The 52225-nt window shown below is 66.8% G+C and carries 68 protein-coding genes, 1 tRNA gene and 1 pseudogene (2 of these 70 cut by a window edge); 27 read left to right on the forward strand and 43 right to left on the reverse strand.

The window, feature by feature from the left end:
* Both DEJ19_RS20685 and DEJ19_RS22045 read left to right on the forward strand, forming a co-directional pair.
* A protein-coding gene (locus DEJ19_RS20685; RefSeq protein ID WP_146250434.1) for a hypothetical protein crosses the window boundary here: on the forward strand, positions 1-305 show its 3' portion. The gene continues 232 nt to the left of window position 1, outside the view; the window shows 305 of its 537 coding nt (coding positions 233-537); the start codon falls outside the window, past its left edge; it ends in the stop codon at positions 303-305.
* Positions 306-361: 56 nt separating this feature from the next.
* Complete coding sequence (locus DEJ19_RS22045; protein ID WP_502869796.1) at positions 362-514, forward strand: DUF8730 family Cys-rich protein; 153 nt, start codon at positions 362-364, stop codon at positions 512-514.
* Here DEJ19_RS22045 and DEJ19_RS20690 read toward each other — a convergent pair.
* The 8 genes from DEJ19_RS20690 to DEJ19_RS20725 form a co-directional block, all read right to left on the reverse strand.
* Positions 511-807: a hypothetical protein gene (locus DEJ19_RS20690; RefSeq protein WP_111231894.1), complete on the reverse strand. Its 297-nt coding sequence runs from the start codon at positions 805-807 to the stop codon at positions 511-513. The two genes, DEJ19_RS22045 and DEJ19_RS20690, sit on opposite strands and share 4 nt — an antisense overlap.
* Positions 807-1244, reverse strand: a complete 438-nt coding sequence (locus DEJ19_RS20695) for a hypothetical protein (protein WP_181441412.1) — start codon at positions 1242-1244, stop codon at positions 807-809. The genes DEJ19_RS20690 and DEJ19_RS20695 overlap by 1 nt, the downstream gene beginning before the upstream one ends.
* A gap of 80 nt (positions 1245-1324) precedes the next feature.
* Positions 1325-1615 carry a hypothetical protein gene (locus DEJ19_RS20700; protein WP_111231893.1) on the reverse strand — a complete coding sequence of 97 codons (291 nt, stop codon included), beginning with the start codon at positions 1613-1615 and terminating at the stop codon, positions 1325-1327.
* A complete protein-coding gene (locus DEJ19_RS20705) occupies positions 1612-1995 on the reverse strand; it encodes a hypothetical protein (RefSeq protein WP_111231892.1) in 384 nt (127 codons plus the stop codon). Before DEJ19_RS20705 ends, DEJ19_RS20700 begins: the two co-directional genes overlap by 4 nt.
* Positions 1992-2222 (reverse strand): hypothetical protein, encoded by a 231-nt coding sequence (locus tag DEJ19_RS20710; RefSeq protein WP_111231891.1) that lies wholly within the window; start codon positions 2220-2222, stop codon positions 1992-1994. The genes DEJ19_RS20705 and DEJ19_RS20710 overlap by 4 nt, the downstream gene beginning before the upstream one ends.
* Positions 2222-2458 carry a hypothetical protein gene (locus DEJ19_RS20715; protein ID WP_111231890.1) on the reverse strand — a complete coding sequence of 79 codons (237 nt, stop codon included), beginning with the start codon at positions 2456-2458 and terminating at the stop codon, positions 2222-2224. The genes DEJ19_RS20710 and DEJ19_RS20715 overlap by 1 nt, the downstream gene beginning before the upstream one ends.
* On the reverse strand, positions 2455-2901 hold the full coding sequence (locus DEJ19_RS20720; RefSeq protein WP_181441411.1) for a hypothetical protein: 447 nt from the start codon (positions 2899-2901) through the stop codon (positions 2455-2457). Before DEJ19_RS20720 ends, DEJ19_RS20715 begins: the two co-directional genes overlap by 4 nt.
* A gap of 69 nt (positions 2902-2970) precedes the next feature.
* Positions 2971-3567 (reverse strand): hypothetical protein, encoded by a 597-nt coding sequence (locus DEJ19_RS20725; RefSeq protein WP_146250433.1) that lies wholly within the window; start codon positions 3565-3567, stop codon positions 2971-2973.
* A gap of 661 nt (positions 3568-4228) precedes the next feature.
* Between DEJ19_RS20725 and DEJ19_RS20730 the strand changes: the two genes are divergently transcribed.
* Positions 4229-4792: a matrixin family metalloprotease gene (locus DEJ19_RS20730; RefSeq protein WP_111231888.1), complete on the forward strand. Its 564-nt coding sequence runs from the start codon at positions 4229-4231 to the stop codon at positions 4790-4792.
* 11 nt (positions 4793-4803) lie between these two features.
* Complete coding sequence (locus DEJ19_RS20735) at positions 4804-5361, forward strand: hypothetical protein (RefSeq protein ID WP_111231887.1); 558 nt, start codon at positions 4804-4806, stop codon at positions 5359-5361.
* Positions 5362-5418: 57 nt separating this feature from the next.
* Here DEJ19_RS20735 and DEJ19_RS20740 read toward each other — a convergent pair whose 3' ends face one another.
* The 6 genes from DEJ19_RS20740 to DEJ19_RS20765 all read right to left on the reverse strand — a co-directional run bounded on the left by DEJ19_RS20740 (position 5419) and on the right by DEJ19_RS20765 (position 11710).
* Complete coding sequence (locus tag DEJ19_RS20740; protein WP_111231886.1) at positions 5419-7887, reverse strand: ATP-binding protein; 2469 nt, start codon at positions 7885-7887, stop codon at positions 5419-5421.
* Between the two features lie 159 nt (positions 7888-8046).
* Positions 8047-9144, reverse strand: a complete 1098-nt coding sequence (locus DEJ19_RS20745; protein WP_111231885.1) for a hypothetical protein — start codon at positions 9142-9144, stop codon at positions 8047-8049.
* Between the two features lie 82 nt (positions 9145-9226).
* Positions 9227-10186, reverse strand: a complete 960-nt coding sequence (locus DEJ19_RS20750) for a hypothetical protein (RefSeq protein ID WP_146250431.1) — start codon at positions 10184-10186, stop codon at positions 9227-9229.
* 453 nt (positions 10187-10639) lie between these two features.
* Positions 10640-10798, reverse strand: coding sequence for a hypothetical protein (locus DEJ19_RS20755; RefSeq protein ID WP_181441410.1), 159 nt, complete (start codon positions 10796-10798; stop codon positions 10640-10642).
* Between the two features lie 37 nt (positions 10799-10835).
* The gene (locus DEJ19_RS20760) at positions 10836-11042 is read right to left on the reverse strand and encodes a hypothetical protein (protein ID WP_111231883.1); all 207 of its coding nucleotides are present in this window, start codon (positions 11040-11042) and stop codon (positions 10836-10838) included.
* Between the two features lie 134 nt (positions 11043-11176).
* On the reverse strand, positions 11177-11710 hold the full coding sequence (locus tag DEJ19_RS20765) for a hypothetical protein (protein ID WP_111231882.1): 534 nt from the start codon (positions 11708-11710) through the stop codon (positions 11177-11179).
* A 98-nt stretch (positions 11711-11808) separates the two neighbouring features.
* On the opposite strand from DEJ19_RS20765, the gene DEJ19_RS20770 reads away from it, so the two are divergent.
* The 5 genes from DEJ19_RS20770 to DEJ19_RS20790 are packed head-to-tail and all read left to right on the forward strand — an operon-like array spanning position 11809 to position 15642.
* The gene (locus DEJ19_RS20770) at positions 11809-14040 is read left to right on the forward strand and encodes an ATP-dependent DNA helicase (RefSeq protein ID WP_111231881.1); all 2232 of its coding nucleotides are present in this window, start codon (positions 11809-11811) and stop codon (positions 14038-14040) included.
* Complete coding sequence (locus DEJ19_RS20775) at positions 14037-14273, forward strand: hypothetical protein (protein WP_111231880.1); 237 nt, start codon at positions 14037-14039, stop codon at positions 14271-14273. The genes DEJ19_RS20770 and DEJ19_RS20775 overlap by 4 nt, the downstream gene beginning before the upstream one ends.
* A 43-nt stretch (positions 14274-14316) precedes the next feature.
* Complete coding sequence (locus tag DEJ19_RS20780) at positions 14317-14625, forward strand: hypothetical protein (RefSeq protein ID WP_111231879.1); 309 nt, start codon at positions 14317-14319, stop codon at positions 14623-14625.
* Between the two features lie 37 nt (positions 14626-14662).
* A complete protein-coding gene (locus DEJ19_RS20785; protein WP_111231878.1) occupies positions 14663-15094 on the forward strand; it encodes a hypothetical protein in 432 nt (143 codons plus the stop codon).
* Positions 15091-15642, forward strand: coding sequence for a hypothetical protein (locus DEJ19_RS20790; protein WP_111231877.1), 552 nt, complete (start codon positions 15091-15093; stop codon positions 15640-15642). Before DEJ19_RS20785 ends, DEJ19_RS20790 begins: the two co-directional genes overlap by 4 nt.
* 17 nt (positions 15643-15659) lie before the next feature.
* Here DEJ19_RS20790 and DEJ19_RS20795 read toward each other — a convergent pair whose 3' ends face one another.
* From DEJ19_RS20795 to DEJ19_RS20815, 5 genes are all read right to left on the reverse strand, one after another.
* A complete protein-coding gene (locus DEJ19_RS20795) occupies positions 15660-15941 on the reverse strand; it encodes a helix-turn-helix domain-containing protein (RefSeq protein ID WP_111231876.1) in 282 nt (93 codons plus the stop codon).
* Between the two features lie 5 nt (positions 15942-15946).
* On the reverse strand, positions 15947-16564 hold the full coding sequence (locus tag DEJ19_RS20800) for a nucleotidyltransferase domain-containing protein (protein ID WP_111231875.1): 618 nt from the start codon (positions 16562-16564) through the stop codon (positions 15947-15949).
* 71 nt (positions 16565-16635) lie between these two features.
* Positions 16636-16848 (reverse strand): hypothetical protein, encoded by a 213-nt coding sequence (locus DEJ19_RS20805; RefSeq protein WP_111231874.1) that lies wholly within the window; start codon positions 16846-16848, stop codon positions 16636-16638.
* Positions 16845-17306, reverse strand: coding sequence for a hypothetical protein (locus DEJ19_RS20810; protein WP_111231873.1), 462 nt, complete (start codon positions 17304-17306; stop codon positions 16845-16847). The genes DEJ19_RS20805 and DEJ19_RS20810 overlap by 4 nt, the downstream gene beginning before the upstream one ends.
* A gap of 85 nt (positions 17307-17391) precedes the next feature.
* On the reverse strand, positions 17392-17598 hold the full coding sequence (locus tag DEJ19_RS20815; protein ID WP_111231872.1) for a hypothetical protein: 207 nt from the start codon (positions 17596-17598) through the stop codon (positions 17392-17394).
* A gap of 343 nt (positions 17599-17941) precedes the next feature.
* On the opposite strand from DEJ19_RS20815, the gene DEJ19_RS20820 reads away from it, so the two are divergent.
* The 3 genes from DEJ19_RS20820 to DEJ19_RS20830 are packed head-to-tail and all read left to right on the forward strand — an operon-like array spanning position 17942 to position 19423.
* A complete protein-coding gene (locus tag DEJ19_RS20820; RefSeq protein WP_111231871.1) occupies positions 17942-18469 on the forward strand; it encodes a MauE/DoxX family redox-associated membrane protein in 528 nt (175 codons plus the stop codon).
* Positions 18456-19196: a hypothetical protein gene (locus DEJ19_RS20825; RefSeq protein ID WP_146250426.1), complete on the forward strand. Its 741-nt coding sequence runs from the start codon at positions 18456-18458 to the stop codon at positions 19194-19196. The genes DEJ19_RS20820 and DEJ19_RS20825 overlap by 14 nt, the downstream gene beginning before the upstream one ends.
* Positions 19178-19423: a hypothetical protein gene (locus DEJ19_RS20830; protein ID WP_111231869.1), complete on the forward strand. Its 246-nt coding sequence runs from the start codon at positions 19178-19180 to the stop codon at positions 19421-19423. The genes DEJ19_RS20825 and DEJ19_RS20830 overlap by 19 nt, the downstream gene beginning before the upstream one ends.
* Positions 19424-19494: 71 nt before the next feature.
* Here the strand turns inward: DEJ19_RS20830 and DEJ19_RS20835 are convergent, their stop codons facing one another.
* The gene (locus DEJ19_RS20835; protein WP_111231868.1) at positions 19495-19878 is read right to left on the reverse strand and encodes a hypothetical protein; all 384 of its coding nucleotides are present in this window, start codon (positions 19876-19878) and stop codon (positions 19495-19497) included.
* A 54-nt stretch (positions 19879-19932) separates the two neighbouring features.
* Positions 19933-20604: a hypothetical protein gene (locus DEJ19_RS20840; protein WP_111231867.1), complete on the reverse strand. Its 672-nt coding sequence runs from the start codon at positions 20602-20604 to the stop codon at positions 19933-19935.
* 144 nt (positions 20605-20748) lie between these two features.
* On the opposite strand from DEJ19_RS20840, the gene DEJ19_RS20845 reads away from it, so the two are divergent.
* From DEJ19_RS20845 to DEJ19_RS20855, 3 genes are all read left to right on the forward strand, one after another.
* Positions 20749-21099, forward strand: a complete 351-nt coding sequence (locus DEJ19_RS20845; RefSeq protein ID WP_111231866.1) for a histone-like nucleoid-structuring protein Lsr2 — start codon at positions 20749-20751, stop codon at positions 21097-21099.
* 435 nt (positions 21100-21534) lie between these two features.
* Positions 21535-21996, forward strand: coding sequence for a hypothetical protein (locus DEJ19_RS20850; protein WP_111231865.1), 462 nt, complete (start codon positions 21535-21537; stop codon positions 21994-21996).
* Positions 21997-22085: 89 nt separating this feature from the next.
* A complete protein-coding gene (locus DEJ19_RS20855; RefSeq protein WP_111231864.1) occupies positions 22086-22544 on the forward strand; it encodes a hypothetical protein in 459 nt (152 codons plus the stop codon).
* A 52-nt stretch (positions 22545-22596) separates the two neighbouring features.
* Here the strand turns inward: DEJ19_RS20855 and DEJ19_RS20860 are convergent, their stop codons facing one another.
* The 3 genes from DEJ19_RS20860 to DEJ19_RS20870 are packed head-to-tail and all read right to left on the reverse strand — an operon-like array spanning position 22597 to position 26696.
* On the reverse strand, positions 22597-25842 hold the full coding sequence (locus DEJ19_RS20860; RefSeq protein ID WP_111231863.1) for a hypothetical protein: 3246 nt from the start codon (positions 25840-25842) through the stop codon (positions 22597-22599).
* Positions 25842-26291 carry a hypothetical protein gene (locus DEJ19_RS20865; protein ID WP_146250423.1) on the reverse strand — a complete coding sequence of 150 codons (450 nt, stop codon included), beginning with the start codon at positions 26289-26291 and terminating at the stop codon, positions 25842-25844. Before DEJ19_RS20865 ends, DEJ19_RS20860 begins: the two co-directional genes overlap by 1 nt.
* Before the next feature lie 54 nt (positions 26292-26345).
* Positions 26346-26696, reverse strand: a complete 351-nt coding sequence (locus DEJ19_RS20870) for a hypothetical protein (RefSeq protein WP_111231861.1) — start codon at positions 26694-26696, stop codon at positions 26346-26348.
* Between the two features lie 257 nt (positions 26697-26953).
* Between DEJ19_RS20870 and DEJ19_RS20875 the strand changes: the two genes are divergently transcribed.
* The gene (locus tag DEJ19_RS20875) at positions 26954-27559 is read left to right on the forward strand and encodes a hypothetical protein (protein ID WP_111231860.1); all 606 of its coding nucleotides are present in this window, start codon (positions 26954-26956) and stop codon (positions 27557-27559) included.
* Between the two features lie 21 nt (positions 27560-27580).
* On the opposite strand, the gene DEJ19_RS20880 is transcribed toward DEJ19_RS20875, so the two are convergent.
* The 3 genes and pseudogenes from DEJ19_RS20880 to DEJ19_RS22050 all read right to left on the reverse strand — a co-directional run.
* Entirely contained in the window at positions 27581-30085 is a 2505-nt protein-coding gene (locus DEJ19_RS20880; RefSeq protein ID WP_111231859.1) for a zinc-ribbon domain-containing protein, read from the reverse strand.
* Positions 30086-30227: 142 nt separating this feature from the next.
* Entirely contained in the window at positions 30228-31040 is an 813-nt protein-coding gene (locus DEJ19_RS20885) for a zinc-ribbon domain-containing protein (RefSeq protein ID WP_258377315.1), read from the reverse strand.
* A gap of 27 nt (positions 31041-31067) precedes the next feature.
* A pseudogene (locus tag DEJ19_RS22050) lies at positions 31068-31493 on the reverse strand (zinc-ribbon domain-containing protein); the annotation flags it as partial.
* Positions 31494-31638: 145 nt separating this feature from the next.
* Here DEJ19_RS22050 and DEJ19_RS20890 point away from each other — a divergent pair.
* Positions 31639-31884, forward strand: a complete 246-nt coding sequence (locus tag DEJ19_RS20890; protein WP_181441409.1) for a hypothetical protein — start codon at positions 31639-31641, stop codon at positions 31882-31884.
* Positions 31885-31943: 59 nt separating this feature from the next.
* Complete coding sequence (locus DEJ19_RS20895; protein WP_146250417.1) at positions 31944-32363, forward strand: PIN domain-containing protein; 420 nt, start codon at positions 31944-31946, stop codon at positions 32361-32363.
* Positions 32364-32421: 58 nt separating this feature from the next.
* Here DEJ19_RS20895 and DEJ19_RS20900 read toward each other — a convergent pair whose 3' ends face one another.
* Positions 32422-32571, reverse strand: a complete 150-nt coding sequence (locus DEJ19_RS20900; protein ID WP_181441408.1) for a hypothetical protein — start codon at positions 32569-32571, stop codon at positions 32422-32424.
* Between the two features lie 117 nt (positions 32572-32688).
* Positions 32689-33612 (reverse strand): hypothetical protein, encoded by a 924-nt coding sequence (locus DEJ19_RS20905; protein ID WP_111231855.1) that lies wholly within the window; start codon positions 33610-33612, stop codon positions 32689-32691.
* 432 nt (positions 33613-34044) lie between these two features.
* Here DEJ19_RS20905 and DEJ19_RS20910 point away from each other — a divergent pair, with 432 nt between their 5' ends.
* Positions 34045-34593 (forward strand): helix-turn-helix domain-containing protein, encoded by a 549-nt coding sequence (locus DEJ19_RS20910; RefSeq protein WP_111231854.1) that lies wholly within the window; start codon positions 34045-34047, stop codon positions 34591-34593.
* Between the two features lie 67 nt (positions 34594-34660).
* Entirely contained in the window at positions 34661-35032 is a 372-nt protein-coding gene (locus DEJ19_RS20915) for a HEPN domain-containing protein (RefSeq protein ID WP_284176607.1), read from the forward strand.
* Positions 35033-35206: 174 nt separating this feature from the next.
* Here DEJ19_RS20915 and DEJ19_RS20920 read toward each other — a convergent pair whose 3' ends face one another.
* A complete protein-coding gene (locus DEJ19_RS20920) occupies positions 35207-35629 on the reverse strand; it encodes a hypothetical protein (protein WP_111231852.1) in 423 nt (140 codons plus the stop codon).
* A gap of 257 nt (positions 35630-35886) precedes the next feature.
* On the opposite strand from DEJ19_RS20920, the gene DEJ19_RS20925 reads away from it, so the two are divergent.
* The 3 genes from DEJ19_RS20925 (at position 35887) to DEJ19_RS20935 (ending at position 37790) form a co-directional block, all read left to right on the forward strand.
* Positions 35887-36180 (forward strand): hypothetical protein, encoded by a 294-nt coding sequence (locus DEJ19_RS20925; RefSeq protein ID WP_111231851.1) that lies wholly within the window; start codon positions 35887-35889, stop codon positions 36178-36180.
* 99 nt (positions 36181-36279) lie between these two features.
* Positions 36280-37374, forward strand: a complete 1095-nt coding sequence (locus DEJ19_RS20930) for a chymotrypsin family serine protease (protein WP_146250413.1) — start codon at positions 36280-36282, stop codon at positions 37372-37374.
* A 254-nt stretch (positions 37375-37628) separates the two neighbouring features.
* Entirely contained in the window at positions 37629-37790 is a 162-nt protein-coding gene (locus DEJ19_RS20935; RefSeq protein ID WP_284176608.1) for a hypothetical protein, read from the forward strand.
* A 59-nt stretch (positions 37791-37849) separates the two neighbouring features.
* On the opposite strand, the gene DEJ19_RS20940 is transcribed toward DEJ19_RS20935, so the two are convergent.
* From DEJ19_RS20940 to DEJ19_RS20955, 4 genes are all read right to left on the reverse strand, one after another.
* Complete coding sequence (locus tag DEJ19_RS20940; RefSeq protein ID WP_111231848.1) at positions 37850-38113, reverse strand: hypothetical protein; 264 nt, start codon at positions 38111-38113, stop codon at positions 37850-37852.
* A 64-nt stretch (positions 38114-38177) separates the two neighbouring features.
* On the reverse strand, positions 38178-38363 hold the full coding sequence (locus tag DEJ19_RS20945) for a hypothetical protein (RefSeq protein WP_111231847.1): 186 nt from the start codon (positions 38361-38363) through the stop codon (positions 38178-38180).
* 118 nt (positions 38364-38481) lie between these two features.
* Complete coding sequence (locus tag DEJ19_RS20950) at positions 38482-39534, reverse strand: hypothetical protein (protein WP_111231846.1); 1053 nt, start codon at positions 39532-39534, stop codon at positions 38482-38484.
* Complete coding sequence (locus tag DEJ19_RS20955) at positions 39531-40229, reverse strand: SDR family NAD(P)-dependent oxidoreductase (RefSeq protein ID WP_181441407.1); 699 nt, start codon at positions 40227-40229, stop codon at positions 39531-39533. Before DEJ19_RS20955 ends, DEJ19_RS20950 begins: the two co-directional genes overlap by 4 nt.
* A 249-nt stretch (positions 40230-40478) precedes the next feature.
* Between DEJ19_RS20955 and DEJ19_RS20960 the strand changes: the two genes are divergently transcribed.
* The 3 genes from DEJ19_RS20960 to DEJ19_RS20970 all read left to right on the forward strand — a co-directional run bounded on the left by DEJ19_RS20960 (position 40479) and on the right by DEJ19_RS20970 (position 43535).
* A complete protein-coding gene (locus DEJ19_RS20960; protein ID WP_181441406.1) occupies positions 40479-41210 on the forward strand; it encodes an MBL fold metallo-hydrolase in 732 nt (243 codons plus the stop codon).
* A gap of 86 nt (positions 41211-41296) precedes the next feature.
* Complete coding sequence (locus DEJ19_RS20965) at positions 41297-41656, forward strand: hypothetical protein (RefSeq protein ID WP_111231843.1); 360 nt, start codon at positions 41297-41299, stop codon at positions 41654-41656.
* Between the two features lie 124 nt (positions 41657-41780).
* Complete coding sequence (locus tag DEJ19_RS20970) at positions 41781-43535, forward strand: hypothetical protein (protein ID WP_146250411.1); 1755 nt, start codon at positions 41781-41783, stop codon at positions 43533-43535.
* Between the two features lie 6 nt (positions 43536-43541).
* Here the strand turns inward: DEJ19_RS20970 and DEJ19_RS20975 are convergent, their stop codons facing one another.
* The 6 genes from DEJ19_RS20975 to DEJ19_RS21000 form a co-directional block, all read right to left on the reverse strand.
* The gene (locus tag DEJ19_RS20975; protein WP_146250409.1) at positions 43542-45638 is read right to left on the reverse strand and encodes a hypothetical protein; all 2097 of its coding nucleotides are present in this window, start codon (positions 45636-45638) and stop codon (positions 43542-43544) included.
* Between the two features lie 13 nt (positions 45639-45651).
* Positions 45652-45723, reverse strand: a tRNA-Arg gene (locus tag DEJ19_RS20980).
* Positions 45724-45839: 116 nt separating this feature from the next.
* A complete protein-coding gene (locus DEJ19_RS20985) occupies positions 45840-46271 on the reverse strand; it encodes a hypothetical protein (RefSeq protein ID WP_111231840.1) in 432 nt (143 codons plus the stop codon).
* Positions 46272-46331: 60 nt separating this feature from the next.
* A complete protein-coding gene (locus tag DEJ19_RS20990) occupies positions 46332-46856 on the reverse strand; it encodes a hypothetical protein (protein ID WP_111231839.1) in 525 nt (174 codons plus the stop codon).
* A gap of 52 nt (positions 46857-46908) precedes the next feature.
* Positions 46909-47604: a hypothetical protein gene (locus DEJ19_RS20995; RefSeq protein ID WP_146250407.1), complete on the reverse strand. Its 696-nt coding sequence runs from the start codon at positions 47602-47604 to the stop codon at positions 46909-46911.
* A 24-nt stretch (positions 47605-47628) separates the two neighbouring features.
* Entirely contained in the window at positions 47629-47856 is a 228-nt protein-coding gene (locus DEJ19_RS21000) for a hypothetical protein (protein WP_146250405.1), read from the reverse strand.
* Positions 47857-47998: 142 nt separating this feature from the next.
* On the opposite strand from DEJ19_RS21000, the gene DEJ19_RS21005 reads away from it, so the two are divergent.
* On the forward strand, positions 47999-50410 hold the full coding sequence (locus tag DEJ19_RS21005) for a glycoside hydrolase domain-containing protein (protein WP_181441405.1): 2412 nt from the start codon (positions 47999-48001) through the stop codon (positions 50408-50410).
* Between the two features lie 51 nt (positions 50411-50461).
* On the opposite strand, the gene DEJ19_RS21010 is transcribed toward DEJ19_RS21005, so the two are convergent.
* The 3 genes from DEJ19_RS21010 to DEJ19_RS21020 all read right to left on the reverse strand — a co-directional run.
* Complete coding sequence (locus DEJ19_RS21010) at positions 50462-50890, reverse strand: hypothetical protein (RefSeq protein ID WP_146250403.1); 429 nt, start codon at positions 50888-50890, stop codon at positions 50462-50464.
* 73 nt (positions 50891-50963) lie between these two features.
* The gene (locus tag DEJ19_RS21015) at positions 50964-51518 is read right to left on the reverse strand and encodes a helix-turn-helix transcriptional regulator (protein ID WP_284176609.1); all 555 of its coding nucleotides are present in this window, start codon (positions 51516-51518) and stop codon (positions 50964-50966) included.
* 300 nt (positions 51519-51818) lie between these two features.
* Positions 51819-52225, reverse strand: the end of a protein-coding gene (locus DEJ19_RS21020) for a hypothetical protein (protein WP_146250400.1). 469 nt of this gene lie beyond the right edge of the window; the window shows 407 of its 876 coding nt (coding positions 470-876); its start codon lies off the right edge, out of view; its stop codon occupies positions 51819-51821.

A 52225-nucleotide genomic window follows, 5' to 3' on the forward strand; every position in this document is an offset into this window, starting at 1 on the left:
CAGTGGGCGGTGCTGCCGTCGCGCTGCCGTTCACCTACGCCCTCGGACGGATGCTGCAAGGGCAACACCGTCGCATCACACACGTCATCGCGCATGCTGCTCTTGCCGGATCGCTCGCGGCCATCTGCATGCAGGCGCTCCTCCTCATGTTCGAGGAGGACACCCTGTCGTGGCAGTACCCGTTGCTGCTCTCGGTGCCCGCCGGAGCCGCCGCAGCACTCGCCACATGGCGGTTCAGACACGCCAAGCCATCCACAGCGACGGCGACGGCGGAGCCGCAACTGGTCGACGAGCCGGCGGCGTAGCGGGCGCTGCCAGCCCTCGTCGGTACCGTCAGCAGCACAGGGAGAGGTGGTCGCTGATGTGTGTCGCGGTGCAGTGCAAGGCGTGCGGGAAGACGACGTGGACTGGCTGCGGCGAGCATGTCGCGGACGTGCTCCGGAAGGTCCCGAAGCGGGACCGGTGCGCCGGTCACGCCGGCACGGACCTGCTCGGGTCGAAACTGCCGCTCTAACGCGTGCGCGCCGCACGTGCGATGCGGAGCACGTCCTCGTACGCCTTCTCCGCAACTGCGACGGCAGCCTTCGCCCGCTCGTGCGCCACGGCCGCCCCAGCAGCGTGATGCGCGGCAACGGCGGCATGCTCCTGGGCGGTGCGGAAGCCGAACCCATGCCGGATCCCAGCCTGCAACGTGTCCCACCGTCGCGCTGAGCGGCGGCCCTCGACGGCAACCCAGATGATGGCGGCGCCCCAGGCGGCTCCGATGGCGGCGTTGATGAACCAGTCGGTCGGAGTGAAGGCCAGCATCAGCGGGTGAGAGCAGCCTGCTGGATGGCGGCGAACCATCCGGACCCGCGGACGATGTTCGCTGTCTTCGCCGACCCGTCACCGCGGAGGTCGCCGCCGGACAGGCGCGCCTCCTCGAGCACGGCGACGAGCTCCTCGACGGCGCCGGTGGAGCCGGCAGCGCGGGTGTTCATCACCGGGACGGTCGGCGTGCCGGCTGCGGCGAGCGCTCGGGCGGCGGCGAGGAAGCGGGAGCCGACGATCATGTCGGCGATGGTCGCCGCGTCGTCCTTGAGCGTCAGACCCTTGTGGCGCGCGTCCCAGAGGACGTGGACCAGTGCGGTGGAGTCACCCTCCCACGCCTCGAACGGACCCTCGGTGGCGAACTGCACGGTGTCAATGTCGAGGCCGGCTTCGATGGCGGCGGCCTGCTTCTCGGACGACTGCTGAACCTGCATGGTGTGGCTCCCGGTGGTGACGGTGGGGCGTGCTGACACTGACCCTATGCGCGGTCGGCGTCCCGTCTTGTGCGAGGGCGTCAGCGGGTGGACAAGACGAGGCTGCGGCGCCGTGCGGACACGACCGCGAGAACCCCGAACGTGCCGCTCACGACGGCAGCCGGGAACAGGTACAGGACGGAGAAGTCCACCCCCTCACCATCCTTCGCGAGCACGACCCGCAGCAGACACGTCACCGCAACAGCGGCAGCCGCCACGATGAGCAGCGCACCCAGCAGCATCAGCGTCACGCTCGATGGTGTCCACCGTCGGGTGAACGTCGCCGTGGGCGTCGGACTGCCGTCGCCGTACGGGGCCTGCTGCCCACTCACGCGTTCTCCATTGCCAGATGGTGTTCGTACTCCTGGTCCATCGACTCCATCGTCGTCAGTTCCGTCCCGTCGCGGAGCGCGTGCAGGGCGGCGACGCATCGCTGCTTCGGGGTCGGCTGCGGGTACCGGGGGTTCCGGCCGTCGTTGATCGGGTACATGCCGTACGTCGTCATCCACCGGCACTCGAACCAGTCCCAGATGGCGGCGCCCTCCTGGTCGTCGGCACCCATGTTGAACAGGTGCCCGAAGAAGCAGTTCCGCCCGTCCTCCGCGGTGCGGACCACGTCCGTGCACCAGGACGCTTCGTCGGTGGCTTCGATGTGGGTGATCACCTGCTCGAGCGTGGCCGGCGGGTTCGGGTACTCCTCCCACTCGGTCACGACGCGACCTCCGGACGTGCCGGGCCGCGGCGGTCGCGGACACGGCTGTACTCCGCCTCGAAGAACCGGTAGCGGGCCTCGAAGCGTTCCGCGGAAGCGGTGAACGCCTCGGCGAGGTTGTACTGCCCCTCGACTTCCTCCCACGCCGCCTTCAAGTACTGCTTCTCAGCACGGTCCAGCATCCGATGCATGCGGGCGAGGAGCCACAGCTCCTTCAGCACCCCCATCAGTCGTCCACCGCCGCGAAGACCTGCTCCTCTGCCAGCGCGGCGGAGTGCGCCTGCGACGCGTCATCACGGCTCAACGCCATGTACGACGGTCCGTCGCTCTCCACCGTGCGGAACAGGTGAACAGCGTCACCGTCGACCTGGACGATGGCGACCAGCTCCTTCTCCCCGTACGAGTCCCCGAACCAGCCACCGCAGTAGCCGTTGAGGGTGACGCCGACACGCAGGTCGCTCATGCGGCCACCGTCACAGCGTCCCGCTGGATGGCGGCGAACCAGCCGGACATGCGGATGAAGTTGGCGGTGTCGTCCGTCTTCGAGGACAGGTCGCCGCCAGCAGCGGCTGCGTCGCCGAGCACCTGCGCGAGCTCGTCGGCGGACCCGGTGAACCCGTCTGCCTGCGTCGTGAAGCCGCGGACCGACGGGTTGCCCTCCGCCGTCTGGTGACGGACCGCCGCGATGCAGCGGGAGGCGAGGATGTTCGACGCGATGCGCTCCGCATCCGCGTCGAGGGTCAGACCGTTGTGACGAGCAGACCACAGCACACCGACGAGAGCCCTGGCGTCGCCCTCCCAGTACGCGAACGGCGGCGTCGTACCGTGCTGCACGGTGTCGACGTCGAGGCCCGCTTCGAGTGCGGCGTGCTGATCCTCGGACGGCTGCATCTCGGGGTACGGCATGGTTGGCTCCTCAGGAAGGGTCGGTGCTGACACAGACCCTATGCGCGGAGGTCACCGCTGCCGCGGCGTTCAGACGCCGGCAGGGTCGAGCTCGTCGAGTGGGCCCCGCTGCTCCAGCTCAGCGCGCACCTTGTCGTAGTGGCGGTGTGCCGCTTCGAGCTCGCGGGCGAACGCTCGGTCAGCCGGCTTCTCACCGGCGTTGCGGTTCGCGAACTCGATGCGCTTCCGGGCCGACACCGCAGCGTCTTGCAGCTCCTCCGTCGTCTTCTCCGACAGCGGCGGCCGCACGACCCGCTCTGCCGGCGCGGACAGCGTCCCGCCCTTCAGACGGTTGCCGACGTAGCGGGAGAACCGCTCGTGGCCTCGGAGCCCCTGGATCTCCTCACGCTCCACGATGGGCGCGTCCATGTCGCCCACCTCCCCCTTCAGCGTGTACTTCGTGACCAGGCCGAGCACCTTCACGGTGACGTTGAAGTGCCCCTCCGGGGTGTAGTCATCGACGTAGAGCGCGTGTTCCGCCTCCGACGCCTTCAGCACGTCGGTGAGCGTCGCCGCTTCCCGACCGCCGAGGGTCACGTCAGCTGCCGGACGCTTGTGGGCGCCGAAACGCGTGTCGTTCAACGCTCCGCCGACGTCACGATTCCGGATGATGCGCTCTGCTGCCATGCCGGTCATGTGCGCGGCTGGGTTACACCTGCGCGCGGCGGAGCGTCACCCCGGTAGCGACGACGTCCGCCAGACGCTCCTGCTTCCCATCACGAGAAACCACAACTGCACCGTCAGCACCGGTGGTGAACACCGAAGCACCAGGAACGTTCGGGTCATCAACGACGAGGAACCCCTGCACTCGTCTCCCCGGAGCGATACCACGCGCAGCCGTAATGAGCAGCCCGACGTCGTTGTTCCCCGGCATCGGAAGGAACCACGCCAGATCACCTGTCGGTTTCGGCTTCCGTCGCAGCCACCCACGCGGTCCAGTACCGACCGGTTCCCGCGGAACCCGCGACTGTTCAAGCAGGCGAACCGCTCCATCCCCGGAGGTCAGCCAGAACTGGTCCCGAACGGAGCCCTCCCCCAACCCGCGGTGTCGGGAATCATCCGCGGAGAGCGCAGTGCTGCTGCGGCTCATACCAACGAGTATGAGCGACACATGCAGCAGCATCGATCCAAAACAGGTAGGTCACAGATCGGCCACGGCACCAATCCCGGGGTAGACCAACCTGTCGCCCCCGTGTGAGCATTCATCACCGGCTAGGGGGCTGAGCCGGCAACGATTCCGACGCTGCCGTCGGCCCCCGGTTCTGCCGGTTCACGGATAGGGGAATCCATGAAGAAGCCACGTACGGCAACCGCAACGAAGCGGCGCCGACTCGGTCTCACAGCAGCATCCGCACTCGCTCTCACCGCGGCGCTCATCGCCATCCCGAACGCCGCGCAGGCCTACGCCTACGAGAACTCGTCGTGGGGGAATGCGAACCTCCGCATCTACATGGCGTCCACGTCGGGGAAGTACCGCACCGCCATCAACCAGGCGTCAGCGAACTACACCTCCGCCACCGACCTGAACCTCACCAACACCACTACCGGCGGCCCGTCCTTCTCCGCCGCCGACGTGAACAACGGCGCCGACAGCTACGAAGGGTGGACTGACTGGACGCCAGTCGCAGGTCGCACCGTGTCCGCGCACTCCACCGTCAACCGGTACTACGTGTCAGGGAAGACCACTGCGAACCTCAAGGTCATCTGGCTCCACGAGCTCGGCCACGGACTCGGTCTCGCACACGTCGGCCCGGTCGCCCGCGTCATGCACAACCCCGCATCCGGCGCATACAACGCCGGTGTGAGGAACCTCACGTCCGACGAAGTCGCCGGCATCAACAAGAAGTACTGAGAGGGCAGACCATGAAGCGCACCATCACCACCACGGCAGCCGTCGGCTCCATCATCCTCAGCGCGATCGCCCTCACCGGCTGCTCCACCTCGCACGCGGAAGGCTCCCGCGTCGAACTGTACGACTCGGTGCCGGCCCTGGCCGAAGACAGCAGCGTCGTCCTCAGCGGCACCGTCCAAGAGCAGAAGACCGCCACGGACATCCCCGGCGGCGGGGAGTTCACCCTCTCCACCGTCGTCGTCGGCGCAACCGCGAAGACCGACACCAGCCACCCGGCTGGATCCACTGTCGTCGTCCGTCAGCACGGTAGTGCCAGCATCGAAGGCCCCGGCCCCCTCCTCGAGAAGGGAAAGACGTACCTGCTGTACCTGACACCGTCGGGTCTCGACGGTGACCTCGCCAGCCAGTTCTACGTCACCGGCGGAACCGCCGGCGTCTACGAGACGCAGCAGAACGCTGCGGCGCGCAGCACCGGCGTCACCGAAGACACCGAGTTCACGAAGGCACCCAGCGACGAAGGGGACAAGCTCCCCGCTGAACTCACCCTCTCCGACGCGCTGAAGGGCTGACCCGGCACCAGGACCCAGAAGGCCGGCGGAGAACACTCCGCCGGCCTTCTGCCTGCTCTACGCCGCCTGCCCCATCGACGCGGCCTTCTCACGTGCGTCGATGTCCAGCGCGTTCGTCGACGCCACCCGCAGGAACTCCGGCGGGATGACGCACTCCACTGGGATGACACGACCGGACAGGTCCGAGTACATCCACACGGAGCCGCGGAGCACCTTCCGGGTGCGGGGGTCTCGCAGCGCCTTCATCGAGTTGTAGTTCGGTGCGGCGTACTCGTCGTTGCCGTACGCGTCCATCGTCGCCGACGCCGTCACTCGTGCCATCCGCTCCGGCGTCGGTTCGATGCCGAACAGCTCCATCGCAGCGAGTGCTTCCTTCTCGTCTGTGATGGGACCGACGAACCCGCGGCTGATGTAGCCGGCGAGACCAGCGTTCGCTGCGCCGGAGATGTCCTGCGAGAACAGGATCGGCAGCACACGCTGGGAACGGGCGAGACGACCGAGACGTTCGACTTCCTTCGGGTCGGAGTTCAGGATGGTCCACGCCTCGTCCTGGAAGATGACGCCGTCACGACCCGTCAACGCGGTTGCCGCGCCGAAGATCATCATGCGGACCAACGCCAGCGACACACGCTGGGAGATGTTCTGCTGTTCCGCCGTGGTGCCAGGTGTCGGCAGGTTCAGCGACGTCTTCCCGACCTTGATGAGGGTGATGCCGTCCGCGATACGCAGTGCCTCGGTTCCCGGCTCGAAGCCGACCATCGCCCGGAACTGCGACGACGCGTTCGCCAGCTCGAGGACCTTGCCGTACACGAACCGCCACATCTGGTTCTGCGGGTCCGATTCAACGGCCGTGAGCAGCGCCTGACCGATGCACGTCGCCCCGTGGCCAACGCCGTAGTTCAACGCGGAGATGAGCGGCACCTCCGCGTCGTTCCGGTTGTTGCCGAAAGGGTTCACTGACAGGATCATCGACGCGGCCATGTCCACACCGTCCTGACGGGTGATCGCGAACCGCAGCGGGTCCAACACGCCGTCGGAGGAGATGAAGTCGTCGAGCGACGCCACCTGACCGCCAGACAGGTTCGTCGCACCACTGTGGTCGCTCCCGGTTTTCGGGTCGATGATCACGCAGGGGCGGCCCATGCGGGCGAACTGGTCGGCGAGCCAGAGCATCATCATCGACTTGCCGGCGCCGGATGCGGCGGCGACGACGCAGATGGGGGTGCGGTCTTCCTGCGCGACGGCGGTGGGGCTGAGCAGCGCCGGCTGCCGGTCCGATTCGGTGAAGCCGACCATCGCGCCGGAGGTGTCGCCGACGGTGGACAGTGACGGCAGGCCGGAGTAGGCGATGGTGGTGTCTGGCAGGTCGTGGCGGTTCGGGTTCGTGCGGACGTTGGAGCACAGCATCGTCTCCGCCCAGGCGGACTTCTGCCGGTACAGCATCGCGTTCAGGGTGACGTTGACTGACGACATCTCGGACATGTCCTCGATGCGGCCGTCGAACGCCATCAGGATGGACGCGTCGACGAGGGTGGCGGGGCCGCCGCCGGAGGCGTATCCGTTCTCCACCGCTTCGAGGGTCTCGATCTTCTCGTCGAGCTCCGCACGGTCCATCTTCTGCTCACGCATGCGCTCGTTGAGGTCGTCCATGTTCTGCTTCCGGTTCCGGCGCAGCTCGTCACGGGTGACCTTCGACGGTTCGACGAGGGCGCGGATGGAGACGATGGACGCGTCGGCGCGGATGTACGGCGAGATCCACTGAGCGGTGCTGGTGCCGGCGTCGACGAACGGCAGGTCGAGGTCTTGGACGGACGCGAACGTGACGGTGGACGTGTCCGACAGCGGCGGCCACGCCTCGCACTGGTCCGGCCCGATCTGCTGCACGATGCTCGTCGCTTCTGCGGACCCGAAGACGTGCATGTGGTCGGAGTGGAACAGCGTGGGGGTGTCCGGGAACTGTCCCTGGTTCCACCAGGAGTTCGCCATCCGGAAGTCCGCCGCGGTCATCGACTGCAGGCCGGCGTTGGTGAGCGCCTGGTCCACCTGCCGGAAGTCCTTGTCGTAGTCGGAGATGGGGGTGCCACCTTCGAGGAGGGTCTGCGTGACGGAGTTGATGGCCGCCTGGAAGCCGCCGTCGCCGACGGTGGACTGCAGCTTCACGCCGAAGAGCAGGAACCGGTTGTAGACCCGCTCCCCTGCGTACTGCTCCGCGAGGTACGCGTCGATGTCCGACGGTGTCGGCCGGTACGCGGTCGGGATGTTCACGAGCAGCGCGTGCGTGTCCCGGTACTGCGCCCGGGTGAGGGCACGTCGGTTCGAGCGGACAGGTGTCATCTGCGCGAGCGACTCGTACGCGTTGACGAGTGGGAGCGCCGCGACGAGGGCCCGCTCGGTGGTCTTCGCTTCCGTCACCGGAGCGAGCGGCACCTTCTTGTACAGCCAGACGGACTGGTCCACACCGATGAGGCGGCCGTCCTGCATGCGGCCAGCGACCATCGTCGGGTAGTCGGGTCGGGTGTTCGCCATGGTGCTCCTGCCGGTCGGGCTGAGCGGCCGCCTCGTCGGGAGCGCGGTGTTGCTCAGCACCCGTCTCTATGCGGCGAACGACACCCAGCCGCCGCTCCCCCGGCGGACACGAAACGGCTCGTCACCGGGGTGGTGTCGAGCCGTTTCGTCTGTTGGTGGTCAGTTGCCGACGGTGGCGCCGTCGCCGCCGGCGGGTGCGGTCGGAGCGTCAGTGGGTGAAGCCTGCAGCGACTTGCCGATGAGGGCGTTCTCGTACGGCTGCAGCTTGGTGCCGGTGCCGGGGCTTCCCCAAGCGACGACAGCTGGGGCTGCGGAGTTGGCGTTCATGACGAGGACGTCGTAGGTCACTGCGGGGAGACCCTTCGTGTCGTCGTTGCCGGTTGGGGCGGGGTTGCCCTTCCACTGGATGTACAGGGTGACGCGGACGAGCTGCTTGCTGGTCTTCTTCCCCTGGGAGGTGGCGTTCTTCTCGGTGGAGCCGAAGTCGAATGCGGCGGCTCCGACCTGCGGGATGACGGCCTGCACGTTGGACAGCGTCTGGTAGGTGTGGGACGCCTTCTTGTCCTGCATCGCGAGACGCATCGACGCGGAGTCACCCTTCGTGAACGCGGCCGCCCATGTGTCGACGGCCTGCTTCACACTGTCGGATGCGGTGTCGTCGTACAGGCCTGGCCAGGTGCCGGACGCTGCGGACGTCTGCTGGTCGATGCTGTTCTTGTCCGCACCGGGCACCGGCAGCAGGGACGGGCCGGCGAGGACGGTTGCGCCGTACGTCTTGTCGGAGGCGACGGTGACGTCGACGGAGAACGTCTGCCCGAGACCGTCGCTGATGGTGAAGTGCTGCAGCTCCGTCGTGTACGCCGCGGCGACGACGGTCTCCTTGTCGTTCTTGTCCACCAGCGGTGCCGGCTTCTTCACCACGGTCTGCCCGTCGTAGGAGACGATCTGCCCCTTCCCCGCAACCGGCGATGGGGTGGACGCCAGCCACTGCTGGACGGTGAGCGTCGCGGTCGTGCGGCCCTTCACGTCGACGGTGGCGGGCTTCGCGACCACCGGGTCGCTGTTCCCGCCGGCGTTGCCGAGCAGGAGGATGCAGAGGATCGCCAGCGCCGGGGTGAGGAAGACGCTGGACTTCACCACCCACCGGTACAGGAGCTGCCGGCGATACCGGTCCCGGTTCGACAGGGACTTCTTCCGCGGCACTTCCTCCGCGTCGTCGAGCCAGTTCTGGACTGGGTTGCTCTTCTTCTTCGCCATCAGCTCTTCACACGGGTCGCAGCGGTGCCCTCACGGTGCACGGCTCGGGGTCGGGGGTTGTTCGGGTGCGCTGCGGCGCGAGTCACTTCCGCAGCAGGTCCACCGCGTCATCGACGCGGCTGCGGATGGCGGTCGAGTCGCCAGCGTGCAGGGCCTTCACCAGAGCGATGGCGGCCTTCGCGTCGGAGGACGGCATCTCCCCGGTGACACCGCCGAGGCCGGCGAGGAGCTTCCACACGGCGCGGAGACGTGCACGGCCGAGACCGGTGGCGGTGACCCCTGCCTCAAGGGCGTCCGCGTCGAGGATGGTCTTCAGGTCGGTGACGACCTGCAGGTCGCGGCTGTTCGCGGTGATGACGGCGACGGTGAGGTCGGCGGTGTTGTCCGGGTTGACGCCGAGGATGCTCGCGGCGACGTTCACCAGGTCAGCTTCCGCTGCCTGCACTTCGAGGACCTTCGCGACGGTCTTCCGCACGAGGGCGCGGTCCTTCGCGGCGTTCCGACGCGGGGAGGTCTTCTTCGGGGTGTCCGTCTCGTCGTCATCGTCGTCGTCTTCATCGGCGGCGGCCGGCGGGTCAGCGAGCGTGATGGAGCCGTCTTCGGCGTTGGTGACGTCTGCCCACGGGTCGTCGTGGACGACGTACGCCTCATCGGACAGCGCGGCCTTGTCGAGCGCCGACAGCTGCTCCTCGTCCGGTTCCGGAGCGGACGGCGATGGGACGACCGGTGCCGAAGCCGGGGCCGGTGCTGGAGCGGCAGGTGCAGCAGCGACGGGTGCCGGTGCGGGTGCCGGAGCGACCGGCGGTACCGGTGCGGGTGCTGGTCGAGCCGGGACCGCGGCCGGAACTGGGACGGCGCTCGCCGGAGCCGGCGGCGCCGGTACGGCAGCGGGAACCGCGGCAGGCGGCGGGACCGGACGGGGAGCGGCGGGCGGTGGGACCGGCACCGCAGCGGGCACGACAGGTGAGCCGTGGCGCTCAGCGCCAAGCGCCTCCGCACGGGTCTGGAACGGCGGGACGGGCGTGGGGGTCTGTTCGCTCAACGGGGGAATCTCCTGAGTCGCTCGGGCACGTCCCGGTGGGGACTCCCTCCTCTATGCGGCGAACAGGGCGAATGACGCAGGACCGGCGCCGGTGCGCGACCGGTGCGGCCCTCCGCGGTGTTCGTGCGGCGGTGACTCGACGGGCAGTTCGTACCGCCCGTCGGACGACGTCGAACGCTGCACCGACGAGCGCCGCCCATGCTGCGGTGCGGACCGACCCGTGAACGGCGCCGGCGACAGTGGCGATGTACGCGAACACCGGCAGGAGCAACATGGCTGAGGAGATGACGAAGTCACGGCGGGTTTCTGCAACACCGTGTTGCAAGAATCCGGCGACGGCCGCAGCTGCCAGCAGCGGCACCCCGACGGACAGCACCGCCGGTGCAGGAGCAGTCAGCAGCAGCGTCGCCCAACCGGCGACCGCAACCGGCCACAGGAAGGTGACCGGAGGGCTCACCGAGCCCGGCGGCGGCCAGCCAAGTCAGCCAGCCGCCACACCAGTTCGACGAGCGCGTACACGCCGACGAGAACCTGCCCGATGACGCTCAGAAGGCTGTGCGGCGGCAGGAACAGGCCGACGATGACGACGACGACGATCGGCAGGAACAGCAAGTCCCACCGGGTAGCGAAGCGGCGGCCGAGCTCCGGCTCAGGGGGTGGACCCCCACGGGCGGATGAGGACGCTGAACACCAGCACGTACCCGACGAAGACGATCAGCGCGTCCGCCGGCGCCGGCAACTGCAGCAGGTACGACGTCACCCACAGCAGGATCCCCACCGGCCAGAACAGCGCGGTGACAGGCCGGGCCCAGAACGCCTGCCAGCGGGTCGGACGGGACGGGATGAAGTCGGTCATGCAACCGTCAGATGCGGCGAGCGCCCCACGAGCCCGGCGATCCTCTGCCGACTGGTTCCTCGGGCCCGTCCTCCCCGAACCACGCTGATCAGAGCGGTGCGAGCGGAAGCGGTCACAGCGGAAGGTGACGCGTTCTACAGGTGTTTGTAGGCCCAGACGTACGTGTGGTCGTCGGCCTGGCCGGTGAACACCTTCGTGAAGCCGTCGGTACCACCATCAACGCTTTTCACGCCAAGGTCCTCGAGGAGCGGCGCGGACGCCGCAGTGCTCTGGTGGTGGACGTGGTCGGCAAGCGACAGCCACGAGCTGACGTCTGCTCCGGACGGTGCTTCGAACACCACCTGGATCTGTGCGGTGGCGCTGACCGCGGCGACAGGTTCTGCTTCTGCCGAGAGGATGGTCCAGCCCGGTCTCACATGTCGGCCGAACTTCGCCTCGACGGTGTCAAACGGTACTGACTGGCATGACCACGGCGAATGCCCGAGGCATGACCCGAACTCCTTCGAGCCCGACAGAACGACTTCTTCACGAGCGCCATGAGCCACCGCGGAGGTGAGGTAGTAGGCGCCGCCGATGAGCACGCCCGTGACAGCGGCGAGCACGCTGACGATGAGTGCGAACGCAGCCAAGCCACGGCCGGCACCGGTGACGAAGAACGGGGAGCGCACACGAGCAGTCTGTCGCCCGTGCGACGCCGACGCATCGTCCACTCGGTTGATCTGCCTCCCCCACCTGCTGCCGCACCCTGGCGGGCATAGGGCACGGCATGGCTGCCGAATCGAAGCGTGTACTCGCCGTCCGTGACATCCTCACCCGTTCCGTCCGCATCGGCCTGGGTATCCCCACCGCGACCCCGCGGCCCGGGCAGGCGCTTCTCGCCGACGACATGGCGCGCGCTGCTGACCCGCTCGGCGGGCACATGGCGGGTCTCGCGCCGACCGGTTCCGGGAAGTCGTACGCGTCGATGTCCGCCGCGGCGGTCGGTGCTGCGCAGTATGGGGAACGGTGGGTCATCGCCACGGAAGGGCTCGACCTGCAGCAGCAGTACCTCCGCGACAGCCCGCACGTCGCCCAAGCCGTCAAGGACGCGTACGGTCACGACCTGAAGACCGCTGTCCTCAAGGGGTGGTCGAACTACCTCTGCGCGCAGAAGACGATGAACACCGTCCGCCAGCTCGGCATCACCAACGGCGCCGGCGGGTACGACGACACCGCGAACCGCATCGACGCAGCACACCTCAAGGACTCCGTCTTCGCCGACGGCCGCGTGCACGAGTCGAAGACGCTCCGCCCGCTGCTGTCCTGGGCGGTGAAGCAGCACCAGAACCCCGACGTCATCGGCGACAAGGCCTCCTACCGCGGGCAGATGACCGACCGTGAATGGCAGGCGGTGTCCGTCTCCACGCAGGAATGCGTCGGCGAGAACGCCTGCCCGCTCGCCGCCATCTGCAAGCCCCGCATCAGCCGTGAGAAGGCCGCGGAAGCGGACATCGTCATCACCAACCACGCGATGCTCGCCGTGCAGGCAGCGAACAACACCCCCGTCGTCATCGGCAACAGCAAGCTCGGTCCGTTCCACGGCATCATCGTCGACGAAGCGCAGTCGCTGCCGGCGTCGGTCCGCTCGCAGGGCACCGTCACCATCAGCGCACCCCGCCTGCACGGCATCGTCAACCGGGTCCGGGAAGCTGTCGGCGGTCCCGGGAACCCGTCCGTGGACCAGTGGGCCCTCGACGGCCGGGAAGTCATCCGGTACGTCGAGTCGGAGATCCACGCAGGTGTCGCATCCGTTCAGGACGGCCGCATCCCGAAGGACACCGACCCGCTGGCGAACACCGGCGACGTTCTCACCCAGTGGCTCAAGCAGGGCTCCCAGTACATCCAGTCGTCCACCGACCAGACCGACATGGCGTCCGTCATCGCCGGCAAGCGCGGCTCCGCAGCCATCGACCAGATGGTGCAGGCCGTGAAGGACGTCCGCGACCACTACGTCGGTGTCAGCCGCGCCTGGACCGAGTCCGGCGACGTGTCCGCCATCGAGACCGCACCGGTGACCGTTTCCGGGATGCTCACCCGCAACATCTGGAACGACTCCTCCGGCAACGGTGACGAACCGCCGCAGGACGACACCGTGAAGCCGCCTGCCGGTGACGACCACCAGGAAGCGGAAGTGGAACCGCGGCCCCTCACCGCCATCTGCATCTCCGGCACCCTCCCGAAGGGGTTCCCCCGCGACGCCGGCCTCAAGACCCACATCACCGCGTACCCGTCACCGTTCGACAAGGAGTACGCCAACAGCCTCCTCGTCGTCGCCCGCATGGACGACCCGAGGGTCATCGAGCAGGTGTCCGTCACCGCGTACGGGAAGCAGCGCTTCGATGTCCGCAAGCACGCCGAATGGGTCAAGCACGGCTCCGCTGACGCGTTCGTCTGGAACGGCGGATCCGGGCTCATGCTCGCCGCGACCGCCGCGAACGGGAAGCTGTACACCGAGCACTACCGGAAGATCGCCCGCGGCCGGTTCAACGTCTATTCCCAGTGGGACGGTGACGGCGACGTCGTCAAGAAGTGGCGCGACGACGAATCCAGCATCCTCGTCGGCACGAAAGCGTTGATGACCGGCACCGACGGCCCCGGGAAGACGAACACGCTCGTGCAGGTGGACCGTATCCCCCGCGCCGCATCGAACCCCGTAGACGACGCCCGCGTGGAAGCGCTCATGGAAGCCATGGGTATCGACAAGTGGTCCGCCGACCTCTACGTGTACGTCGCCGACGCAGCATCCCTCCTCGAGCAGGAACTCGGCCGCCTCATCCGAGGCGGCGGGGACTCGGGCGCCGCAGTCGTCTGGGACGGCCGGACCATCAACGCCGGCCCGTTCAAGTACAACGCTCGCGCCCGCAACGCCTACCAGGAAGCGATGCGGTGGTTCCCCATCAAGTCCACCCGCCTCGACGACCTGAAGGCGTACATCAAGAACGGCGGGCACCCGGCATGACCGTCGCGCAGTCCGTCGTCATCGTGCTGAGCATCGCCGCGTTCTCCGCCACGGGTGCGGTGCTCTGCCTCCGCGACCGACGACCGGAGGTGCGGCGCCGCGGATGGGCGTATGCCAGCCTCGCCCTCTTCGGGCTCCTGTGCCTCAGCATCGGACTGTGGGGCCCCGGCGCCAGCGAGCACCACGACTACCACCCCGGGCACATGCGCACCGGCGAACACCTCATGCCCTGACCAGGTCAGACCGCCATGGGCTGCCTGCCCGCATAGAAGTCGCATGACGAACCTGCTCCTCCAGAACGGCCGCCCGGTGGGACTCGCACCGGAATCAGCCCTCATCGCAGTCGGTGACCGCTGCTACGTGCACTCGGTCAACGACGAGACGTTCATCCGGGTGAAGGCCGCACCCGCCACCGACGACAGCACCCGATGGGAGACCGGTGTCGCCTCCCGTCGGACAGCGGCCGACGAGCTCGAGCAGACTCTCCCCGGTGCGCAACTCGTCGGCGCCGCCCGACGGCTCACCATCGAGAGTGTCCTCTACCGGGAGTACCTCCTCGACATCTACGTCCACCCGACCGTCTGACGCCCACCGCCGAGACACATCCGCGCATAGACCTGCCATGAGCACGTTCACCACCGGCGAAGCCCGCCAGCGCGAACTCTTTCCCATCCGGCACCGGGTCGGGCTGTCCGAGCCGACGATGCCCGGCTGGAGCGACCTCGTCGCCGCCATCCGGCAGGTGAACCTCGAACACGACAACGCCGGCCGGGAGAACCCCATCCTCGTGGTCTTCCGGACGTACACCTCACCCGGTGAACCAGACCTTGGGGTGATCGCTGCCCGCTTCGTCGCCGCCCTGAATGGCGGCTTTGCCACCTACGCCGGTCCGGCCCTCATCGACGACCTCAACCTCACTCTCCGGGACGTGCGTAGGAATCTCCGCTTCCGCGGCCACCCCGACGCGGACTCCGTCATCACCGCTTACCGCAGCCACGCCACCGCTGTCCTCACCCGACTCGCGGCCGCCGCCGCCGCCACGGCTGCCGCGTGAGCATCGCCGACCTCGCCGCCCGACTCGAAGCGGCGCGCACTCCAGAACTGCAGCGGCGATTCGCCGTTTACGAGGCAGTCAACCGGAACGGTGAAGCGGACATCAGCGACGACGCCGCGCACGAAGGGCTTCCCCTCCGGTTCGCACAGGTCACCGCGCTCATCCACGGAGCGCCGGCACAGGACCCACGATGGGCGACCGAACGAGTGCGGACCCTCAACCGGATGCGGAAGCGCATCTACCGGCCGCTCCTCGACGACGCGACGATGCCGCTGACACTGCATCTTCCGGGTGGGAGCATCGACCACCCCGGCTCAGACGTCACCGACGTGCTCGACTTCTACGGCCAGGTGCTCACCGCCGGCGCCGACCCCGCCATCGCCCGCTACCTCAGCGTCTCCAACCTCGTCGCCGCCGGCTACCCATTCCTCCGGCTGCCGTTCGTGAAAGCCGAACCGCACCCGGAGATGTCAGCAGCGCTCGCCGCAGCCCGCGACGGACGGCCACTGCGGTACCTCGAACTCGTGGTGGAGACCGCCGGACGCTGACGCGTCTGTCTTCTCGGTCAGGGGCGAGGCCGGACTGGCCACAGGTCGGCGTCGAGACCGTCCTCGAGCCGTGCAATCGTCTGCAGGTCCGGCCACGCCTGCCCGGTGAGCACCCGCTGCACTGTCACATGGCCCATGCCGGCATCCGCGGCGACCGCCCGCAAGGTCCGGCCGTTCATCGCCGCCCGGAGGTTCACCACCAGACGGCGGGCCGTCTCCGCAGCGCGGTCGTCCGACGGCTCCTCCGGCCACGGCGCCGGACACAGTTCCACCGGCAGCAGACGAGCAGGACGACCCATGCTGGTCAGCGTAGAGGTTCGGCCGCCCGGCGGAGATGCTTCCGCAACCAGCGCTCATCCTCGATGAGGGGCACGCCCTCCTCAGCGATGGTGTGCAGCAGCTCGTCCGACGAGGTGATGTCCTCGGTGCTGAAGTAGATGGGGTTCACGGGGTTGCCGGTCCACATCCGCGCGGCCATTGCGAGGTCGTGGGTTCGGTCCTCGACGGTGGCGCGGTGCTGCGCGTCGGCGATGAAGATGAGGTCGATGTCGCTGTCGGGGCGCATCTCGCCTCTTGCTGCGGAGCCGAACATCGCTGCGTACCGGAGCGGCATCTGGGCGCAAGCGTCACGGAGCCGGTCGAGGAACTCGTTGCGGGCCCTGCTGATGGCGACGACCTGCGGCGCGAGGAGATGGTCGTGGTTGAGGCGGTAGGTCTTCAACCCGCCGATGTCGTCGAAGAGGACGATGCCCTGCTGGACGAGGTGCTCGAGCGCGCGGCGGACGCCAGTTCGAGAACGGCCGGTGCGCTCAACGATGAGGGGCAGCGGGAACGGCCGATCGCGCTGGAACCGGGCGAGCACAGCGAGGACCTCGCCTTCGATGGTCGGCATCAGCGCCGCGAATGGGTTCTGGAGCAGCATGCGAGCCTCCTTCGTGCGTGACTATATGTGGTCAGCGGCAACTAGATGTAGTCATCGGTGTCTGCATGTAGTCACTCGTCGAACTGCTGCTCCCCATCCCGCTGGCACAGCACGACGAGGGTGACAACGCCGGTGTGGTGGTCATACGTGGACCCTCCGTACTTCGCGTACCGGCCGCAGACCGGGCAGTGCGGGGCGGACTCCGGCCGGGTCAGCCGGTAGTGCTCCTCCGCGGTGCCGTCGTCCTCCTGCTGTAGGCGGCGGGCGTCTGCCGCCAGACTCATGCGGGAACGCCGAACTCGGGAATGCCGAGGCCAGCGACGTCGAACCGGGTAGGTCCGTCGGGGTAGATCAGCAGCGTCTCCCCGAAGTGGTAGCCGTCCTTCCACAGGTCGGTAACCATCGCCTTCTGCTCGTCGTTGAACTGGGCGTCCGTCTCAGCGTCGAGAGCGAACACGGTCAAGACGTTTCCCTCCTCACGCAGACGCGTCTTCGCAGCGCGCATCCGGTCGTGCGCTGCGACCAGCGCCTGATGCAGCCCTGCGACGCCGACGAAACGACTCACGCCACGCAGCTCGTCGAACCAGTCGAACTGGTCGCCGACGTCGGCGAGGACGAACGGCAACGACAGCAGGGAGCGCTGCATCGCCAGCGCCTCCAACATCGTCGGCTGCGCGTCCGGGAAGTGCTGCAACGACCACGGGCCCGGGTGCAGGCGGGTCGTTTTGAACGAAGACGGCACGGCGGGCTCCTCAGTGGACGTGGCGGAAGTGAGTGACGACACTGAGCGTGAGTGACGTCAGTGACGGTATGCGCGGACGGGGTGGCTACTCGACGGTTGCGTCGTACGTGTGACGGAGCGCAGCGATGCGCTTCTCGGCACGGCGGTGCGCCAGGCTCGACGATAAGAACGTCGAGTAGGACCAGGTGTTGATGTGCTTCCCGTCGCGGTACAGGCCGACGCAGTAGTGCTCGTCCGCGCCGAAGACGTTGTACGAGTACCAGGTCTTGATCGTGTACTTGCGGCTGCTCACGGACCGTCTATGCGCGGTCATCGGAACTCGACGACGTTCGGATCTGGAGGGAACGTTGCCGGCGTCTGCCCGTCGCACTCGCACACCCAGTCACGGTTGCCGGCCAGAGCACGGCGACGCACCTCGCACGCCGGAGCATGCTCCGCTCGAGCGAGCATCGCTTCGAGCGCTTGGAACAGCGGCAGCGGGGGTTGGCGGGTCACGCTGGTGCCTATGCCAGGGATCCTGGTTTGTACGCTGACGCGTCACTGAGTTGACCCTCAGGAAGGGGTAGACCGGAACGTCTTGCGGCGTAGAACGACCTGTCTTACCGTGGCCGCATCACTCAGAGCGGAGCGAACACATGGCCGTTGTCACGTACTGCGCACTCCTCCTCATCGGGGCCTACATGCTGCTCAGCGGCGTCGTGAAAGTCCGCGACGGCCTCGACATCACCGCCGGCACCGTCCACGCCTACAAGCTGCTGCCCGTGAGGCTCGAGCGGCCCGCAGCGCTCCTCCTCGCCGCCGCAGAAGTCGGTGCCGGAGCACTCCTCATCAGCGGCCAGAGCCCACGCCTCGGCGCCGTCGCCGTCATCGTCCTCCTCGCCGCGTACACCGTCGCCCTCGCCAGCGTCCTCCGCCGCGGCATCCACACCTCCTGCGGCTGCCACGGAACGCTCTCCACCAGCGAAGTGCGGCCCGCCCTCATCATCCGGAACGTCACACTCATCGCCATCACCGCCGCAGCCGCCGCGCTCTCACCAACCGCGGCACCGCCCACCTACTGGGCGCTCGCCGGCGCCTCCGTTCTGGCAGCCGTCGCAGGGGTTGCGATGCGCTACCGCAAGACCGCAACACCGATTGAAGGGGAATCGCATGTCCATGTCTGACGACAAGAAGAAGGGGTTCGGACGTCGGCAACTGATTGGGGGTGGACTCGCCGCAGTCGCCGTCGGCGCCTTGTCGACGATGTTCCCCGAACTCGCCAACGCCGAAACCAAAACCGCGCGAGGTATCACCACCGTCAACGACGACGAGTGGTACCTCCAGGAAGCCCAGTCCACCACTGAGCTCGACGACAGCACCGCGAAGCGACACGCTGCCGCGCTCACCGCAACCGCAGCTCTCGCCCCGGTCGCCGCCAAGCACATCGACTCCGCCAAGAGCAGCACCATCGCGAAGTCCGCCATCCGCACGTACAAGGACGGACGCACCGTCACCGTCACCGGCACGAACCTCAGCGACACCCGCGCCGTCCTCAACTGGCAAGAGCACCTCGCAGATGGCTCCGTCGGCCGGTCCGCTACCGCGATGTACGACGTCACGAAGGACGCTGCGACCCTCGTTGGCACCGGCGGCAGCGCCGCCACGATGAAGTCCGTCACCACACCAGCAGGCACCGACGCGGTGATGGCGTTGAAGTGCCCCACCGGCACCTACGCCGTCCGGCTCTGCAGCAGCATGAGCCTCTCCGGCTTCGGATCCTGCTGCGGCGGCTGCGTCGTCGCGTTCGTCGGAAGCCCCCTCGCCGGCTTCCTCTGCGCGAGTATCGTCTGCAGCTCCTGCTACGTGAAGAACTGCAAGAAGTGGACCAACACATGCGCAGCGAACCACTGAACAACGCCACCCGCCCCTGGTACCAGGAGCGCCACATCCGCGCCTACGGAGCGGCCATCGTCACCGCCCTCATCGGCGTGACCTACCTCATCGGCGTCCAGAGCCCAGCATTCATCGGATGGCTGCTCCTCATCGTCGCCGTCGTCGCAGCCATCGACGGACTCATCGCCCAACGCCGGCAGCACACGCAACACCAACCCGACGTCCACGCACAAGCGCACCACTGACAACGAAGAACCCCGGGATTGCTGCGAGCAGGCCCGGGGTTTTTCGTTAGTTCGCCGTCGCCGGCGAGCGGTCAGTCGGACTGGCGTGTCATCTCAGAAGGCCGCGGCAGGCGGGGTTCCGGGGCGCGAGTTGTCGCAACCAGGAAGCCGTCCCGACCGCCGAGCGCCTCGCCGGGGACCTCGCTGTCCGGGTCGCCGTCGGTGTTGCGGAGCACGAGCGCTCGGTGGCCAGCGGCCACCTCGTACGCCTGCAGCATCAGCGCCTCCGCCGGGCCGTGGCAGGACAGCACTGAGCCGTTCAGGAATTCGTCGCTGGTGATGTCGATGGCGTCCGCGCCCAACGGACGCAGGTTCTCGTCGCCCGCCCGGTCGCGAGTCGCAGCCACGTTGAACCAGAGCGTCTTTGCCAGGTCGGGCGTCACCGTGATGGTCAGGGTTACAGGCGCATCAGTCATGCGTTCATCCTGGCGCACTTCGAGGCCGGCTCAATTCAGGACGACGGGAACTGCTCAACAGGCTGTTGAGGAATCCTGAGAGCGCGCTGTCAACCCCGGCCCGGGTCGAACAGCCGCCGGCGTCGCCCACGCCGCCCCGACCGCGTCCTTCACCCGCAGGTCCGCCGGTAGCGCCGGTCGGAGGGCCCGGGCGACGTCGAGGACGTCCTGCTGCTGCCGGTGCGTCCACGGGGCGGCTGCGGCTCGCACCACTGCGGGGAGATGGTCGGCGCCGGTGATCGTGAACGGGGCCGCCGGGACAGCGTCCGGGGTTCGGATGAGGACCGACCAGGTGTCGTACGTGCTGTTCTTCGCTGACACCACCCGCGGCCGGGCGGTGGCGATGCTGCCGAGGTAGGCGACCATGTCCTCCGCGTTGTACACAGCGAACCGGCCAGTCGTGCCGAGGACATGCACGTAGATGGCATTCGTTCCCATCGTCACCGTCTTCCCCACACCGGTGCAATGCGCGTATCCGCCGTGATCGTCGGCGAACTCCACCGCCATGTTCCCCGTCTTGTCGAACATGAAGTCCGACTTGCACTCCACGAGCATCCCTTCGAACGCGAAGTCGCCAGCGTGCCGGTCAACACCGTCACCATCAGTGAATCTGCGCGTGCCAAGGAGCGCAGCGACAGAATCCTCCACCCGCTGCCCGTCCCGGAAATGAGTGTCGAAGCGGTGCATGTCGACCCGCTATGCGGCACGACACGAATCGGTTCATAAGACGGAACACGGTGAGAACGATGTACCGTTGTCGACGCGGAAACTCCGCACCGCGCGCACATCGGGAATGCGCGTGCGGAACCAGCAACAGACAAGGCGCAACTCATGGCACAGAAGGTCACCGTTCAGCTCGTCGACGACCTCGACCAGTCCCCCATCGCCGAAGGAAACGGCCGCACCGTCCAGTTCGGATACGACGGCTCCGACTACGAAATCGACCTGTCCAACGACAACGCCGACAAGCTCCGCGACGCCCTCTCCGACTACATCGCCGCCGCCCGCAAGGTCAACGGCCGCCGCAGCGGTGCGACTGGTGGCACGAAGTCTCCGGCACGACGCGGCAACTCCGAAGAGCTCAGCAAGATCCGCGAATGGGCCAAGGAAAACGGCTACGAAGTCTCCAGCCGCGGCCGCATCTCCAGCCAGGTACAGGAAGCATACGCAGCCGCCCACTAACGCTCTGCGCCGGCGAACCCGAACGCCGGAGAAGACACCGCCGAAGCCCGGTCCTCATTGCTCGAGGACCGGGCTTCAGTGCGTTCAACGGCGGGCCGACCAGAAGCGGGCAAACGCCACACCGCCGACGAGAACAGCGAAGGCAGGGATGGCGAAGAAGACGACGTCAGAAGCGGTCACGACTCAACGCTGACAGGGACAGGCACCGAAGGGCAAACGTGCCCTTGACGCTCTTTCAACGGGGGTCGGTGACGGTCCCCGTCCGCCGCCAGCTTGAAGTTGTCACGGCTCGGGCTCAGAAACGAAACAACCGCGGATCCGCATGCCGGCGCGGTCCCGCTGCAACAACTTCACGTAGCCAGCGGCTCGTCGCCGCATCTCCGGAAGGGAGTCCGACTCCGCTCATAGGAGTCACGACCACCCCGGAAGGACCCCGTGGCGAAGACCAAGATCAACCACCCCGAACTCCGCATCGGCGCACGCGTCCGCGGCACCAACGGCATCCTCTACACACGCATCGCACGCCTCAACCGCTCCGACTGGATCAGCGAACAGGGCAAGCAGTACGCCACCATCCCCGTCACCTGGCACCCCGTCCACCAACCCGAGAAAGACGAACTCGAAGCAGCCTTCGCAGTCACACCCGTCCTCGGCCCAGAAGACCACGGGTTCGGCATCGTCGCCGACACCGACCTCCAACCCGGCGACACCATCTTCACCCCCGGCTTCCGCAAACAGCAGCACGTCGTGCGCGAGGTCGGAACCGTTCACCGCTGGTGGAAACCGAAGACGGTCCTCATCACGGCGAAAGGCGACTGGTACTATCCAGCCGGCGTCGTCTACATCGCACGGAACCTCGGCCCCAACCCCCACGAATACACCCGCTGGGACCAGTAGTTTGCACTGAAACGCAAACTCTGGTAAGAGTCCGCGCATACACCTTTCGACAACGCACACCACGCGACACCGGAAGGGAACCACAGACCATGCCGAAGCACTACCCGGAGAACATCGACCTCAAGCTCGGCGCACGCGTCAAGGATTCCGCCGGAACCGTCTACACGCGCTTCGCTGCTCGCGGCCAGGCCGACTGGATCACTGCGGACGGCGTTCAGCACCAGCACCTGCCGGTGAAGGACTTCGAGGTTGAGTACAACCCGAAGAAGGACGACGTCGCCGCGGCCTTCTCGGTCACGCCCGCTTTCCGAGGCAAAGACGGTGTTGGTTTTGGGGTTGTCCGCGACACCGACATCACGCCCGGCGACATCATCTTCTACGACGGGTTCAAGTTGATCCTCACCAACGAGGTCCTTTCCGTCCACCAGCAAGTCGTCGCAGGAGAGGACCGCGTTCAGATCCGGGGCCGAGGCGACTTCTTCCACGTTGTGGAGCGACTCGTCTATGTCGCGCGACGCACCGGCCCCATCAAGCAGTACACGGCCTGACACAACAAGAAGAGGCCCGAGCACGCTCGAGCCTCTTCTTATTGTGCTGCGTCTATCCCTCGTTCTGCTCCGCCCCAGCCTGCGTAAGAGCGCGACGCGCCTGCTTGTGCTGAGCACGGGCCGCGCGCTGCTCCTTGCGTTCGCTGTTCGCCTGTTCACGGACATCCGCCGCAAGTCGCTTGTGCGGGTTCTTGTCCTCGACGCGCTCCTTCACGTAAGCGTTCTGAGCGTCGGTGACCGACTTGACCTCGTCGGCGACAGCCTTGTGGGCGGTCTGCGCTTCACGGTGCTCGCCGTCGAGACGTGAGTACTCGGTCTCCGCCTTCCGATACTCGGTCAGCAGCTGGTGCTGCTCCTTCGAACGCTTCCCGTGAGACTCCGTCTCCACGCGTCGCTTCAGGTCCTCGACCTGCTGTCGTGCTGCGTTCCGAGCCGACTCGGCCGCCTTCATCGCTTCCTGCGACGGCTGGAGCTTCTGCTGCCCCCATTGAGCCACCTGAGCGCGGTGCTGCTCGAGCTGCCCGGCTGCGTTCTGCCGCGCCGCATTCTTGATGTTTCGCGTCTTCTGCAAGCCGGCCTTGTGCCCGTCCCGCGCGCCCTTGACGACGTTGCCGAAGTTGCCGGTGAGAGCTCCGGCGGCAGCACCCGCGAGAGCCCGACGGCCCGGCCGGGTCGCAGCGTGCGCAACCATCGCCGGCCGCGCCACCGCTGCTCCCGTGTTTACGGCGAACTGCACGGAACGCCCCGGTGCCTTCGCCGCGAGGAGGCCAGCCTGCTTCCAGAACTCCGGGCTCCGGACGCTCTGGTTGGCGTGACCGATGGCACGCTTCGTCGCACCCTTCGCCCCGTCGATCAGTGTCTTGCGACCGTCCCTCGTGGCGATTGCACGCGTGGCGGCGGCCGCTCCGATGGCGACACGCTTCGGCGCTCCGGCGACAGCCTTGGCTGCGGACGGGATCTTCTCCCGAGCCGCCTTGTGCGCCGCGAGCGCCTTCGTTCCGGCTCCCGTGATGAACTGCTTCGAGTTGGTCAGCGCGTTCGTGACTGCCTGGTTCGCGCGCTCGCCCGCGTTCAGCGGAGCCGCCTGCGGCAGCGTCGGGTCGAAGTCAGCGAGGGCGCCCTTCTTGCCTGCCTTGCCCGCAGAGCCGAGCACACCGGACACCTTCGCCACGCCGAGCCCTCCGGCGGCCGCCGCGCCAGTTCCGGCGCCAGCCCCAGCAAGGCCTCCGATAGCGGCCTTCGTTGCACCGCCCGTGCCCAGCGGGGTCATGCGGCCCGAACGGCCCTTGGCGCCAGCGCTGAGAGCACCGGCACCCGCTCCGGCGCCAGCAAGGGTCCCAGCCGCAGCCCCGCCGGTCCGGGAGGCGCGGTTCATACCTGCGCGACCCAGCTGTCCCGGCGCCCCGGCGCCGCGCGACTGCAGTCGGTTGACCAGACCGGCACCTGCGACTGCGCCGAATCCTCCGGCCATGGCGCCGTAGCCCATGGCTCCGGAGACGGTGAAGGGGCTGGGCAGCCTGAAGATTTTTTTGAATACCAGGTGGAGCATCACCATGGCGATGAGTGGTGAGAGTCCAACCCAGACGGAGTTGACGATACTGCCAGCTTCGGCGAGGTGGAATCCCATGACGATCTTTGAACCGAGAGCTACGAGCGACAGCAGGAGCGATGCGCTCATGGAGAGCACCGCGAATCCGACGTACGTCTTCGCATACTTCAGGACTCCGTTGAAGCCGTCCCCGCGGATCAACGCACCGATGAGCACGAAGATCAGGGCGAGCACCTGAATGACAGTGGCGAGTTTAGCCAAGAGCACAACCAACGCGATTGCGGTGTAGACGACGAAGCACGCCAGAGCCGAGATGAGGTAGGCGAACATTGGGCCGGACCCGTTCGACGTCAGGTTGTTGCCGTGGAGACTCGCGAGGAAGTTAGTCTCTGCCTCGTAGTCAGCCGCGGACGTGTTTTCCTGGTCGTACTTCTTGTTGATGTCGCTGTTCGACCCGGGGAAATCGAAGTTGTTGAAGTCGTCTGGCTTCGGATTCGAGATAGCATTGAAGCACTGGGTGGTGTCAATGGACTGGTCTGACGCGGGCTTCTTGAAGCCCGCGGGAACGGACAGCTTCCCAGACTTGTCGTACTGGCAGGCCGCCCACGCGACGAGAGCACGGTCGTCGTCCTTGTCATCGCTGTTGCGCACCCAGAGCGGAGAGCGCGTGACGAACTTGCCGTCGCCGTTCACCGCCCCAGCATTCGTGGCGACGTCCTTGCTTCCGAAGGTGAGAAGGATCTGGTTTTCCGCCTTGCGGCCGGAGTTCACGTCAAGCTGGTGACACAGGACATCCTGACCGTAGCTGGAGCTCTTACCGTCCTTGTTCGTCGTGCCGTACTGGGTTTGAGCCCAAGCGGCAAGCCCGGAGTTCATCCAGGCATAGTTCAGCTGCACCTCGGTCTGCGTTGCTTTCTTGGAGCCGAGGTCAACCAGCCGCTTGACGTATGGCGCGCATTGGCCAGCGCTGAGGTAGTCGTCGTTGTCGACCTTCATCTTGTCCGCAGTGGATGACAGCGAGTCAGCGATGCCTTCGGTGAGCTTGCAGACGCCGACGTTTGTGAGGTTAGCGATCCAGCCCGGCGACGCGACCCCGAAGTTGTTGATAGAGGTGCATCCGCCCTGGTTAGAGCGTGACGTCTTCTCCGTGGTGGCGTTGGCCCCGCTGACCATTGCCACGACGATGCCGAGGATGAGGGCGATGGACAGGAGCTTTCGGAGGGGAGGGCGTCCACGCATGCCGCCGAAGAGTGCCCCACCGGCGCCGATGATTACGATGCCTGCGGCGAACGGTGCGGCTAGGAACGCGTGCCCGATGGCGGCGAAACCCTTGTCGACTGTGTAGCCGACGGTGCCGAGGAGGTCGGTGTCGCCGGCCATGCCGACGAACCCGCCCCCGAGGTTGTAAAAGAGGTTCCCGACGCTCATCAACGCGCCGGACACACCGGCCTGCATCATGTAGGAAGTGGCGGCGACTCCGCCGAAGCCGTCGAAGCGGCCGTGGAAGGCCTGCGTGGCCTGGTCCCATCGCTTGTAGGGCAGGCAGTTGTTCGGGTCCTGGTCGTTGCTACAGCCGACCTGGCTCCAGCTCGAGGCGTCGCCGCCCGCGGTTGACAGCAGCGGCGAGGCCGCACTCATGCCCGAGGTGGCGGGGTTGTGCTCGCTGGTGGTGGCACTCGCTGCCGGAGCTACGCCGAGAAGCGCCACGGTGAGCGCGGCGCTTGCGAGGAGCTTCTTCCAGAGGTGCATCAGGCTGGCTTTCTCTTGCCGGTGAGCCGGCGGGACGACGTGAAGACGGGGTTCGGTGCGTCGGCTAGTGGGCGGAAGATTGGTTCGGCGCTGGCGACGATGCGCGTGAAGCCGAGGTCCTTGGTTGTCGGTTGGAAGCAGACGTAGAACGTGTTCGCGTCGTTCTGTCTCTTGTCGAGGAACTCGCGGTAGCGGCGTACTTGGAGCCCACGTCGGCTGCGTCCTTCGAAGAAGATGAACGACGCGGCGATGACGATCGGGGGAACGATCGCGATGACGAGGATGCCGAAGAACGGCAGGAGCATCAGAGTGGGGACGAGTGAGAGCACACCGGAGAGGCTGAACACGATGAGGGTGCGTCGACCGACCTCGATGCCGCTGATGATCATGGTTCGGCCGTCGTTCTTGCGGCGGCCGGTGAGGTCCGTTAGGGAGTAGACGCTGGGCATGGTTCACCCCTTCGGGCTTGCGGGCGGCGGTAGGACCGCCGCCCTAGGGTGGCATTACGTCAGGTTACCGATGATATTTCCAATACCGTTCACCGCGAAGTCTGCGAGCGTGAGGATCAGAGGGATGAAGAACTTCGGTCCGGCCAAAAGCGCACCCGCGAGTGCCGCCCACAGGAGTCCCTGAGTGTTACCGCCCCCACCGCGGCGGCGCTGGAAGAGGTAGCCGCCGACCGCGACGACGACGAGGATGACGCCCGCGATGGAAAGGAACTGCAGCAGCTTGTCGACGTTCCCGCCGGACAGGGCGGACACGAGCGTGTTCCACGACCCTGTGAGGTCGACCTTCTCGCTCGAGCTCGCGGTCGAGAGGAGGGTGGTCGCTGAGACGGCCAGGTTGGTGAGCATGAGGGGTTCCCTTTCGCGGTGAGGAGTTGATGGCTCCGGAACGCGAACATGCGGCGAAAACCGAGGTGTCTCGTGGCGACGCCGAACTCGTTCCACCTAACGTGTGTGCGGCGGCCGCGAACCAACGACGGGCGTGCCTCAGGCCAACCCTTCTCCGATCGAATAGGCTGCGAGAGCGAGTCTCCGCGCATAGAGGTGGTGTCGGGGCGACCGCTTCGAACGCCGCACCTCCATGGCCCCGGAAGACGATCCCTCCAATGAAGGCACCTAGCAAGCAGTTCCTCTCCGTCGCCGCCATCGCGGTCCTTTCGCTGACCCTCGCCGGCTGCTCTGGCAGCGACGGAGGCAAGGACACCGTGGGTACAGCGTCGAAGGCTTCCCTCCCGACGGAGGTCTCGAAGGTGGCGTCCTTCGACTCGCCGAACGGCATGCCCGCGGGTTTGACCGTCACGCTCGGGCGGGATGACAAGTTCGTATCCGCCGCCGCGCTGAAGGCTGGTGCGAGAGGGGCCGTCGTCATGGTGTCCAACACCAGCGCGGACGACGTGAAGATCGGCGGCAACGTCTACTTCGGCGACGCCGCCACCCGCGGCAATTGGGACGGATACCCCAACGAGCTGACACTGAAGGACGACCAGCTACCGACTGAATGCAAGGGCCAGTCCGGCGGCCTGAATAACGCTTACCTTGGCTCATCCGCCGGCAGCAGCATCACAATCAAGGCCGGGGAAGCCGTGTACGGTTGCGCCATCCTGGGGCAGGAAGCACTCCCGAAGGACGGCGACATCACCGTAGTCGTCAACGACAAGGACAAGACCGACATTGGCACGACCGTCGCCGTCGGTGACAAGTTCACCAGCTAGAACAGCCAACGCCGCAGCGAGCTACGGCGCGGCCGTGACAACCGCAAGTCTCACCCTTTCGGAAAGCGCGCCGAACGCTCGTCGAGTGGATTCATCCGTGCCAGACACCGACTCAAAGTCGAGCTGAATGAGGCCGCGCTGGTCAGGCAACTTGTGCAGCTTGCCTTCACGAACACGCACAACCAGGTAGCCCGCTTCGATGAACAGCGCCGTCTTACGCGCGTCGCGTTCCGTCGAGTCCCGGTGCCAGAACTGCCCGTCGTACTCGATGACGACTGGACGCCCTTGATACTTGCCCGAGATGTCGGCGCTGATGCGGGCCGGACCGAAGCGGGCCCAATCAAATCTCTTCCCTTGTTCCGCGTCGTCGAGCCAATGGCTAACCGCCTCGAAGAGCCGCCGTTCTGAGTGCGAGGTGTGGGTGTTGGTGCAGCGAGAGCAACCGGAGGCGCGGCGGGTCCGGTCCCGCACCATCGCATGCCACTCATGACTGCATTTCTGGCAACGCCAAAGGACTCGTTCATGTGCGCCGGCCGCTACCTCTGTCGGTCGTGTCTCGTTAGATGGTGCCCACTCGGCGGCCAGCTGGGGATGCGTCGTCGCAAGGTCGTTGACCCCGGCCCGCACAGCGTGCCCAAAGCAGACCTCGCATCCAGTACCTCGACTTGTTCTGAGCTGCACGCTGTCTGGCCACTCGTGACCGCACTCGCCAACCCATATCGCTTCTCGGTTGGACCCTGGATGCACCTCGAGCGGGTTGTCCGTCCAGTTCTTCGTCGGGTGCCATTGAGCCCCGAGAGCGGGGAACAGTTCGGCGAGACTCTGCCCGGGCCTGGGGCGAGACTTCGACTTCCCCCTGATTGCTACCGCGCAGTCGCCACATCCGCCGTTGTCGGACCTGGCTCTGCTTGCGATAACGGCGTGCGTCTCGTGTCCTTCATCGCAGAGCCAGTGAGCCTTCTGCTGGGAGGCGACGGTCACATCCTGTGGCGTGAGGTTCCCGTTGAGCGTCGGGTGCCAGAGCGCGGCGGCTGCTGGTGCCTGACTCGCGAGGTCGTTGAATCCTGCGAGGACTCGCTTGCCGGCGCAGTACGGACAGCCGTCTCCACGATTTCGGTGGCTGGGTAGCGCGTCGTACTGGTGGCCACATGCTCCAAGCCACTCGACGCTGTAGTTCGCGGCAACCGCGATGTCCGCTGCCGTCAGGTCCCCGTTGGCCGTGGGATGCAGCTCGGCGGCAAGGTCGGGGCGCGCTTCGATGAGCGAACGACCAGGCTTCGGCACGCGGCTGCGAAGCCCGTTCCTGGCCGCGGCGCACTTCTGGCATCCAACCCCAACGATGGCGCGGTTGACGATGACGGTGTGCCACCGATGTCCCTCGGCGCATATCCAGTGCACGTCTGCATTGCTGCCGCCAACGAACATCGTCGGGAGGTCGTCGCCGTTCCGCTCAAAGTCCCACTCATCGACGAGGTGGGGGTGAGTCGTCGCGATGTCATTGAAGCCGACCTTGACGCGTTGGTTCGTGCAGTAGAGGCACTTACCCGTGAGGCGGACCATCTTCTCGACGGACGCCGGCCAGTGGTGGTCGGGGTAGTCGCACGTGTTTGAGAGCCAGGTGAACTCCTGCTTCGAGCCGTAGCCGACATCGGACGGCGTGAGCTCGCCGTTGGCGGTCGGGTGCCAGAGGGCTGCTACGTCGGGGCGGCGCTCGGCGAGGGAGTTTCCCGGCTTTGGCTTGCGGCGGGCTGCATCGGACTTGAGCCGCCCACAGTCCCGGCACCCGGCGTTGCGTCCGGTGCGTGCGCTGATGAGCTGTTCGAAGTCGCCGTGTTCGCAGCCGCTGTTCCACCAGGCCTTCCGGTTCGTGCTCACAGCAACGTCGGCTGGTGTCTCAGCGCCGTTCTTCGTGGGGTGCCACTCTGCGGCAATGTCGGGGCGGAGTTCTGCGAGGGAGCGTCCTGACTGCGGTCGTCGGCGGGAACGTCCTCGCTGAACCGCGCCGCATGTGGGACAGCCTGTGCCTCCACGAGTGCGGTTGGGTAGTGGCGCCGGCCACTCGTGCCCGTGCCCGTCGACCCACTCGACTGTGATGTTGGCGCTGACGGACACGTCGGCCGGCGTGAGTTCCCCGTTCTTGGTGGGGTGCCATTGGGCGGCGATGTCGGGTCGGAGTTCGGCGAGGGACCGTCCGGGTGCCGGCTTCGCGGGTCCACGGCTGCCGTGCCCGCCGGTCTTCGCCGTTACCGGCTTTCCCTCTTCTTGTCCCTCCTTTCTCGCTTCTCGCAGGCTCTCCCCCGTCTCCGTCTCGCAGTCCGGGCAGCCGACGCCCCGCATGCAGCGGTCTGCGATGCTCGCTTCGTAGCGGTGACCGTTGACACAGACCCAGCCGGCGACTACCTCGCTGTCAGCGCGGAGCCCGAGCGGACGCAGGTGCTTGTTGGCGTCGTTGTCCCATGCGACCATCACGTCGGGGCGCGACAGTATGCCGGCGGTGTGGCCGGCTGTGGTGCGTGAGGATCCCATCGGGACCCCTATGCGCGGTCGGTGGGTGGTGTTGTGTGTTCGGCGTGTCGCGGGTGCTCGGAGTTTGGGCAGCAAGCTGTTGCCCTCTTCGCGCAACAGCTTGTTGCGCGATTCGACCTCCCGTCCGATTACTCGTCCTGTGTCAGGCCTCAGCCCGCTCGAGCATCGTGTCGCAGGCGTCGCGGATGCGTTCGGCTAGGTGTTGGTAGGTGGCGGTGTCTGTTGCGCGGGTGTTGGGGTGCTGCAGTTGGGTGAGCCGTGGGTGGTTGATGCTGACGTCGGGGAGGCGGTGGGTTGTTGTGTGTTCGCGGACGCGGATGAGGTGCGCTCCGGTGGAGAGGATCTGTTCGGTCTTCCTTCGGTCGAGGTCTTCTCTGTCCCGGTGCCAGTACTCGCCGTCGTACTCGATGACGATGGTGGCTCCGCGGTAGGTGCCGACGATGTCGGCTTCTGCTTGCCCGCGACCCATGGTGGTGTTGGGCAGGCGGACTGTGCCGGCCGCGTCGGGGAGCCATGCTCGTACAGCTGCGAGGACCGCTTGTTCCGCTCCGGAGGTGCCGTTGGTAGTGCAGCGAGGGCAGCCGTAGCCGGCGTTGCGGTTCTTCACTTGTGCTGGCCAGGTGTGGCCTCGGTCGCACAGCCAGAGGACGGTGGTGTCGCTTCCGGGTTGCACGTCTGCCGGTCGGCTTGGGTTGTCGGGGTGCCATTCGGCTGCGAGGTCGGGGCGGACGGTGGTGAGGTCGTTCACGCCGGGTAGCAGGTAACGGCCGGCGCAGTATGGGCAGCCTTTCCCTTGCTTCCGGTTGTACGGCGCTGTGTTCCAGGAGTGCCCGCAGGCGCCGACCCAGCGGATCTGCTGTCGGCTGTTCCCCGCTCCGATGGTGGTCGGGTCGATGTTGTTCTCCGGGTGCCATTCGGTGAGGAGTTGGGGGTGCGTGGTGGCTAGGTCGTTCACGCCGGGGGTGATGATGCGGCCCGAGCAGGTGGGGCAGCCGTGACCCTTCACGCGTTTGTTCGGGACCGACTCCCAGGGATGTCCTTCTTCGCACAGCCACCAGCGTGGCGTGTTGGACCCTGCGGTGACCTGCTGCGGGGTGAGGTTCCCGTTCTGTGTGGGATGCCACGTGGCCGCTACGGCTGGCGCTGTCGTTCCGAGATCGTTGACACCGACCTGCACCTGTCGGCCGGAGCAGACGCCGCAGATTGCCCCGGCTACTCGCTTCCCCAGGACGGTCTTCCACTCGTGGACGACGCCGTCGTGTGTCGCGATCCACCAGACGGTCATCCGACTGCCGATGCTGACGTCTGTGGGGAGGGTGGGGCCGTTTCTGGACGGGTGCCATTCCTGCGCGAGGTCGGGACGTAGGTCCGCGAGGCTTCGACCTGGGAGTGGCGTTCGGTGGGGCACCTCCGCTCTATGCCGCAGTCGTGGGGCCGGGTGGGACCTCGGTGAAGCGGGCTAGGTGTGTCTCTTAGCGCGTCTGCCGCGCCCTCCGACGCGATGCCCGGAAGGCGCTGATGCGCAATCGTGGACGAACCGCCGTCCATATGTGATGATTGGCGAAACCCATATGGAGGTGGTCGCTGTGGCGATGACGTCAGCAGACTTGCCGCCCGCTCTTCTGAGTGAGGCGAAGGACATCCTCGGCGTGAAGTCGAACCGGGAGGCGCTCGAACGGGCTCTGCAGAGCGTTGTGACTCGGCACCACCAGCTGCTCGCTATCAGGGGCATGGCGGAGGTCGATCTTGACCCGGATGCGGTGAAGATCGAGTACCCGCTCGACGGCGACGACGCGTGAGCTCGGGCTGGTCGGCGACGCTGCCCGTCTCCGACCTCTTCGCCTCAACGTCCGGCGGTGTGACCTACCTCGTCGACACTTCGGTGTGGATGAACCTCAGCCGGTCTAAGTCGGTCGCGACTGCGTTCCAGCTACTCGCGTCGGGCGTGACAGTTCAAGAGCTGCTCATCTGCCCGCCGCTCGTTGCTGAGGTCGGGTTCGCCGCTCAGTCGCCGGCAGACCACGACAAGGTGATGGACTATCTGCTGCAGTTCCGTGACTGCCCGAAGGCGCCGAGCAGCCGGACCACACTGGGTATCCAGAGCGCCCTGTGGCACGGCGGGAAGCTGCGTGCCGCGGGCGCGATGGACACCGTCGTCGCGGCGTACGGCCTCGAGAACGACGCGACGGTCCTGCACTACGACACGGACTACGAGCACATCGCCTCTGTGCTGCCTGATTTCAAGCATGAGTGGATCGTGCCGAGAGGGACGGCGTAGCGCAGCGGAGTCCGAACCTATCCAGTTTCGCGATGACGCTATCCAGGAGGTGGGTAAGTCAGTTCACCGTCCGTTCGGGTTTGCCCCCTGTGCGGAGGATGGCGGTGATGCGTTCGTCTTGGGTGAGGGCTCCGGCGAAGGGTGGGTTCTGCCGGAGTTCTTGCGCTTCGTTGTCGTGGCCGAGCATGAGTTCGATGAGGTCGTTCACGGGCCCGTCGCCGGCTGCGGCCCAGGTGTCGAGCCATCGTTGTGGAAGCGGCCCGTTGACGACGCGGCGGCCGGCGGCCCGATTGAGGATCCCGTCGCGTCGTCTACGGGCGGAAGGTCAGGCCTTTCCGTGCGCGGCGGTGATGGCGGTCTGCTCGGCGTGGAACCGTTCCATCTGCGCGTCCCGCTCTTCGATGATGGTGCGAACTTCGGTGGCGATGCGCTCGTCGGTGTTCGCGAGTGCTGCGATGTGCTGACCGAGCAGCTGGTGGATGTAGTCAATCTCAGGGGCGAACCCGTTGATGTAGGGAGCACCGTCGGAAAGGTTGACGAGGATCTCGTTCCCGTCGACGCTTGCGGTGGCGATTGGGCCAGCGTTCTGAGTCATGACCGCGTAGGTGCCGTTGATGCCCTTGCTCGGGGTGGCGAGGGTGACCTCTCCACCGAACGGGTTCCATGTGTTGGTGTAGTCGGCGTGGAACGTACCGGCTTCCTGGTCGAGGTAGACGATGCTGGGCAGATCGGTGTCGCCGCCGCCGACGAGTTCGTACTCGAGCGGGTTGGTCCAGAAGTTGGGGTCGCCGAACTCGACCTGGGAGAGCGCGTTCTCGACGTCGTGGGTCTGGGTCCAGTCGCTCGGTCGGGCGATGAGGATTCCGGCGTTGGCGGCGACGGGGCTGGTAGCGATCGCGTTGATGATGCCGGTGAGGTAGTTCAGTGGGCGGAAGTCATCGTGCACGGTCAACTCGGTGAGGTGGATGACGTCGCTGCCGGCCTCAAAGAAGTGGACCGCGTCAGGCTCCGGGCCCAGGCCTTGGAACAGCTCGAGGCTCTGGACGCCCGCCTGGATGAGGAGTGTCGCTTCCCCGATGCGTACCTCTGTGTCGGCGTCCCTGCTGGTCGGTGTGGTGAAGATGGCGGTGGCTACTGTGGCTACTCCGTCGAGGGCGGCTCGGTTTCCGCGGCTACTGCTGGTGACAGTGATGCTGGCGTTGATGAGGTTCGTGTAGGAGGCGGCTGCCTGCTCGATTTCGCTGCTCATGAGAGGTCCCTTCGTGGTGCCGCGGTTGTCGCGACTCCAGAGCTATGCGGGGACAGTCCGGCGACCTGTGAGTTCAGCTGCCCCAGGTGCGGGGGTGCGCGCAGCCGGGCGTCGGCCTTGAGGGGCCGTGCCCGCATCGGGTCGGTCCGCTGCATGTCGGGCGCAGTACCTCGGTCCTGTACGGACCAATCTTGCAACAACCTGTTGCCCAATCGGTTCTCGGCTCATCGGGTTGCACTTCCAGGCCGGGCGCGGCCCGCTTCCGCTGCGGCCCGGCTCGGCGCGGTGGGGCGTCGGTCCGCGCTGGTCAGAAAATCTTGTCGACCTATCCATCTAAGTGATAGTGTTATCCACCAAATGAGTAGGTCATCAGTCTCACGGTTGTCTCCGCTGTTCCGGTCGGACACGCAAGCAGAGATCCTCGCCCGTGTAATGCTCAACCCGGGCACGCAGTACTCGATCAGCGAGCTTGCTCGGACCGTTGACGTCCCGTACGCCACCGCACATCGGGAGGTGAGTCGGCTCCTCGAGGCCGAGCTGTTCACCGCAGAGCCCGCCGGCCGCACCATCCTCGTGAGAGCAAATCCGGACGCCATTGCCTACAAGCCGACGGTCGAACTTCTGCAGCTCTCGTTCGGTCCTCCGGTTGTTCTTGGACGTCTTCTTGGCCGGGTGGCCGGCGTGGAGGAGGCGTACATCTACGGTTCGTGGGCGGCTAGGCGGCTGGGCGAGGGCGGTTCACCCCCAGGGGACATCGATGCTCTTGTTGTGGGCAGGCCCGACCGTGGGGAGCTGTACGAAGCTGCCATGATGGCTGAGCGGGAACTGCGGCGAGAGGTCAGTGCACGCGCGGTGTCGCGTGAGCTCTGGGAGAGCGCCTCAGACCCGTTCTTGAAGACTGTGCGCCAGCGTCCACTGGTGCGCCTGGATCTGCAGGGGGAACCGCGTGACCGTGAACAAGTGGAACAAAGGTCGAGCTGAGGTCGAGCAAGCCATCCGCGACGGGATGGTCACGAAGGTGTCCGCGTCCCGGGACCTGGCGAACGAGATGATCAAGCAGGCCGAGGGAACGCTCGCCGCCGCTGAGGCCGTGGTCGACATCAGTGTCGAGAGCGCGTTCAACCTCCTGTACGACGCGGGCAGGCTCGCAATGTCCGCGGTGCTCGTGAACCAGGGCTTGAAGACTCGTGGCGAAGGGGCGCATGCGACTGTCATCGACATCGTCATCGCACAGACCGAACCTCCGAGACAGGAGGCTTTCCGCGCGATGCGGTGGATGAGGCCGGTCCGGAACGACACGCAGTACCCAAATCCCGAACGTTCACGCGCAGCTCGTGACGACTACGACGATGCACACAAGCACGTGCCGGTCATCATCGAGCGCGCCAAGGTCCTCATCGAGAACATGCCTCCGTTCTGACTTAGACAGGTAGGTCAGCTGACCGGACGTGCCGGCCTCGCGCCGGCGCGGAGGATGGCGGTGATGCGTTCGTCTTGTTGGAGGCACCGGCGAACGGGGAGTTCTGTCGGAGCTCCGCCGCCGGCGTCGCTTGGTTCCATCACTGGCCACTGTCGACGCCGGCGGCGCCGGCGTCTACTTGACGGTGAGCACCTTGGTCTTGAGGGTGGCTGCTTTGTGTCCGTAGGCGGCGGGGACGTGGGCGGTCATGTAGTACTTGCTGCCCTTTTTGAGGTGCTTGTCGAAGGCCCAGGCGAGTTGGTAGGTCTTCTGGCCGCGGAGGTCGAGGGTTCGTTTGGCGGCGATGGTGCCGTCGGGCTTGCGGAGGGTGGAGTCGATCTTGCCGGTGTAGGCCTTGCCGGTGACGTTGATGTCGACGCCGACGCTGAGCATGTCGCCGTAGACCTGGGCGGTGTAGATGTTGGCGATGCCGGGGCCGGTTTTGGTGCCGACGTACCCTTCGGGGCCGCCGACGTCGGCTGTTGCTGCGGTGGTGCCGGTGAGGGTGAGGGCGGCGGCGATGGTGAGGGTGATGGCGGTCTTGCGGGTGCGGCGCATGGTGGTCCTGTCGGTTGTGGTGTGGCCCGAGGGGTTCGGGTTCGTGGTCGACAGATGCGGCCGAGACGACACGCCCCTCCTTGCGCTTTCGAACACACGTTCGAATAGAGTGTCAGTCGTCGCGGCTACGGTCGTGGCTCCGGGGACGGCAGCGGCTGGTTGGTCCCGGCGTCTTGAGCAACCCGACCCTGCCCGCGCTCTCTCCGCGGACGGGGCCCGGAGGCTCTGTTTCGTCGTACACGGAGGGGAAGAACACCATGCTGCTGGAGGCACCACTGACCGAGGACCAGTTCGTACTGTCGGAGACTGAACTGCGGGAGGTCGTACAAGCAACCGTCGCCGCCTGCTACAGCAACAGCACCAGGCTCGGCGTCGCCGCCGACCACTGGGCCGGGACACTGTTCGGGGAAACCCTCGGCACTCCCCCACTCACCGCCGTCGCCGCCGTACTCGGCGTGAACGTCACCTCCGTCGAAGACCTCCTCCACGACGTTCGAGTCGTCGGCCGCCTCGTCCACGAACAGGAGACAGGCCTCCCCGCACCGTGGTGACACCTCACTGTGGGCCCTCTCATTGCGCTGGGAGGGCCCAACCGCGAGGGTCACACATAGGCGGTCAGAGGGGCTGATTGCCACGAGGGGACCTGAGCAATGAAGCGCACAACAGCGCTGCTCGGCTCTGCCGTCATGGTCGCAGCAACGATGCTTGCGACCCTGCCGACAGCAGCCAACGCAGCACCACTCACTCACGACCAGAAGCTCGCTTTGGTGCCGGCAGCGGTCACTGCAGCGGGCCTTCGAGACGACCAGCTCTCAACCTGGTACCTCGACAGCGCGGGAGCGACACATGTCGGCCTCTCGTCCTACACAGCAGCGCAAGCGGTGACCCTGAAGACGGAACTCGGCGCAGGCACCATCGTGGAGCAAGCGGACGCCGTGGAAGGCGCTGAAGGGTACGCCCCGGTCAACGGACCGGTCGGGAAGAAACTCCTCGCACCGAAGACCCAATCCACCCGGTCTGTCACCCCTGACGTCGGCACCTCCGGCAGCGGCGGGGACGGCAAGGGCATCACACCCGGTGACTACGAGCCGTTCCTGACCGTTCCCACGTACCCGGGCGGCGTCCGCATCGTCCGCCAGGACGGCAACCTCGTCGTCTGGTGCTCAACGACGGCTCTGTGGGGCGGGAAGATGCTGACGGCAGGGCACTGCGGACCCAACGGAGCATCGTGGCAGCAGGGCTACTACAGCGGCGGTGAGATCGCGGCATCTGGCCCGGCGGGCAAGGCGTCGTCGGTCCACTGGGAAGCGGACCAGCCCGACGTGGCACTGCTCAGCGGTGGCGCTGGGTGGGACACCGGCATGTACATCTCCCGGGACAAGGGCAACGTCACCTTCGTGCACGTGGCCGGCGCAGCCGTCTCGCAGGTCGGCTCCGAAGTGTGCACGGATGGAACGACATCGGGGTACGTCTGCGGCGCGAAGGTGAACATCGTCAACGGCTGCATCAACATGACGGAGCGAGGCAAGACCGTGCACGAATGCGGGATGGACTCCGCGTACAACCCGAACACCGTCGTCACCCGACCCGGCGACAGCGGCGGTCCGGTGATCACGAAGCCGTCGAACGGGAAGGTCGTTGTCGCCGGTGACATCTCCGGCGAGAGCAACGGCGGGCACACCGTCTGGTACTCCGACGTCAGCCGTATCAAGCAGATCCTCGGCTCGAGTATTACGGTCGGCTGATGAACCGTGTCGCACTGGGAACGATCGGCCTCGTCGTGATGGCGGCTGCTCTCGCCGGCTGCTCGTCGCATGACGCTGCGACTTCTCCGCCAGCAGTTCCCAGTGCGACTTCTCCGCCAGCAGTTCCCAGTGCGACGTCGTCGTCGTCGTTGCCGGTCGTCAGGAGCACCACTGGTTTGGTGAAGCTCCCGTGGACCTCCCCGAACTCGGCCGGGGCCGACGGACTGGTGGTGAGTGTCGAGAACGAAGACTGCGTGGCACCGAAGGGTGTCTCGGTCGATGAGACGGCGACGACTGTCACGGTCACGGCCTGGGGTGAGAAGCTGCAGGAACCGTGCACGGCCGTCGGCTACGCACTTGCCGGGGCCGTTCCGTTGCAGCACCCGCTCGGCGACCGGAGGCTCGAGCACGGGTAGGCCCAACGTCAGAACGGCCCGCAGGAGCGTTCCTGCGGGCCGTTCTGTTGTTGGGTGACCTACGCGCCGTCGGACACTCGCCGTGCGGTTGCGGCGGCCGCTTCTTCCTCGAGGAGGCGTGCACGGCGGCGGACTTCGGCGACGCCTTTCTTCGCTGCGGTGATGCTGCGGCCGGCGCCGCGGCGGACGCGAGCTGTCACGTCGCGGGCTGGTGCGGACGTGGCGACGTCGTGGACGAGGTCCGCGGCGGTGTCGAGGGCGCTGTCGAAGCGGCTGATGGCTCCGCTGGTCGCGGCCTTGAACGTGTCCTTGGTCAGTGCCATGTGTGTTCCTCCCGTGTCGTGCTCGCCGGCTGCGAGCGGTTGCTTCGCTGAGATGCGGCGGGTGTCAGCCGGCTACGTACTTCGTGTCGAGTTCGGCGTACGCGGCCTCCGCGGAGAGCGTCCCGTCGAGGATGCGCCGGGTGCGGTCGGTGGTGTCGGCGTTCGGCTGGTGGCCGGCGAGGGCGGCGCTCTTCTCGATGAGTGCGAGGCGCTGGTCGTTGACGGTCTTCGGGGTCGGTGCCGTGGACATGGTGGGCCTTCCGGTCGGTACTCACTGGCTGCGAGCGCGTACCGGTGGTCATGCGACGAAAGCCGCCAAAAGGATCCAAGGGTGGGTCCTTTTGGCGGCTTTCGAGGTGGGTGCCCGGTTAGTGGTTGAGGCGGACCACGGCGAGGTTGTCGCGTTCGGCGCCGCGGTTCATGCTGACGACGCTGACTGGGTAGGGCTGTTTGTCGTCGCCGATGCCGAGGTGAAGTTCACCCTTGGTGACGTCGGTGCTGTCGGCTGCGTCGAGGAGGAACCGGCGAACGTCGGCGGGGTCCTCACCGATGGTCTCTTTGAGGTTTCGGGGGCCGCCGAACGGGCGGCTCTTCCAGCCGTCGGTGCTCATCAGTACTTCGAGGGACGCCGGGTCGACGACGGCGATGGGGTCCTGCACGAGGCTCATGAACCCGTCGAGGGCGTACTCGGTTGGGTATTCCTCAGCGAGGGCACGGTCGGAGTAGCCGGCCGGCACTTGGTAGGAGAAGCCGTGGAGGACGAGCTGCTCGGGGGTGGAGATGTCTCCACGCTGCGCGACGAGGCGGAGGTGTTTCCGGTACCGGTTGTCGGTGCCGTAGCCGGCGATGGCGTCGAAGGAGGCGCAGCGGACTCCGGGGCGGTCCCAGTAGCCGTCGCGGAGGGAGCTGAAGAACCGCAGCTGGTCGCCGTTGGCGACGAGCTCGCTGGCCCAAACGTCCACTTCCCAGTACCCGGCGGTCTGTTCGGCGACGGCTGAGTCCACCTCGTACAGGTCGAACAGGTCCTGGTTCCAGAACGTGCGACGGCCGACGATTTCGCCGTGCTCCTGCTTGATGAGCCACTCCCAGGAACCGACGAGCGGCGGTTCCGGGATCTCTTCATCGACGGGGAAGACGCCGGCGAAGACACCGACGATGGTGCCGCTCCACGGTGCGATGATCGGCTTGGTGGCGATGCGGTAGCTGATGCCGTTGTGGTCGACGATCATGCCGGCGTTGCTGTCGTCGCCGGCCATGAACCGTTCGACACGTCCTTCATCGAGGAGGAGCCGTCGCGGTGTCTCGGAGAGGATCTTCCGGGCGGCGCCGGGGCCGCACGGTTCACCGTTGCAGATGACGAGCTGCTTGCCTTCGGGACCGGTGAACAGCCCCCATTGGCTGGCTTCGAGGGTGGTGCTCATGCGCCCCCGCTCACCTGCGCGGTGGAGCCGGACATGTACGGGTTCTCCGCGACGTGGAAGATGGCGTCGGCAATCTCGTCGGGCTGCGCGAGACGGTTCATGGGGACTTCGGTCATCATGTGCGCGCGTTCTTCGTCGGTCATCGCGGCAACCATGTCGGTGTCGGTGGTGCCGGGTGCGACGGCGGTGACGCGGATGCCTCGACCGGAGTATTCGCGAGCCATGGAGCGGACGAACGCTTCGATGGCACCCTTCGACGCGGTGTAGGTGGTTTGCCCGGCGACGCCGTACTTCACGGACATCGATGACATGAGGATGATGGAGCCGTTCTTCTGCCGGAGCATCGGCTTGAGTGCGGCTTTCGCGGCGAGGATGGGCCCGACGGTGTTCGTGCGGAGCACGTCGAGGATGTCTGCCTCGGACGCGCGCATGAGGAGGCCGTCCTTCGTGATGCCGGAGGCGACGACAAGGGTGTCGAGGCTGCCGAGGTGCTCGAGCGCGGCTTTGAACCCGGCGGTGATGGACGCTTCGTCGGTGATGTCCAGTTCGACGGGGTGAACGCCTTCGGGGACCGCGCCATTGCCGCGGTGGGTTCCGGCGACGGTGTATCCCTCGGCGAGGAATCGTCTGGCGGTGGCTGCACCGATTCCGCGGGTTGCTCCGATGATGAATGCGGTTTTACTGTCGGTGCTCACGTCGACAAGTATTCGCGGATCGTCTCGGGATCACCAACCGAGTACTACTCAGGTCTCGCGCCTGCGCGTAGCGGCCAGCGAGCCGGGTGGACCACCCCTTCTACTGGGGGCAACGGGGTACAGCGTTCAGGCTTGTCACAGACTCCGGCTTCTGCGTAAGCTGGCACCACAACGGACTTGTACCCTGCCGACGGATGTCGGTGGCGGTGTCCATTCCCTTATTCGCCTTCGTGCACCCAAGGAATGTTGATGCCCGCCCCGGCTCAGATACCCGTCATCACTCGCGTCAGCGACCGCGTCTGGTTCGCTCACTCCCCGCTGGTCAACTGGTCAGCAGTGCGCACCGACGTCGGCATCGTCCTCATCGACGCCGGCTACGCCGACCAGACGCCGTACGTCCTCGACACCGTCGCAGCAGCAGCCGACGGCGCCGAGCACCCCGACCTGGTCGCCGTGCTCGTCACCCACGCCCACACCGACCACATCGGCGGGCTCATGGAACTCAACCGGCTGCACCCGAACGTTGAGGTCCTCGCCGCTGAGGTCGAAGCCGCCGCGGTCGCAGGACCTGAGCGCGAGCAGCTGACCATCGCCACAATGGGCGACCACCTGCAGCGTCCACTGTTCAAGGCATGGCTCGACGAAGGCATCGCCGCCGGCGGCCTCCGCCCCACCGCAGTCGAGAACGTCCGACCGTTCACCGACGAAGACCTCGCCTCGTTCAACATCGCCGCGACCCTGGCCGCCGGTCACACGCACGGCAGCACCGTCTACGAAGTCCTCGGCGACAACGTCCTCATCACCGGTGACGCGTTCATCACCGACCACATGAGCTACCCGAAACCCATCGTCGGCGCCATCGACCCGATCTTCACGACCGATGAAGCGGCCGCAGTTGAGATCGCTGAGCACATGCGCCGCGACCTGCTGATCCTCCCCGGCCACGGACCGTCGTTACCTCCCGAGCGCTCGAGCCCATAGCCGAGCCCACACCCCGAGCCCCCATCAACACTTCCCGGTTTGCGGCGCTACTTGTCGCGCCCGCCGGACCTTCGCTCAGGAAGATCATGACGTTGACCACGATCACGTTCATCAGCTCGGCAGCCATCAAGGGACAGGCGCCGGCACTTCACTACCAGCCGATCACCGCCGCCGACGACGACACCTTCATCCTCACCGAGACGGAACTGCGCGAAATCGTGCAGGTGACCGTCGCCGCCTGCTACGACATCTCCAACGACCTCGGGGTCGTCGCCGACTTCTGGGCCGTCGCACTGCTGCACCGCACACCGCACCAGCCCGCACCGGAAGACATCACCGCGGCCCTCAACTGCACCCTCGACCGGGTCGAAGAACTCACCCTCCAGGTCCGCGACGTCGCCCGCGACGTCCACGAAGAGGAGACAGGCCTCCCCGCCCCCTGGTGACCAAGACTCCGCACCCGTCCTGCCTTGGGGGGAGGACGGGTGCGGGCACAACATCGGCGGCCACGGATACGACAGAAGGCGCGTCGGTGCTGCTCGGTACGCTTTCCGTGGCGGAGGGAGCCGGATGGTCGAGGAGCTGGTGCACTTCAGGAGAATGGACCAGCCGGAGTTCGACCGGGTGGTGGAGGCGCTCCTCATCGAGGAACACTCTCGGCCAGGACTTCGCGTGCATGCTCTCGACGGTCGTGGCGGGGATGGAGGCGTCGACGTCGGGGTGTGGGACTCCTTCGGCGCCCTCGTGCACGTCTTCCAGCTGAAGTTCTTCCCGGAGGGGTTCTCCGGGCTGATGTCGAAGCGCCGGCAGCAGGTGAAGAAGTCCTTCGACACCGCTTGGGAGCTGCACCACCCGCCCATGTGGACGCTCGTCATCCCGCGGAATGCTTCACGCGAGGAGTCCGACTACGTCCACAAGCTGGGCGACGGGAAGAACGTCGAGGTCCGCATCATCGGCCAGGCGGAACTTGACGTTCTGCTTGCGAAGCACCCGCACATTCACGACCGGTTCTTCACCGACAAGACACGCGACTACCTGCAGACCATCAACCGTCCCGAGGAGGCGCTCGCAGCCGCCGGCGACATCGCGGCCGTCATGGGCCGTGTGTTCGGGAAGCTGCAGAGCCGCAGCGCCCACTGGGGTTCCGACGTTCGCCTCGGCGCTGACGGCACCGTCAGAGAGACACTCGTCGGGCTCACCCCTGACGCACACCTCCGTGAGCCGTTGACGATGCACCTCACCGCCGAGTTCGGCGAAGACACCACCGAGCTCCGTGACGAGTTCGACAAGGCAATGCGGTTCGGGCTCGCTGAACCGGTGGTGCTACCGGGCGCCGTCGTGAAGTCCTTCGTCCGCACGGGTGCACCCTGGTTCGAGGGCGACGACCCTGTTGAGGAACTGCATCTCCTGCCCGGCGACGCTGGAGCGGGAACGCCGGTCACCCTCATCGCGCAAGACGCGTCGGGCCGGAAGCTGCAATCAGTCGTCGGCACTGTTCGACGGTTCGCCCGCGGGTCCGAGGGCAGCCAGATGGTCGTCGACGTGGAAGGCGGGCTGCTGAGCACCTGGGTTCTCCCCGACGACCCGACCACTGGTGCCAGCGCCGTCACATTCGAGATGGTCCCCGACGGCGCGCCTGTGCGGAAGGTGCGCCGGCTTGGACGGTTCCTCGACGTCATCGACGACGCTGACCATGTCCTGCTCCGCATCGACGGCCGCGACTACGCACTGTTCTCGTTTGGGCCGGGCGAATCCCACCGGCCGACGCCGGCGCTGATGGCGTTCCTCGACGACCTGCTCGTCCTCGAGGACGAGTTCGACGTCGAGTTCATCTTCCCCGCCGACGGCGTGAGCACCCATGAGCGCTTGTGGGTGGCGACGCTCCGCGAGATGGTGCGTGGGGCCGCTGCGCCCGTTCCCGGGGTCGACGCGATGACGTTCACCCTTTCGGCGACGCCCAGCCCAGAGTTCGTCGAGCGACTTCGCGGGGACGACACAACACTCCTCTTGCAGGAGCGTCGATTCGAGATGGAGGTCCTCGGCGTCAATGTCTACGTCGGCGACGTCCTCCTTCACCAGGCGCAGTGCAGCTTCGAAGACGGCGCGGCGCACGCGGACGCTATCGAAGCCGGCGAAGGGGCTGGCCGACAGGTGCGAGTCCGTGGCGTCAACAACATCCCGTGGATCGTCTACCGCCACAACGTCGACGCGTCCGCGGATGGGCCCATGCCCCTGCACGGCTGGGGATTGGAAGACGTCCCCGAGCACCCAGGACTCGAACGGTTGCAGCAGATGCGCGCGACCAGCCGCGGGGCCGCTGAGTAGCGCTTCCTACCGGTCGTTGTCGCGGACGACCCAGCCGGTGAACGGCTTCATGACGGCCTGCCCGCGGTGTGAGCGTTCGAGGTCGTCGAGGAGTGTCTGCGCTGGCGCGCCGATGCGGGTTCGGTCGGTTGCGCGGCGGGCTGTCTCGAGGAACCGGTCGGTGGCGTTGGTGCCGGCCATCGTCAGGTAGAACAGCACTTGACGCCATGCGTACGCGGCGTTCTTCCGCTGCCGAAGTCCACGCGGCTGCTGCGCGGCGAGGAGTTCCGGAAGCACGGTGCGGGTGAAGGCTGTGGTGGCGGCGGTTTCCCAGTCGATGGTCACGCCGGCGTGGGTGACGATGGCGAGGTTCTGGGTGGTGAGGATCTGCGCCTGTTCGATGACGCTGCCGGCGACGGCGACGGAACTCCACCGGCTGTACGTGTCGATGCCTGCCCGGCGGTACGTCTCCTCGGCGAACGTCTTCTGGTCGGCGGGAGCCTGCTCCCCGAGGCCGTAGTAGCGGCCGTACAGGCCGGCTGCGACGTATTCGTGTGCCAGGCGTGCGGCGGTGACGAACGTCTTCGAGAACCCGCCCATGAAGATGTCGGCGGCGAGCTCGTAGGTGACCGGCAGCGGCAGGTCCGCCTGTCGGTACAGTTCCGCGATGACGCGGAGGAACGGGTTCGGGAGGACTGTGCCGGGGAACGACTCGATGGCGTGCTTCGTCAACGTGTTCGCCTGCCGCAGCAGCCGTACCCGGGCGGATCCGCTCGTCTCCGATGTGGCGGTGAGCGCCTGATACCAGGGCAGCGCGGTGACCTGCACCTGCGTCTGGTAGTTCAGCAGCAGCACGCTCCGGCGGTTCTGGAACGCGGTGAACGTCGCCGCGGCGAGGTGGCCGGCGACAGAGTCCACGTACTGGCCGGCGATGCCTGGTCCGGCGAGTTGCGGGGCGACCGCGGCGAGCCCTTCCGCGGACGTGATGACGCCGACGTGGATGAGCTGTCCGATGGGTGCGTGCCGGGCCCGGTCAACGGTGCGGCGCACGAACGGAAGGTGCTCGCCCCGGGTGTCGGCGATGAGACGCAGTGGTTCGTGCGTGAGGACGTCGCGGTGCGGGCGGAGCGCGTCGGCAGCTTCCTTCGCAAGCACAGCGTGGGACGGCTTGGCTGCGTCCTCCTGCTGGACACGTCGGAGGGTGGTCAGCGCCTCCGATGCGGGGGCGCCTCGCTTCGCGACGACGTCGGAGACAACCTGCCGGGCGCGGTGGATCTGGGTGTGGTCGCCGGCGAGTGTGGCACGGGTGGCGGTGAGGAGGATCTGGACGGTGGAGCCGGGCTTCCGGTGCTTCGTCGTGAGGGTGTGCTCTTCGGTGAGGGCGTCGTACACGTCGAGGAGGTCCTGGGCGTGGTTGCCCCAGCCGTCGGGGAAGACACGGCCGACGGTGCCGGCGGCGTCGCGGGTGTCCCACCAGAGGGCGACGAGCTGGTCGGTGTACGGACCCCAGATGCTGTTCGCTTCCCGTTGCGCTTCCACCTGCCGGCGGGGCTTCTTCTGCTCGAGGGCGGTGATGGCGTCGCCGATGGTGGCGATGTGCACCCCATCCGGGATCGGTGCCGTCAGTGGGATGGGGAGGAACTGCAGCCGGTCGGCGTGCGGGCGGATGGTGTCGATGATGGTGGCTGCTTCGGCGCCGTGCCCGGTGCGGATGAGGTGCGCGACGGTGAGCAGTGCCGCCTGTTCCGGCAGCCGCACCTGGTACGTCCGCTGGTCGAGGAGGGTGGTGAGCCAGGTGAGGCCGGCGTCGGTCAGCGCCCACTGGAACAGGGCCGCGCGGCTGCCCGGCAAGCCGTTCGCCGTGGCGAGAGCCTGCTCGTCGTCGGTGAGGGGTCCGGATGCTGCGGCGTGGCCGGTGGCGAACCCGCCGCGGATGATCTCCGGGGTGACCCATGCGGGCATCCCCTTCGTCGGCACAGGGTCACCGACGGTGATGCGACCTGCGTCGATGCCGGCGATCGCGTCCAGGGTCTTCGCCATTCGCCGGTCGTTGTCGGCGTCGAGCGCGCGGCGGAGCTGACCCCACAGGTAGTTCGGTGCGGACATGACGACGGTTCCCCTCATGGTGATGCTGTTGCCGACGTGGCAGGTGCTGCCCCTGCGCCCTCCGAATCCGAAGTCCGGTGCTCTACTGCTGAGCTACACGCCGATGGTGCCCATCGTGCCAGACGGCCTGGTGGTGGTCCTATGCGCGGACGGGGTTGCGCCCCGCGGGGTGCGCGCAGAACCCTCCCCACCTGACGCGGCTCTGTGCGCCCGAACGTGTCAGCTGGTGACTACTGCTGCGTGCGCTTCGTGGGCTCGCCAGCCGGCGGTGAAGTCGCTGGCGGCGATGTCCTTGTTGACGCGGAACTGCGCTGCCGTGTTGACGTAGTGCGCGGTTGCTTCGTGGAGGGCGATGGCGCCGTCGACGGTGGGGCCGCCGAGGAGCAGTCCGCGGAGGCGGAGGACTTCCTCCGTTGCGGCGAGGGCGCGGTCCTTCCAGTACCCCGGGTACATGTGGTCGGGGATGGGGTCGGCGTCGTCGGTGAGGACGACGCTGTTGATGGCGGAGCGGAGCTCGGCGAACTGCTCGGCGGGCATCGTGTCGGTGACGGTGATGCGGCCGTCGGCTGCCGCGGTGGCGGTGCCGGTGAAGCTGATGGTGGCGGTGGACTCGTCGTCGGAGACGGCCACGGTGTACGGGGTGGTGGTCAAGAGGGCTCTCGTGCTTTCTGTTCTCGGTGTCCTCTCCCCTATGCGCGGATGTTCGCGGTGTCAGGGGACGATGACGCCGGTGTCGGTCTCTGCCCACCAGTACAGGCCCGAGTCTTCCGGGGCTGCCGTGTACCAGCTCTCGGTGTCGGCGATGATGAGGGCGGCGTTCCGGGCGATGAAGCTGGTGCTGATGGCGTGCAGGGCGGTGCGGATGATGGTCTCGGTGGCGAAGTTGTCGAGGAGGGCGAAGTCACGGATGGCGAGGACGTCGCGGCGGCCGAGGATTCCCGCGGCGGTGAGAAGCGCGCCGATGTCGCGGTACTTCCGGTCGACGCTCGAGGCGAGGTCCGAGTACCAGCGTGCTGTGGGGACTGGTCCTCCGGCGGCTTCTCGCAGGTCGAAGTGGGTGCGGACGTTGGGGACGATGACCGCTGACGCGTAGCCGATGTCTGTGCTGCCGTCCACCTCGAGGTGGAAGCGGATGTGCGCACGGTCGTACGGTGCGAGGTCGAAGGGGCGACCGCGGTGGTCGCGGGTGACGGACGCGGTGGCGGTCAGCCGACTGTCGAAGTTCGAGTCGGTCACGGTCTGCTCCTCAGGGTCAGCGGTTGCTGTCCCCTCCCCTATGCGCGGACGGTTACCGGTGCCGGCCGAGGCTGGGGAGTCCGGCACTGGTGGTCCAGACGCTGCCGCGTCCCTTCGGCTTCGGCTTCCCCTTCGCACGCTCTTCGGGTGTCGGTGGTCGGCCTGCGGGGCACCAGCCGCCGGTGGGGCGTTGGTGGGCGGCGTACTTCCCGCCGGCGAGCCGGGTGGTGACGGCGAAGCAGGAGTGGCAGGACACCTTCACCGGCTCAGCAGGCTCGGGTGTCGGCGGTGCGGGCTCCGGCGGCGCGGCTGGGGTGAAGGCGAGCTGCTTGTCGGGGATGGGCCGGCCGGACCCCGGGCAGCCGCGGCGGGCCTTGTTCATCGCCTTCTTCCCGACGGCGTCAGGGTTGTGGACGCGGTGTGGCGAGTACCGGCCGTAGATGGTGGCGGGAACGGTGAACCCGCACTCGGGGCAGGTGAGGCGCTGCTTCGCGTACGGCGGGTGGTTCTGGTCGAGTCGGACGGTGTGCCGCGGCTCGCCGCCGCCGCGGGTGCGCTCCGTCGTCGAAGATGGTCGTTCCCGTCGCGGCACCGACGCTGAACGGCGCGGTGCGGGTCGGTTCAGTCCGACGGAGCCGGGGCATCGGGTGCCGTCACCGCGGTTGTGGACGGTCATCGTCCCGTCTCGGGTGAGCAGGTGCTCCTCGTCGCAGGCCCTGCAGCGTGCCGCCATCAGCATGACTGTCATGCTGCCAGTGGCGGCCGACACCGTCTACGAGCGGAGCTCGGCCCAGACCCAGGCGCCGGCGTGTCGAGCATCGACGGTCCGGCCGAGGTCGGCCGCGGCCGCGTGCGCGCAGCGGAGCCACACATCGATGGAGACTGCGATGTCGGTGACTTGTTCGCTGATGCGTCCGTGCTGCTCGAGTGCGACGCGGATGTGCTCCGTCGGGTCGGCAGGGCGGTGGTGGAGACCGAAGTCGATGATGTCCGCCGCCACGGCGTCGACCATACTCGGAGCCGCGACGCTGGAAAACATGGGCCGTTCAGGCCATCTTCGTCTCAGAACGGTTACCTCGGGCAACTCATGACCGATGATCTCCCCTCACACGGGCGCCGCCCGCTCACTGAGGAGGAACACCATGGTTGACACGCAGCTCCAGGACGCGCAGAAGTGGCTGAACAGCACCTTCGGCAAGGTCTCCGGATGGACAAAGGTCAAGGAAGACGGCTACCCGGGCCAGAACACGGTCAACGGCATCATCGAGGGTCTGCAGACGCTGCTCGGCATCTCCCCCGTCGTGCCGGCGTTCGGGCCGACTACGGTCAGCAAGCTCGCTGCTCACGGCGCCATCGACGGCACCGAGTCCACCGATGCTGCGACGAACACGAAGTGGATCAAGCTCGTGCAGGCTGCCCTGTACGCGAAGGGGTACCCGGGCAGCAACAACAACGGCGTCTGGGACACGAACACGCAGAACTCCATCCGCCAGTTCGAGGTGAACCTCGGAGTGGCCCTGTCCGACAACGCTCCCATCACCCTCCCGCCGAAGGTGTTCCAGGCGCTGCTGAACACCGACCCGTCGGTCCCCATCGAAGGCGGGAAGGACTCCATCGTCGCCGGGCAACGCTGGCTGAACAACCGCTACGGCGGCAACGCCAACTGGACGTACAACTCCACCGGCGGTGTGTACGACCGACCAACCCAGATGAACCTCGTCAAGGCCATCCAGATCGAACTCGGGCAGGGCTCCGGAGCAGACGGCCTCTGGGGACCAACCACCGCATCACAGCTGCGAGCCAAGACAGCGGCGGTCATCCGCGTCGGCTCGACCGACTCCTCATCGGGAGCGCAGTGGGTGCACCTGTTCAAGGCCGCAGCGGCGTTCAACGGCTTCGGTACCGGCCCGACGAGCACCTTCACCGCTGCAGACAGCACCCTCGTGAAGCAGTTCCAGCGGTTCGAAGGATTCAGCACCGCGGACCAGACCGGCGCCGGCGAGTACCGCACCTGGGCGGAGTTCATCGTCAGCGCCGGCGACACATCCCGCAAGGGCACCGCGGTGGACTGCGCCTCCACCGTCACAGCCGCCCGAGGTGACGCGCTCCGGAACGCCGGGTACACCCTCGTCGGGCGGTACCTCACCAACCTCGAACCGACCGCTGAGGTACCGGACCCCATCGACAAGGTCATCAAGCCAGGCGAGCTGCAGACGATCTTCGCCGCCGGCCTCGGCGTCTTCCCCATCTTCGAGGAAGGTAGCGGCTACGGCTGGTTCACCTCGTTCCAGGGTGGCGTGGACGTCATCCGCGCCGTGAACGCCGCCCGGAAGTTCGGCTTCCCCGCAGGGACAACCATCTACTTCGCGGTGGACTTCGACGCCACGGACACGCAGATCGACCCGGACGGATTCACCGACTCCCCGCAGGGCGTCATCCCTTACTTCCGTGCAGTGCAGAAGGGGATGCTCGAGCTCGGATCGCCGTACGCCATCGGCATCTACGGCACCCGGAACGTCTGCCGACGTGTCTCCAATCTCGGATTCGCCTCGAAGAGCTTCATCGCAGGGATGTCCACCGGATGGTCGGGCAACCTCGGGTTCCTGCTCCCAACGAACTGGGCCTTCAACCAGATCAGCACCATCAACGTCGGCAGCGGCTCCGGCCTCATCAACGTCGACAACGACATCGCCTCCGGACGCGACGCCGGCGTGTTCGGTCTGGTGAAGTCACCGGAACCGAACGCTGCTGCGTTCGACTACCTGGACTGGCTGCAAGCGCGAGCGAAGGAGTGGAATACCTCGCACAACACCGGCCTGTCGGACAACGAACTGCTGACCCACTACATGCGGATCCCGGACTTCGACAGCTCCGAGTGGACGATCTTTGCCGGCGACATCAACCGCGATTTCACCAACTGGGTGGACACACTCGGGGTGTCAAAGCAGACCCAGCTCGTGGACCCGCAGTACCGGACCTCTGTGGACACCGCGCACCTGTTCGGCGCCGCAGGTGCACTCATCCACAACGGACTCGACAACGGCAAGTTGGACTACCCGTCGCTGTCCGACTATGTCGGTTGGGCGGGTGACCTCCTCCAGGTCATCCGCGATGGTTGGCAGCGGTACGGAAACCTGTACTCCTCCGCCACAGAGTGGGCGCAGACGTACCTGTTCTCCACCGACCCCACGCTTCGCGGCTCTTCGTTCGGGATGACCGATCTCATTCAGGACGCCGTCGCACACGACCTGGTCGACCGGATCGCGTCCGGAGCGTCGCCGACACTCGCCGGCGGCACCCGCGAGTACTTCGAGAACGAAGGACGGTGGGGTGAACGTCTGACGAAGTTCGTCCAAGACCGCTTCGGCGGTTCCCGCGACAACATCTACCGCCTCGCGAATCAGCTCCTGACTTCCACCGACCCGGCGCTGATCTACATCCGCGCGGTGTTCGTGAACAGCAGCAAGTGGCCCGAACCCACTCACCTGAACGCTGACGACATGCGTCAGATCGCGACGGTGTTCGCGGACAAGCTCTGGGACATCAGCCGGTAGACCGTGGACCGATGCCCGGCGTCCTTCTGAGGGCGCCGGGCGTCGCCGTGTTCAGGTGAAGAAGATGAACGTGCCGACGCCGACTGCGACCAAGCCGATGCCTGCAAGGGAGGCAAGCACCGTCAAGATGACCGCGATGGTCGAGCTCACCTGCTCTCGCGGCTTCCGTAGCGAACGGGCGGCAAGCCAGAGCGCGATGAGGGACACAGGCAGAGCAAGCACATAGACCACCCCGGCGAGAGCGTTCAGGTGACGGTCCGTCTGCGGCGGCGGGACGGCACCGTTGTCGTAGTCGAACTGCGTCGGCGTGGTCCCGGCCGAGATGACGGTGACAGCGACGACGACAACGGCCCAGATGAGGACGACGCCGATGGACAGAAGTGCTTGACGGTTCAGGGGCCTGCTTGGGGCGCGCTTCACACGGTCGTCTATGCGCGGTGCCGGCTGTGCGAGCGGCCACGTCTCCTGCGCATCGTCCATGACCCTCACCCTAGAACGTCCCATCATTGTTGGCTGGGCACGCGACTTGCTGGCTTCGAGCGTCTGCGCTCCGTCAGCTCCGCAGCCCGGCCTTCCGTACGGCGTCCAGTCGGGAGACGGCGTGCAGCTTCTCGCAGATGTTCGCGAGGTGCCGCTTGACGGTCCCTGGGGAGATGTGGAGCGCCGCACCGATCTGCTTGTTCGTCTTCGCCTCGGCGACAAGGGCGAGCACTTCCGCTTCTCGGGCGGTCAGCGAAGAGCCCCCGGTTGCACGTGAGCGCGCCTCGATGGACCGCCAGATGGCGGCGTGCAAGAGAGCTGAGACGCGTGAGCGCGGGGCGACGTGGCGAAGGTACTCGGCCACCGGAGTGATGGCAGCGTCGAACAGCGCATCCGCGCGACGGACCTGCTCGAGGCTGACGGAAGCAGAACTGTTGGCTTCGGACAGGGCGCTGTACGCCTCTGCCGCCTCACCGGACCGAACTCCGTGAACCACCCGGCGCAACAGCCCCTGGACGTCTTCGTCCCCGAGCGCGGGAGGTGAAGCGGGTGCCACTTCGGTCAACCCTCGGGTGACCGACGACGCCATCTGCTCGAACCCGACGTCGATGCTTCCCTGTGCCGTCACTGCAACCCCCTCGTCGACCATATCGGCGTCCCTCCGACATCCGGAGGCGCGTCGGTGGTGGCCCAAACGGGCCATTTCTGAGCAGCAGCCGCTGCTCATCGGCTCCGATGCCGGCGAAGCGGTGCTGCTCGGTGCCGCGGTCGCGGTTCGGGAGGCGCTGACTGAGTGCAACCGCTGAGCGCTGCTGCTGCGAGCAGCGCGGTCAAGACGCTGGTGATGGTCCGGGCCCTCATGCTTCCCCCTTGGCTCGTCACCCGTGAGGTGAGCGACCTGTCGACCGGGTCACCCCCGACGTTGCCGCTACTCCGGGGCGACGACGTATTGGCGGATGAGGGCTGTGAGCGCGCGTCGATCGAACCCGTCGTCGGGTCTGCTGCGCCTCGTTTCGAGGCGGTCGGCGAGGAGGTGCAGGTTCGCTGCTGCGTCTCGTCGTGCGCCGATGTTGCCGGGTTGGTTGAGCTGCCAGCCGCCGACGGCGTCGGCTCCGTGGTGGTCGAGGACTTGAAAGAGGTTGTGCAGGTCGGCGGCGTCCTTGTGGATGCCGGGTCGGTCTTGCCAGGCGTAGGACTTGAGGACGACGGCGGCTTCGACGGTGGGAACCGTGACGGTACTGCGGAGGGCACTGTCGTCGGTGAGGGTAGCGTTGACGTTGACGGTGATACCGCTGCTGGTCGCGAGGTGCATGCCGGGCATGATGTTGAACGCGC

Source organism: Curtobacterium sp. MCSS17_016, assembly GCF_003234255.2.
GTDB classification, from domain to species: domain Bacteria; phylum Actinomycetota; class Actinomycetes; order Actinomycetales; family Microbacteriaceae; genus Curtobacterium; species Curtobacterium flaccumfaciens.

Bases quoted from the DNA above. Each gene is read 5' to 3' on its own strand.
- DEJ19_RS22045 (WP_502869796.1), top strand. From the start codon at position 362: ATGTGTGTCGCGGTGCAGTGCAAGGCGTGCGGGAAGACGACGTGGACT.
- DEJ19_RS20690 (WP_111231894.1), bottom strand. From the start codon at position 807: ATGCTGGCCTTCACTCCGACCGACTGGTTCATCAACGCCGCCATCGGA.
- DEJ19_RS20695 (WP_181441412.1), bottom strand. From the start codon at position 1,244: ATGCAGGTTCAGCAGTCGTCCGAGAAGCAGGCCGCCGCCATCGAAGCC.
- DEJ19_RS20710 (WP_111231891.1), bottom strand. From the start codon at position 2,222: ATGGGGGTGCTGAAGGAGCTGTGGCTCCTCGCCCGCATGCATCGGATG.
- DEJ19_RS20715 (WP_111231890.1), bottom strand. From the start codon at position 2,458: ATGAGCGACCTGCGTGTCGGCGTCACCCTCAACGGCTACTGCGGTGGC.
- DEJ19_RS20720 (WP_181441411.1), bottom strand. From the start codon at position 2,901: ATGCCGTACCCCGAGATGCAGCCGTCCGAGGATCAGCACGCCGCACTC.
- DEJ19_RS20725 (WP_146250433.1), bottom strand. From the start codon at position 3,567: ATGGCAGCAGAGCGCATCATCCGGAATCGTGACGTCGGCGGAGCGTTG.
- DEJ19_RS20730 (WP_111231888.1), top strand. From the start codon at position 4,229: ATGAAGAAGCCACGTACGGCAACCGCAACGAAGCGGCGCCGACTCGGT.
- DEJ19_RS20735 (WP_111231887.1), top strand. From the start codon at position 4,804: ATGAAGCGCACCATCACCACCACGGCAGCCGTCGGCTCCATCATCCTC.
- DEJ19_RS20740 (WP_111231886.1), bottom strand. From the start codon at position 7,887: ATGGCGAACACCCGACCCGACTACCCGACGATGGTCGCTGGCCGCATG.
- DEJ19_RS20745 (WP_111231885.1), bottom strand. From the start codon at position 9,144: ATGGCGAAGAAGAAGAGCAACCCAGTCCAGAACTGGCTCGACGACGCG.
- DEJ19_RS20760 (WP_111231883.1), bottom strand. From the start codon at position 11,042: ATGACCGACTTCATCCCGTCCCGTCCGACCCGCTGGCAGGCGTTCTGG.
- DEJ19_RS20770 (WP_111231881.1), top strand. From the start codon at position 11,809: ATGGCTGCCGAATCGAAGCGTGTACTCGCCGTCCGTGACATCCTCACC.
- DEJ19_RS20775 (WP_111231880.1), top strand. From the start codon at position 14,037: ATGACCGTCGCGCAGTCCGTCGTCATCGTGCTGAGCATCGCCGCGTTC.
- DEJ19_RS20780 (WP_111231879.1), top strand. From the start codon at position 14,317: ATGACGAACCTGCTCCTCCAGAACGGCCGCCCGGTGGGACTCGCACCG.
- DEJ19_RS20785 (WP_111231878.1), top strand. From the start codon at position 14,663: ATGAGCACGTTCACCACCGGCGAAGCCCGCCAGCGCGAACTCTTTCCC.
- DEJ19_RS20795 (WP_111231876.1), bottom strand. From the start codon at position 15,941: ATGGGTCGTCCTGCTCGTCTGCTGCCGGTGGAACTGTGTCCGGCGCCG.
- DEJ19_RS20800 (WP_111231875.1), bottom strand. From the start codon at position 16,564: ATGCTGCTCCAGAACCCATTCGCGGCGCTGATGCCGACCATCGAAGGC.
- DEJ19_RS20805 (WP_111231874.1), bottom strand. From the start codon at position 16,848: ATGAGTCTGGCGGCAGACGCCCGCCGCCTACAGCAGGAGGACGACGGC.
- DEJ19_RS20820 (WP_111231871.1), top strand. From the start codon at position 17,942: ATGGCCGTTGTCACGTACTGCGCACTCCTCCTCATCGGGGCCTACATG.
- DEJ19_RS20825 (WP_146250426.1), top strand. From the start codon at position 18,456: ATGTCCATGTCTGACGACAAGAAGAAGGGGTTCGGACGTCGGCAACTG.
- DEJ19_RS20830 (WP_111231869.1), top strand. From the start codon at position 19,178: ATGCGCAGCGAACCACTGAACAACGCCACCCGCCCCTGGTACCAGGAG.
- DEJ19_RS20835 (WP_111231868.1), bottom strand. From the start codon at position 19,878: ATGACTGATGCGCCTGTAACCCTGACCATCACGGTGACGCCCGACCTG.
- DEJ19_RS20840 (WP_111231867.1), bottom strand. From the start codon at position 20,604: ATGCACCGCTTCGACACTCATTTCCGGGACGGGCAGCGGGTGGAGGAT.
- DEJ19_RS20845 (WP_111231866.1), top strand. From the start codon at position 20,749: ATGGCACAGAAGGTCACCGTTCAGCTCGTCGACGACCTCGACCAGTCC.
- DEJ19_RS20855 (WP_111231864.1), top strand. From the start codon at position 22,086: ATGCCGAAGCACTACCCGGAGAACATCGACCTCAAGCTCGGCGCACGC.
- DEJ19_RS20860 (WP_111231863.1), bottom strand. From the start codon at position 25,842: ATGCACCTCTGGAAGAAGCTCCTCGCAAGCGCCGCGCTCACCGTGGCG.
- DEJ19_RS20865 (WP_146250423.1), bottom strand. From the start codon at position 26,291: ATGCCCAGCGTCTACTCCCTAACGGACCTCACCGGCCGCCGCAAGAAC.
- DEJ19_RS20870 (WP_111231861.1), bottom strand. From the start codon at position 26,696: ATGCTCACCAACCTGGCCGTCTCAGCGACCACCCTCCTCTCGACCGCG.
- DEJ19_RS20875 (WP_111231860.1), top strand. From the start codon at position 26,954: ATGAAGGCACCTAGCAAGCAGTTCCTCTCCGTCGCCGCCATCGCGGTC.
- DEJ19_RS20880 (WP_111231859.1), bottom strand. From the start codon at position 30,085: ATGGGATCCTCACGCACCACAGCCGGCCACACCGCCGGCATACTGTCG.
- DEJ19_RS20890 (WP_181441409.1), top strand. From the start codon at position 31,639: ATGATTGGCGAAACCCATATGGAGGTGGTCGCTGTGGCGATGACGTCA.
- DEJ19_RS20905 (WP_111231855.1), bottom strand. From the start codon at position 33,612: ATGAGCAGCGAAATCGAGCAGGCAGCCGCCTCCTACACGAACCTCATC.
- DEJ19_RS20910 (WP_111231854.1), top strand. From the start codon at position 34,045: ATGCTCAACCCGGGCACGCAGTACTCGATCAGCGAGCTTGCTCGGACC.
- DEJ19_RS20915 (WP_284176607.1), top strand. From the start codon at position 34,661: ATGATCAAGCAGGCCGAGGGAACGCTCGCCGCCGCTGAGGCCGTGGTC.
- DEJ19_RS20920 (WP_111231852.1), bottom strand. From the start codon at position 35,629: ATGCGCCGCACCCGCAAGACCGCCATCACCCTCACCATCGCCGCCGCC.
- DEJ19_RS20925 (WP_111231851.1), top strand. From the start codon at position 35,887: ATGCTGCTGGAGGCACCACTGACCGAGGACCAGTTCGTACTGTCGGAG.
- DEJ19_RS20930 (WP_146250413.1), top strand. From the start codon at position 36,280: ATGAAGCGCACAACAGCGCTGCTCGGCTCTGCCGTCATGGTCGCAGCA.
- DEJ19_RS20940 (WP_111231848.1), bottom strand. From the start codon at position 38,113: ATGGCACTGACCAAGGACACGTTCAAGGCCGCGACCAGCGGAGCCATC.
- DEJ19_RS20945 (WP_111231847.1), bottom strand. From the start codon at position 38,363: ATGTCCACGGCACCGACCCCGAAGACCGTCAACGACCAGCGCCTCGCA.
- DEJ19_RS20950 (WP_111231846.1), bottom strand. From the start codon at position 39,534: ATGAGCACCACCCTCGAAGCCAGCCAATGGGGGCTGTTCACCGGTCCC.
- DEJ19_RS20960 (WP_181441406.1), top strand. From the start codon at position 40,479: ATGCCCGCCCCGGCTCAGATACCCGTCATCACTCGCGTCAGCGACCGC.
- DEJ19_RS20965 (WP_111231843.1), top strand. From the start codon at position 41,297: ATGACGTTGACCACGATCACGTTCATCAGCTCGGCAGCCATCAAGGGA.
- DEJ19_RS20970 (WP_146250411.1), top strand. From the start codon at position 41,781: ATGGTCGAGGAGCTGGTGCACTTCAGGAGAATGGACCAGCCGGAGTTC.
- DEJ19_RS20975 (WP_146250409.1), bottom strand. From the start codon at position 45,638: ATGAGGGGAACCGTCGTCATGTCCGCACCGAACTACCTGTGGGGTCAG.
- DEJ19_RS20995 (WP_146250407.1), bottom strand. From the start codon at position 47,604: ATGACAGTCATGCTGATGGCGGCACGCTGCAGGGCCTGCGACGAGGAG.
- DEJ19_RS21005 (WP_181441405.1), top strand. From the start codon at position 47,999: ATGGTTGACACGCAGCTCCAGGACGCGCAGAAGTGGCTGAACAGCACC.
- DEJ19_RS21010 (WP_146250403.1), bottom strand. From the start codon at position 50,890: ATGGACGATGCGCAGGAGACGTGGCCGCTCGCACAGCCGGCACCGCGC.